60 protein-coding genes and 1 pseudogene (2 of these 61 cut by a window edge) are annotated in these 55,552 nt (G+C 69.3%); 14 read left to right on the top strand and 47 right to left on the bottom strand.

Annotation, left to right across the window (positions count from 1 at the left end):
• Positions 1–1,678 carry the 3' portion of an AfsR/SARP family transcriptional regulator gene (locus GNX95_RS01085; protein WP_163505038.1) on the top strand. It extends 1,088 nt beyond the left edge of the window, so 1,678 of the gene's 2,766 nt are visible here — the last part of the coding sequence; its start codon lies off the left edge, out of view; the stop codon is at positions 1,676–1,678.
• Between the two features lie 5 nt (positions 1,679–1,683).
• Positions 1,684–3,135 (top strand): aromatic amino acid ammonia-lyase, encoded by a 1,452-nt coding sequence (locus GNX95_RS01080; RefSeq protein WP_163505037.1) that lies wholly within the window; start codon positions 1,684–1,686, stop codon positions 3,133–3,135.
• A 9-nt stretch (positions 3,136–3,144) separates the two neighbouring features.
• On the opposite strand, the gene GNX95_RS01075 is transcribed toward GNX95_RS01080, so the two are convergent.
• The 3 genes from GNX95_RS01075 to GNX95_RS01065 all read right to left on the bottom strand — a co-directional run bounded on the left by GNX95_RS01075 (position 3,145) and on the right by GNX95_RS01065 (position 6,237).
• Positions 3,145–4,122 carry an NADPH:quinone oxidoreductase family protein gene (locus GNX95_RS01075; RefSeq protein WP_163505034.1) on the bottom strand — a complete coding sequence of 326 codons (978 nt, stop codon included), beginning with the start codon at positions 4,120–4,122 and terminating at the stop codon, positions 3,145–3,147.
• Positions 4,123–4,196: 74 nt separating this feature from the next.
• Positions 4,197–5,393 carry a methionine adenosyltransferase gene (gene metK, locus GNX95_RS01070; RefSeq protein ID WP_163505032.1) on the bottom strand — a complete coding sequence of 399 codons (1,197 nt, stop codon included), beginning with the start codon at positions 5,391–5,393 and terminating at the stop codon, positions 4,197–4,199.
• Between the two features lie 163 nt (positions 5,394–5,556).
• Positions 5,557–6,237, bottom strand: coding sequence for a GntR family transcriptional regulator (locus GNX95_RS01065; protein WP_163505030.1), 681 nt, complete (start codon positions 6,235–6,237; stop codon positions 5,557–5,559).
• Between the two features lie 112 nt (positions 6,238–6,349).
• Here GNX95_RS01065 and GNX95_RS01060 point away from each other — a divergent pair, with 112 nt between their 5' ends.
• Positions 6,350–7,609 carry an MFS transporter gene (locus tag GNX95_RS01060; protein ID WP_163505028.1) on the top strand — a complete coding sequence of 420 codons (1,260 nt, stop codon included), beginning with the start codon at positions 6,350–6,352 and terminating at the stop codon, positions 7,607–7,609.
• Positions 7,610–7,618: 9 nt separating this feature from the next.
• Positions 7,619–8,314 carry a LamB/YcsF family protein gene (locus GNX95_RS01055; protein WP_163505026.1) on the top strand — a complete coding sequence of 232 codons (696 nt, stop codon included), beginning with the start codon at positions 7,619–7,621 and terminating at the stop codon, positions 8,312–8,314.
• Here GNX95_RS01055 and coaBC read toward each other — a convergent pair.
• From coaBC to GNX95_RS00985, 14 genes are all read right to left on the bottom strand, one after another.
• Entirely contained in the window at positions 8,311–9,540 is a 1,230-nt protein-coding gene (gene coaBC, locus GNX95_RS01050; RefSeq protein ID WP_163505023.1) for a bifunctional phosphopantothenoylcysteine decarboxylase/phosphopantothenate--cysteine ligase CoaBC, read from the bottom strand. The genes GNX95_RS01055 and coaBC overlap by 4 nt on opposite strands.
• Before the next feature lie 26 nt (positions 9,541–9,566).
• A complete protein-coding gene (gene rpoZ / locus GNX95_RS01045; RefSeq protein ID WP_163505021.1) occupies positions 9,567–9,830 on the bottom strand; it encodes a DNA-directed RNA polymerase subunit omega in 264 nt (87 codons plus the stop codon).
• 16 nt (positions 9,831–9,846) lie between these two features.
• A complete protein-coding gene (gene gmk, locus GNX95_RS01040) occupies positions 9,847–10,440 on the bottom strand; it encodes a guanylate kinase (protein WP_163505019.1) in 594 nt (197 codons plus the stop codon).
• A gap of 9 nt (positions 10,441–10,449) precedes the next feature.
• Entirely contained in the window at positions 10,450–10,773 is a 324-nt protein-coding gene (gene mihF, locus GNX95_RS01035; protein ID WP_163505017.1) for an integration host factor, actinobacterial type, read from the bottom strand.
• A gap of 145 nt (positions 10,774–10,918) precedes the next feature.
• Positions 10,919–11,758: an orotidine-5'-phosphate decarboxylase gene (gene pyrF / locus GNX95_RS01030; protein ID WP_163505015.1), complete on the bottom strand. Its 840-nt coding sequence runs from the start codon at positions 11,756–11,758 to the stop codon at positions 10,919–10,921.
• A 71-nt stretch (positions 11,759–11,829) separates the two neighbouring features.
• Positions 11,830–12,429: a CYTH domain-containing protein gene (locus tag GNX95_RS01025; RefSeq protein ID WP_163505013.1), complete on the bottom strand. Its 600-nt coding sequence runs from the start codon at positions 12,427–12,429 to the stop codon at positions 11,830–11,832.
• Positions 12,426–13,775, bottom strand: a complete 1,350-nt coding sequence (locus GNX95_RS01020) for a dihydrolipoyl dehydrogenase family protein (RefSeq protein WP_163505011.1) — start codon at positions 13,773–13,775, stop codon at positions 12,426–12,428. The genes GNX95_RS01025 and GNX95_RS01020 overlap by 4 nt, the downstream gene beginning before the upstream one ends.
• A 312-nt stretch (positions 13,776–14,087) precedes the next feature.
• Complete coding sequence (locus GNX95_RS01015) at positions 14,088–14,558, bottom strand: hypothetical protein (RefSeq protein WP_163505009.1); 471 nt, start codon at positions 14,556–14,558, stop codon at positions 14,088–14,090.
• Positions 14,555–15,817, bottom strand: coding sequence for a DUF58 domain-containing protein (locus tag GNX95_RS01010; RefSeq protein WP_163505007.1), 1,263 nt, complete (start codon positions 15,815–15,817; stop codon positions 14,555–14,557). The genes GNX95_RS01015 and GNX95_RS01010 overlap by 4 nt, the downstream gene beginning before the upstream one ends.
• Positions 15,814–16,779 (bottom strand): AAA family ATPase, encoded by a 966-nt coding sequence (locus GNX95_RS01005; protein WP_163505005.1) that lies wholly within the window; start codon positions 16,777–16,779, stop codon positions 15,814–15,816. The genes GNX95_RS01010 and GNX95_RS01005 overlap by 4 nt, the downstream gene beginning before the upstream one ends.
• Complete coding sequence (locus GNX95_RS01000; RefSeq protein WP_163505003.1) at positions 16,780–17,259, bottom strand: hypothetical protein; 480 nt, start codon at positions 17,257–17,259, stop codon at positions 16,780–16,782.
• The gene (locus GNX95_RS00995; RefSeq protein WP_163505001.1) at positions 17,256–18,095 is read right to left on the bottom strand and encodes a DUF4129 domain-containing protein; all 840 of its coding nucleotides are present in this window, start codon (positions 18,093–18,095) and stop codon (positions 17,256–17,258) included. Before GNX95_RS00995 ends, GNX95_RS01000 begins: the two co-directional genes overlap by 4 nt.
• Before the next feature lie 99 nt (positions 18,096–18,194).
• Positions 18,195–19,115, bottom strand: coding sequence for an aldo/keto reductase (locus tag GNX95_RS00990; RefSeq protein WP_187369638.1), 921 nt, complete (start codon positions 19,113–19,115; stop codon positions 18,195–18,197).
• Positions 19,116–19,228: 113 nt separating this feature from the next.
• Complete coding sequence (locus GNX95_RS00985; protein WP_163504999.1) at positions 19,229–20,074, bottom strand: hypothetical protein; 846 nt, start codon at positions 20,072–20,074, stop codon at positions 19,229–19,231.
• A 202-nt stretch (positions 20,075–20,276) separates the two neighbouring features.
• Between GNX95_RS00985 and GNX95_RS00980 the strand changes: the two genes are divergently transcribed.
• Entirely contained in the window at positions 20,277–20,843 is a 567-nt protein-coding gene (locus tag GNX95_RS00980; protein WP_163504997.1) for a histidine phosphatase family protein, read from the top strand.
• Here the strand turns inward: GNX95_RS00980 and GNX95_RS00975 are convergent.
• From GNX95_RS00975 to pyrR, 8 genes are all read right to left on the bottom strand, one after another.
• Positions 20,821–21,768 (bottom strand): NAD(P)H-dependent flavin oxidoreductase, encoded by a 948-nt coding sequence (locus tag GNX95_RS00975; RefSeq protein ID WP_163504995.1) that lies wholly within the window; start codon positions 21,766–21,768, stop codon positions 20,821–20,823. The genes GNX95_RS00980 and GNX95_RS00975 overlap by 23 nt on opposite strands.
• A gap of 10 nt (positions 21,769–21,778) precedes the next feature.
• Positions 21,779–22,585, bottom strand: coding sequence for a hypothetical protein (locus GNX95_RS00970; protein ID WP_163504993.1), 807 nt, complete (start codon positions 22,583–22,585; stop codon positions 21,779–21,781).
• Between the two features lie 112 nt (positions 22,586–22,697).
• Positions 22,698–23,717 carry a quinone-dependent dihydroorotate dehydrogenase gene (locus GNX95_RS00965; protein ID WP_163504991.1) on the bottom strand — a complete coding sequence of 340 codons (1,020 nt, stop codon included), beginning with the start codon at positions 23,715–23,717 and terminating at the stop codon, positions 22,698–22,700.
• A complete protein-coding gene (carB, locus tag GNX95_RS00960; protein ID WP_163504988.1) occupies positions 23,714–27,043 on the bottom strand; it encodes a carbamoyl-phosphate synthase large subunit in 3,330 nt (1,109 codons plus the stop codon). The genes GNX95_RS00965 and carB overlap by 4 nt, the downstream gene beginning before the upstream one ends.
• Positions 27,036–28,145 carry a glutamine-hydrolyzing carbamoyl-phosphate synthase small subunit gene (gene carA, locus GNX95_RS00955; protein WP_163504986.1) on the bottom strand — a complete coding sequence of 370 codons (1,110 nt, stop codon included), beginning with the start codon at positions 28,143–28,145 and terminating at the stop codon, positions 27,036–27,038. Before carA ends, carB begins: the two co-directional genes overlap by 8 nt.
• Positions 28,142–29,404: a dihydroorotase gene (locus GNX95_RS00950; protein WP_163504984.1), complete on the bottom strand. Its 1,263-nt coding sequence runs from the start codon at positions 29,402–29,404 to the stop codon at positions 28,142–28,144. The genes carA and GNX95_RS00950 overlap by 4 nt, the downstream gene beginning before the upstream one ends.
• On the bottom strand, positions 29,401–30,315 hold the full coding sequence (locus GNX95_RS00945; RefSeq protein WP_222853321.1) for an aspartate carbamoyltransferase catalytic subunit: 915 nt from the start codon (positions 30,313–30,315) through the stop codon (positions 29,401–29,403). Before GNX95_RS00945 ends, GNX95_RS00950 begins: the two co-directional genes overlap by 4 nt.
• On the bottom strand, positions 30,312–30,884 hold the full coding sequence (gene pyrR, locus GNX95_RS00940) for a bifunctional pyr operon transcriptional regulator/uracil phosphoribosyltransferase PyrR (RefSeq protein WP_163504982.1): 573 nt from the start codon (positions 30,882–30,884) through the stop codon (positions 30,312–30,314). Before pyrR ends, GNX95_RS00945 begins: the two co-directional genes overlap by 4 nt.
• Positions 30,885–31,300: 416 nt before the next feature.
• Between pyrR and bldD the strand changes: the two genes are divergently transcribed.
• Positions 31,301–31,783 carry a transcriptional regulator BldD gene (gene bldD / locus GNX95_RS00935; RefSeq protein WP_163504980.1) on the top strand — a complete coding sequence of 161 codons (483 nt, stop codon included), beginning with the start codon at positions 31,301–31,303 and terminating at the stop codon, positions 31,781–31,783.
• A 53-nt stretch (positions 31,784–31,836) separates the two neighbouring features.
• On the opposite strand, the gene nusB is transcribed toward bldD, so the two are convergent.
• The 6 genes from nusB to GNX95_RS00905 form a co-directional block, all read right to left on the bottom strand.
• Positions 31,837–32,247, bottom strand: a complete 411-nt coding sequence (gene nusB / locus GNX95_RS00930; RefSeq protein ID WP_163507746.1) for a transcription antitermination factor NusB — start codon at positions 32,245–32,247, stop codon at positions 31,837–31,839.
• A gap of 48 nt (positions 32,248–32,295) precedes the next feature.
• Positions 32,296–32,859: an elongation factor P gene (gene efp / locus GNX95_RS00925; RefSeq protein WP_163504978.1), complete on the bottom strand. Its 564-nt coding sequence runs from the start codon at positions 32,857–32,859 to the stop codon at positions 32,296–32,298.
• Between the two features lie 83 nt (positions 32,860–32,942).
• Positions 32,943–34,139 (bottom strand): ABC transporter permease, encoded by a 1,197-nt coding sequence (locus tag GNX95_RS00920; RefSeq protein WP_222853320.1) that lies wholly within the window; start codon positions 34,137–34,139, stop codon positions 32,943–32,945.
• A complete protein-coding gene (locus tag GNX95_RS00915) occupies positions 34,136–34,807 on the bottom strand; it encodes an ABC transporter ATP-binding protein (RefSeq protein WP_163504976.1) in 672 nt (223 codons plus the stop codon). The genes GNX95_RS00920 and GNX95_RS00915 overlap by 4 nt, the downstream gene beginning before the upstream one ends.
• Positions 34,804–35,844 (bottom strand): peptidoglycan-binding protein, encoded by a 1,041-nt coding sequence (locus GNX95_RS00910; RefSeq protein ID WP_163504974.1) that lies wholly within the window; start codon positions 35,842–35,844, stop codon positions 34,804–34,806. Before GNX95_RS00910 ends, GNX95_RS00915 begins: the two co-directional genes overlap by 4 nt.
• Entirely contained in the window at positions 35,841–36,314 is a 474-nt protein-coding gene (locus GNX95_RS00905; RefSeq protein ID WP_163504972.1) for a hypothetical protein, read from the bottom strand. The genes GNX95_RS00910 and GNX95_RS00905 overlap by 4 nt, the downstream gene beginning before the upstream one ends.
• Before the next feature lie 100 nt (positions 36,315–36,414).
• On the opposite strand from GNX95_RS00905, the gene GNX95_RS00900 reads away from it, so the two are divergent.
• Positions 36,415–37,071, top strand: coding sequence for a response regulator transcription factor (locus GNX95_RS00900; protein ID WP_163507743.1), 657 nt, complete (start codon positions 36,415–36,417; stop codon positions 37,069–37,071).
• Positions 37,068–38,093: a sensor histidine kinase gene (locus GNX95_RS00895; RefSeq protein ID WP_187369656.1), complete on the top strand. Its 1,026-nt coding sequence runs from the start codon at positions 37,068–37,070 to the stop codon at positions 38,091–38,093. Before GNX95_RS00900 ends, GNX95_RS00895 begins: the two co-directional genes overlap by 4 nt.
• On the opposite strand, the gene GNX95_RS00890 is transcribed toward GNX95_RS00895, so the two are convergent.
• From GNX95_RS00890 to GNX95_RS00875, 4 genes are read right to left on the bottom strand one after another with little or no spacing between them, the layout of a single operon-like run.
• The gene (locus tag GNX95_RS00890; protein WP_163504968.1) at positions 38,074–38,592 is read right to left on the bottom strand and encodes a GNAT family N-acetyltransferase; all 519 of its coding nucleotides are present in this window, start codon (positions 38,590–38,592) and stop codon (positions 38,074–38,076) included. The two genes, GNX95_RS00895 and GNX95_RS00890, sit on opposite strands and share 20 nt — an antisense overlap.
• Positions 38,589–39,101 carry a GNAT family N-acetyltransferase gene (locus GNX95_RS00885; RefSeq protein WP_163504966.1) on the bottom strand — a complete coding sequence of 171 codons (513 nt, stop codon included), beginning with the start codon at positions 39,099–39,101 and terminating at the stop codon, positions 38,589–38,591. The genes GNX95_RS00890 and GNX95_RS00885 overlap by 4 nt, the downstream gene beginning before the upstream one ends.
• A complete protein-coding gene (gene aroQ, locus GNX95_RS00880; protein WP_163504964.1) occupies positions 39,098–39,523 on the bottom strand; it encodes a type II 3-dehydroquinate dehydratase in 426 nt (141 codons plus the stop codon). The genes GNX95_RS00885 and aroQ overlap by 4 nt, the downstream gene beginning before the upstream one ends.
• A gap of 4 nt (positions 39,524–39,527) precedes the next feature.
• Complete coding sequence (locus tag GNX95_RS00875) at positions 39,528–40,133, bottom strand: TetR/AcrR family transcriptional regulator (protein ID WP_163504962.1); 606 nt, start codon at positions 40,131–40,133, stop codon at positions 39,528–39,530.
• A 75-nt stretch (positions 40,134–40,208) separates the two neighbouring features.
• Between GNX95_RS00875 and GNX95_RS00870 the strand changes: the two genes are divergently transcribed.
• A complete protein-coding gene (locus GNX95_RS00870; RefSeq protein WP_163504960.1) occupies positions 40,209–41,036 on the top strand; it encodes an oxygenase MpaB family protein in 828 nt (275 codons plus the stop codon).
• On the opposite strand, the gene GNX95_RS00865 is transcribed toward GNX95_RS00870, so the two are convergent.
• From GNX95_RS00865 to GNX95_RS44125, 10 genes and pseudogenes are all read right to left on the bottom strand, one after another.
• A complete protein-coding gene (locus GNX95_RS00865; RefSeq protein ID WP_163504958.1) occupies positions 41,033–41,440 on the bottom strand; it encodes a hypothetical protein in 408 nt (135 codons plus the stop codon). The two genes, GNX95_RS00870 and GNX95_RS00865, sit on opposite strands and share 4 nt — an antisense overlap.
• Positions 41,441–41,478: 38 nt before the next feature.
• On the bottom strand, positions 41,479–43,887 hold the full coding sequence (locus GNX95_RS00860) for a CHAT domain-containing protein (protein ID WP_163504956.1): 2,409 nt from the start codon (positions 43,885–43,887) through the stop codon (positions 41,479–41,481).
• The gene (locus GNX95_RS00855) at positions 43,887–44,273 is read right to left on the bottom strand and encodes a hypothetical protein (protein ID WP_163504954.1); all 387 of its coding nucleotides are present in this window, start codon (positions 44,271–44,273) and stop codon (positions 43,887–43,889) included. The genes GNX95_RS00860 and GNX95_RS00855 overlap by 1 nt, the downstream gene beginning before the upstream one ends.
• Positions 44,274–44,313: 40 nt before the next feature.
• Positions 44,314–46,854 (bottom strand): polynucleotide kinase-phosphatase, encoded by a 2,541-nt coding sequence (locus GNX95_RS00850; protein WP_163504952.1) that lies wholly within the window; start codon positions 46,852–46,854, stop codon positions 44,314–44,316.
• Entirely contained in the window at positions 46,851–48,254 is a 1,404-nt protein-coding gene (locus tag GNX95_RS00845; protein ID WP_163504950.1) for a 3' terminal RNA ribose 2'-O-methyltransferase Hen1, read from the bottom strand. Before GNX95_RS00845 ends, GNX95_RS00850 begins: the two co-directional genes overlap by 4 nt.
• Before the next feature lie 38 nt (positions 48,255–48,292).
• The gene (locus GNX95_RS00840; protein WP_163504948.1) at positions 48,293–49,120 is read right to left on the bottom strand and encodes a DMT family transporter; all 828 of its coding nucleotides are present in this window, start codon (positions 49,118–49,120) and stop codon (positions 48,293–48,295) included.
• Entirely contained in the window at positions 49,113–49,643 is a 531-nt protein-coding gene (locus tag GNX95_RS00835) for a MarR family winged helix-turn-helix transcriptional regulator (RefSeq protein ID WP_163504947.1), read from the bottom strand. Before GNX95_RS00835 ends, GNX95_RS00840 begins: the two co-directional genes overlap by 8 nt.
• A gap of 40 nt (positions 49,644–49,683) precedes the next feature.
• Complete coding sequence (locus GNX95_RS00830; protein WP_163504945.1) at positions 49,684–50,457, bottom strand: sugar nucleotide-binding protein; 774 nt, start codon at positions 50,455–50,457, stop codon at positions 49,684–49,686.
• Positions 50,451–51,221: an MFS transporter gene (locus tag GNX95_RS00825; protein WP_246281474.1), complete on the bottom strand. Its 771-nt coding sequence runs from the start codon at positions 51,219–51,221 to the stop codon at positions 50,451–50,453. The genes GNX95_RS00830 and GNX95_RS00825 overlap by 7 nt, the downstream gene beginning before the upstream one ends.
• Positions 51,222–51,367: 146 nt before the next feature.
• A pseudogene (locus GNX95_RS44125) lies at positions 51,368–51,661 on the bottom strand (MFS transporter); the annotation flags it as partial.
• A gap of 70 nt (positions 51,662–51,731) precedes the next feature.
• Between GNX95_RS44125 and GNX95_RS00815 the strand changes: the two are divergent.
• The 5 genes from GNX95_RS00815 to GNX95_RS00795 are packed head-to-tail and all read left to right on the top strand — an operon-like array spanning position 51,732 to position 54,362.
• Positions 51,732–52,679: a GlxA family transcriptional regulator gene (locus tag GNX95_RS00815; RefSeq protein ID WP_163504939.1), complete on the top strand. Its 948-nt coding sequence runs from the start codon at positions 51,732–51,734 to the stop codon at positions 52,677–52,679.
• Between the two features lie 48 nt (positions 52,680–52,727).
• On the top strand, positions 52,728–52,901 hold the full coding sequence (locus tag GNX95_RS00810) for a hypothetical protein (RefSeq protein ID WP_163504937.1): 174 nt from the start codon (positions 52,728–52,730) through the stop codon (positions 52,899–52,901).
• Positions 52,898–53,305: a DUF222 domain-containing protein gene (locus GNX95_RS00805; RefSeq protein WP_163504935.1), complete on the top strand. Its 408-nt coding sequence runs from the start codon at positions 52,898–52,900 to the stop codon at positions 53,303–53,305. Before GNX95_RS00810 ends, GNX95_RS00805 begins: the two co-directional genes overlap by 4 nt.
• Positions 53,306–53,325: 20 nt before the next feature.
• Entirely contained in the window at positions 53,326–53,865 is a 540-nt protein-coding gene (locus GNX95_RS00800) for a hypothetical protein (protein ID WP_163504933.1), read from the top strand.
• The gene (locus tag GNX95_RS00795) at positions 53,862–54,362 is read left to right on the top strand and encodes an HNH endonuclease signature motif containing protein (protein WP_163504931.1); all 501 of its coding nucleotides are present in this window, start codon (positions 53,862–53,864) and stop codon (positions 54,360–54,362) included. The genes GNX95_RS00800 and GNX95_RS00795 overlap by 4 nt, the downstream gene beginning before the upstream one ends.
• Here the strand turns inward: GNX95_RS00795 and GNX95_RS00790 are convergent.
• Both GNX95_RS00790 and GNX95_RS00785 read right to left on the bottom strand, forming a co-directional pair.
• A complete protein-coding gene (locus GNX95_RS00790) occupies positions 54,359–54,799 on the bottom strand; it encodes a PaaI family thioesterase (protein WP_163504929.1) in 441 nt (146 codons plus the stop codon). The genes GNX95_RS00795 and GNX95_RS00790 overlap by 4 nt on opposite strands.
• A protein-coding gene (locus GNX95_RS00785) for an LLM class flavin-dependent oxidoreductase (RefSeq protein WP_163504927.1) crosses the window boundary here: on the bottom strand, positions 54,796–55,552 show its 3' portion. 143 nt of this gene lie beyond the right edge of the window; only the last 757 of its 900 coding nucleotides appear in the window; the start codon falls outside the window, past its right edge — the gene reads right to left on this strand; its stop codon occupies positions 54,796–54,798. The genes GNX95_RS00790 and GNX95_RS00785 overlap by 4 nt, the downstream gene beginning before the upstream one ends.

Genomic DNA, 55,552 nt, shown 5'->3' with positions numbered 1-55,552 from the left:
CGGCCGGCGGATGCTGATCGTGCTGGACAACGCGCGCGACAGCGACCAGGTGCGGCCGCTGTTGCCTGGCACCGACGCCGTCGTGCTGGTCACCAGCCGCCGCCAGCTGCGCGGCCTGACCGTACGCGAGGGTGCGCGGCGGATCACCGTCGGACAGCTGACCAGCGCCGACGCGACCAACCTGCTGGCCGGTGTGATCGGCGGCGAGCGGGTCGCGCGCGAGCCAGCCGCGGCCGCCGGCATCGTCGAGCTGTGCGACCGGCTGCCGCTGACCGTACGGCTGGCCGCCGAGCCGGCCGCGCGCCATCCCGGCCGGCTGCTCGGCGACCTGCTCACCGAGCTGCACCACCAGCGCCGCCGGCTGGACACCTTCTCGCTCGACGACACGCCGTCCGACCTGCGCGCGGTGTTCTCGTGGTCATACCAGGCACTTGCCGCGCCGGCCGCGACACTGTTCGGCCTGCTCGGCCTGCATCCCGGCAACGACGTGAGCACCGGCGCGGCCGCCGCGCTCGGTGGCGTCGACGACCGCCAGGCCGCCGCGTTGCTCGACGAGCTGGTGTCGACCAGCATGCTGGAGCGCCGCTCGACCGACCGGTACGAGCTGCACGACCTGCTCCGCGAGTACGCGGCGGAGGTCGCCGAGACCGAGCTGACCGCCACCGGCCGCGACGCCGCGATCGGAAGGCTGCTGGACTGGTATGTCCACTCCGCCGCCAATGCGCGCGAGAAGCTCACCGACTATCCACACGGCCTGCGGCTGCCGACGCCGTACGAGTACGCGACGCCGGCTCGATTCGGTGGCTATCCGCAGGCGATCGCCTGGTGGGACGGCCAGCGCTCGACGATCGCCGCGCTGGTCGAGCTGGCCGTCAGCCGCGGCGACCACCGGCGCGCCGCGGTCCTCGGCGAGCTCGGCTGGGCTCATCGCTACATCCGCGGTCACTGGGACGAGATGCTGCGGATCGGTGAGCTGACGGTGGCCTCGGCGCGGGCGGCCGGCGACCAGTTCCTGGAGGCCAAGGCGCTCAACGGCCTCGCCACGCCGTACAGCCGGCTGCACCGCACCGAGGACGCCATCGACGCCTGCCGCCGCGCACTCACGCTGTTCGAGCACCTGGGCGCGCCGGTCGAGCAGCTGATGGCGCTGATCAACATCGGCTCCAGCTACAACCTGTCCAGCCGCTACGGCGAGGCTCGCGACACCATGCGGCAGGCGTTGGCGCTCTGCGAGACGACAGGCGTACGACTGTCGAAGGCGATGGTGCTCAACAACCTGGCTGTCGCTTTGAACGGACTCGGTCACTACGCCGACGCACTCGACAACGCGCGCAAGGCGGCGGCGATCTTCCGCGACCTCAACGACCCGGCCCGGCTGGCGTACACGCTGGAGACCGAGGCTGACGCCAGCGCCGGGCTCGGCGACCGGACGACCGCCATCGCCAGCTACCGCGACGCTCTCGACCAGGCCGAACACGCCGGCGTGACGACGCTGGCGGTGGCCGTACGAGGCAGCCTCGGCCGCCAGCTGCTGGCCGCCGGCCACCGCGAGTGCGCTCGTGACGTGTGGACCGAGGCGTTGCGCACCTGCGAGGAACGCGACGACCTGCCGGCGGCGCAGCGACTGCGCGGCTGGCTGGCCGACCTGGCCACGCCGAGCACATCGCGCGCGAGCTGACCGCGATGACCGATCCTCCTGTCGTACGTGTCGACGGCCGCGCCCTGACCTGCGCTGACGTCGCGTCGGTGGCCAGCGGCGCGGCGCGCGCCGAGCTCGACGACTCCGCCGTCAGCCGCGCCGAGCAGTCCTGGCAGCTGGCCGGCGACCTCGCCTCGCGGCGGCACGTCTACGGGCGTACGACCGGCGTCGGCGCCAACCGCGACGAACCGGTGCCGCCGGAGGCGGCCGGCGAGCACGGCCTGCGGTTGCTGCGCAGCCACGCCGGCGGTGGCGGCGACCCGCTGCCGCCGGAGCACGTACGGGCGATGCTGGTGATCCGGCTCAACCAGCTCGCCACCGGCCGCTCCGGCGCGCATCCCCGGCTGCTCACCGCGCTGGCACACGCGCTGGCCGACGGCGCGTTGCCGCTGGTGCACCGGTTTGGCGGCATCGGCACCGGCGACCTGACCGCGCTCGCCGAGACGGGCCTGGCGCTGGCCGGCGAGCGGCCGTGGCAGGCCGGCGAGCTGCCGCCGATCCGGATCGACAGCAGCGACGCGCTGGCGTTCATGAGCAGCAACGCGGCCACTCTCGCCGAGGCGGCGCTGGTGTGCGTCGAGCTGAACCGGCTGCTGCGCGCGAGCCATGGTGTGGCGGCGCTGTCGTACGTGGCGCTGGACGGCTCTCCGGAGGCGTACGCGACGCCGGTGCACGAGGCGCGGCCGCATCCCGGCCAGGTGGAATGCGCCGCCGAGATCCGCCGGCTGCTCGGCATGCACGGCGTGGCCAAGCCCGGCAGCCGGCTGCAGGACCCGTATGGCCTGCGCGCGTTTCCGCAGGTGCAGGGGCCGGCGCTGGACACACGGCGCTATCTGGAGCAGGTGCTGGAGATCGAGATCAACGCCAGCGCGGAAAACCCGATGGTGTCGGTCGAGGTCGGCAACGTCTTCCACCACGCGCACTTCCACACCGCGTACGTGGCGCTCGCGCTCGACCAGGTGCGCGCCGCGCTGCACTCGGTCGCCGAGCTGTCCGCGGCGCGGCTCGGTGACCTGGTCGAGCCGTCGTTCACCGGCCTCCCGCCGTTCCTGGCCTCCGGTCCGGCCGGCAGCTCCGGCGTGATGATCCTGGAATATCTGGCGCACGACACACTGGCGCAGCTGCGGCAGGCGGCGCTGCCGGTGACGCTGGGGACGGCCGTCGTTTCGCGCGGCATGGAGGACCACGCGTCGTTCTCCACCCAGGCCGCGCGACAGACGACCGCCGCGGCCGCCGCATACCGGCAGGTGCTCGCCTGCGAGCTGGTGGCGGCCGTACGCGCGCTGCGGATGCGCCGTGCGGAGCTGCTCGACATCCCGGCGCGCGGCGTGTTGGAGCTGGCCAGCGAGCAGTTGTCCGACGACCTGGCGGACCGGTCGCTGACCGAGGACGTACGCCGGGCCGCCGCACTGCTGCCGCGGCTCGCCGACCTGTGAGCCGCGGGCCTATCCGCGTACCACGGCGAGGCGGCCGACGGTCTTGCCGTCGGCGAGCCGCTGCACGGCCTCCGGCACCCGGTCGACACGTACGCGCTCGGTGATCAGCGGCTTGATCGCGCCGGCGTCGGCCAGCTTGGTCAGCTCGGCGTGGCACTCGGCCACCAGCTGCGGCGCGCGGTGGTTGTAGAGGCCCCAGTGCAGGCCGACGATCGAGTAGTTCTTGATCAGCGCGTGGTTGATGCCGACCTGCGGGATCGTGCCGCTGGCGAAGCCGATCACCAGGATGCGGCCTTCGAACGCGATGACCTTGGTCGACTGCTGGTAGGCCTCGCCGCCGACCGGGTCGTACACGACATCGACGCCGCGTCCCTCGGTCGCCTCCTTGACCGTGGCGATGACGTCCTGCGTATGCCGGTCGATCACCAGGTCAGCGCCGAGCTGTTTGGCAAACTCGGCCTTCGCGGCACCACCGACAACGCCGATCACGCGCGCACCGGCGGCCTTGCCGAGTTGTACGGCGGCGCTGCCGACGCCACCGGCGGCCGCATGCACCAGCAGCGTCTCCCCCGGTCGCAACGCCGCGCGCCGGTGCAGTGCGAACCATCCGGTCTGGTAGCCGATGAACAGCGCCGAGGCCTCGTCGTCGGTCAGCGAGTCGGGCGCCGGAAAGACGACGCCGGCGTCGGTCAGCGCGAGATCGGCGAAGGCTCCCTGCGCGGCGCCGAGCACGCGGTCGCCGACGGCCACGTTGGTCACGCCGTCGCCGACCGCGACCACCTCGCCACACAGCTCCTGGCCGATGGTGAACGGCAGCGGCGGCTTGACCTGGTAGAGGCCGCGGCACATCAGCACGTCAGGGAAGTTGATCGCGGCGGCCGACGGCCGCACCAGCACCTGGCCGGGTCCCGGCGCCGGATCGTCGAGCTCCGCCAGGGTGAGTACGTCCGCCGGCTCGCCGAGCTCCTTGACCTGCCACGCGCGCATACGTCCTCCTCGTCGGGTTACCGACACCATAAGACCCCGCCACCGAGGTGACGGGGTCTCAGGGCTGTGAGGTTCTACGCGGTGACTGCGGCCTTCAGCGCGTCGGCGCGGTCGGTCTTCTCCCAGCTGAACTCCTCCAGCTCACGGCCGAAGTGGCCGTACGCGGCGGTCTTCTGGTAGATCGGCCGGAGCAGGTCCAGGTCGCGGATGATCGCGGCCGGCCGCAGGTCGAAGACGTTGGTGATGGCGTCGGAGATCTTCTCCGGCGCGACCGTCTCGGTGCCGAAGGTCTCCACGAACAGGCCGACCGGCTGCGCCTTGCCGATCGCGTATGCGACCTGCACCTCGCACCGGCTGGCCAGACCCGCGGCCACGACGTTCTTGGCGACCCAGCGCATCGCGTAGCAGGCGGAGCGGTCGACCTTGGACGGGTCCTTGCCGCTGAACGCGCCGCCGCCGTGCCGGGCGAAGCCACCGTAGGTGTCGACGATGATCTTGCGGCCGGTCAGGCCGGCGTCGCCCATCGGTCCGCCGATCTCGAAGCGGCCGGTCGGGTTGACCAGCAGCCGGTAGTTGCTGGTGTCGATGCCCAGCTCCTTGAGCTCCGGCGCGACCACGTGCTCGGCGATGTCGGGCTGCAGCAGCTCGTCCAGCGAGATGTCCGCGGCGTGCTGGCTGGAGACGACGACGGTGTCCAGCCGGACCGCCTTGGTGCCGTCGTACTCGATGGTGACCTGCGTCTTGCCGTCGGGCCGCAGGTAGGGGATCACGCCGTCCTTGCGGACCTGCGTGAGCCGCCGGGCCAGCCGGTGCGCGAGCGCGATCGGCAGCGGCATCAGCTCGGGCGTGTCGTCGTTGGCGTAGCCGAACATCAGGCCCTGGTCGCCGGCACCCTGCCGGTCCAGCGCGTCCTCGACGCTCTCGCCGGTGCGGGCCTCGTGCGCCTGGTCGACACCCTGCGCGATGTCCGGGGACTGCGAGCCGATCGAGACGCTCACGCCACAGGACGCGCCGTCGAACCCCTTGCGCGAGGAGTCGTAACCGATCTCCAGGATCGTCTCGCGGACGATCTTCGGGATGTCGGCGTACGCCTCGGTCGTGACCTCACCGGCCACGTGCACGAGACCGGTGGTCAGCAAGGTCTCCACGGCGACCCGGCTGCGCTTGTCCTGCGTCAGCAGCGCGTCGAGGATGCCATCGCTGATCTGGTCGGCGATCTTGTCGGGGTGGCCCTCGGTGACGGACTCCGAGGTGAACAGGCGTCGGGACACAACTCTCCCAGGGGTGGGTATCTTTGGGCTAGCCGCTGAGTCTACTGTTCCATCGTCGCAGGCAGGACACCCGGTGCGCCGTGACGGACGCCACCAGAGGTTTCCTGGTGTTTGTCGGCATCCGGACACCAACCGGCAACGCGACCAGACTACGGGCCGGCGCTCAAGCCGGTGGCGCGTAGGCGTCCATCAACTGCTTCTCCGCGTCGTCGAGATACGTGGCGAGCACCCTCTCCGCCTCCTCGGTCCGGCCGGCCGTCAACAACGCGAGCAGGTCGCGGTTGCGGTCGAGATACGGCTCGTGGAAGCGCCGCGGATCGACCATCACGTGGAAGACCATCCGCAGCTCGGCGAACACCCCCTGCATGACGCCGTCGACCCGGGGACTGCGGTTGAGCGCGGCGATCGCCTGGTGGTAGTGGATGTTGGCGGTGCCGAGGTCGCGCCACCGCTGGTCGGCCGCGGCGCGCTCGCCTTCCTCAACCGCGGCGGAAAGCGCCCGCAGGTCGGCCGCGGTGCCAGCGAACGCGCGTACGGCGGCGCACTCGATGATCTTGCGGATGCGATAGAGGTCCACGACGTCGTCGACGCTCAGCACGCGTACGAAGACACCGCGGTTGAGTTCGTGCTGCAGCAGGCCTTCGTGGGTGAGCAGCCGGAACGCCTCGCGCAAGGTGTTGCGCGAGACGCCGAGCGCGTCACCGATCTCCTTCTCGGAGAGCCGGTCGCCAGGCCGGAAGTAACCCTCGGAGATGCGCGTACGCAGGATGCCGGCCACCCGCTCGGCAGTGCTCGTACGACCCAGCAGCTCGCGGTCGGCGGCCAGCCCCAGCGCTTCGCTCACGGCGGCAGCTTATCGCTAACGGCGGCTACGATCCAACCATCCTCTTGTAGGATCGTTGAACGATCTGTAGAGTGAGCGGACCGCGAAGCCCCTCTCTCCCCCGAGGTGTGCCATGGACATCGCCACCGCTCAGCAAGAGGACACTCGCTCATTCGCATGGCTTCGAACGCTCGGCCCACGCGGCCGGCGCGCGTTCGTCGCCGCGTTCGGCGGCTATGGCCTGGACGCGTACGACTTCCAGGTCCTGCCGTTGAGCATCACCGCCATCGCAGCCGCGTTCCACATCTCCACCGGTGAGGCCGGCCTGCTCACCGCGGTCACACTCGTGGTCTCCGCGGTCGGCGGCGCGATCGCCGGCGTGCTGGCCGACCGGATCGGCCGCGTACGCACGCTGCAGCTGACCATCGCCGTCTACGCCGTCTTCACCGTGCTCTGTGGCTTCGCGCCAAACTTCGAGACGCTGCTGGTGTTCCGCGCGCTGCAGGGCCTCGGCTTCGGCGGTGAGTGGGCGGCCGGCGCGATCCTGGTCGCCGAATACGCGCAAGCGCGGTATCGCGGCCGCGCGGTCGCCTTCGTGCAGAGCGCCTGGGCCGTCGGCTGGGGTCTTGCCGTCGCCGCATACACGATCGTGTTCTCGCTGTTCAACGACCCGATCGCATGGCGCGTGCTGTTCTGGACCGGCGTCCTGCCGGCACTGCTCATCCTGTGGATCCGCCGCAACCTCAAGGAGGACGAACAGATCACCGAGCGCCGCCGGCAGTCGGCCGAACGCGGCTCGTTCGTCGCGATCTTCCGCCGGCCGCTGCTGCGTACGACGTTGTTCGCCTGCCTGCTGACGACCGGCGTGCAAGGCGGCTACTACACGCTGGCGACCTGGCTGCCGGCATACCTGAAGACCGACCGCGGCCTGTCGGTGGTCAACACCGGTGGCTATCTGGCCTTCCTGATCGCCGGCGCGTTCCTCGGCTACGTGAGCGCCGGCTACCTGACCGACCTGCTCGGCCGGAAGAAGACGATCGTGCTGTTCGCGGCGGTGTCCGCCGCCCTGGTCGTGGCGTACACGCAGATCCCGGTCGGCGCGAACACGCTGGTCATGGTGCTGGGCTTTCCGCTCGGCTTCGGGATGTCGGCGATCTTCAGCGGCTTCGGCTCGTTCCTGGCCGAGCTCTATCCGACCGCGCTGCGCGGCACCGGCCAGGGCCTGACGTACAACGCCGGCCGCGGCATCGGCGCGATCTTCCCCACCGCAGTCGGCTTTTTCGCCAGCAGTTGGGGTGTCGGTGGCGCGTTGATCTTCGGCGCTCTCGGCTATGCGATCGCGGTCGTCGCGTTGCTCGGCCTGCCGGAAACCCGCGGACGTGAGCTGGAATGACGGACCGCCATGGACGTGACCATCGACCTCAACTGTGACCTCCCCAGCGACGAACCAGACATGTCGCTGCTCGGAGTCGTGACCAGCGTCAGCGTGCCGTGCTGCTGGCAGTCAGGTGAGCCGGGCGTGCTGCGGCGGATCTGTGCCGCAGCGGCGGCGAGCGGTGTCGCGCTTGGCGCGCAGATCAGCTGCGGGCGTCGCGACGAGGTGCTCTATCGGCTCGGCGGCCTGGACGCGCTGGCGCGGGCCGCTGGCACCCGAATCCGGTACGTGCGACCGGGTGGGCCGCTGCGTGCCGCCTCGTGGACCGACGCGGCGGCGGCGTACGCGCTGGTCGAAGCGGTTCGGCTGTTCGATCCGGACGACCTGACCGTGCTGTGCGCGGCCGGATCGCAGCTGTGGCTGTGGTCGAGCCAGGCCGGCCTTCCGACCGCGACCGAGGCCTACGCGGATCGCGCGTACGCCTCCAACGGTCAGCTGCTGCCGGAGGACGAGCCAGGAGCGGTGCTGCGCGACGCGCGTACGATCGCGGCACGCGCGGTCGCGATCGCCACCGCCGGTCGCGTGCCGGACCACGAAGGCCGGCCGCTGCCGATGCCGGCGCGCTCGATCCACCTGCCGGCCGGAGACCTGCCGGCACGCGTACGCGACGAGCTGGCCGGTGCAGGCGTACGGATCGCCGACTTCACCGCCGACGGCGACTAGTCGCGCTTGATGCGCTCGAGCACCAGGTCCCAGAGCACGTTCGCCAAGCGTTCCTTGGAGCCGCGTGGCACGTCGGTCGACGAGCCGTCGGCGCCGAGCACGATCGCGGCGTTTTCGGTGCCTTCGAAGGCGCCGCCTTCGCCGACGTAGTTGACCGCCAGCAGATCGCAGCCTTTGCGCGCGAGCTTCGCTCGGCCCAACTCCAACACCGTACGGCTGGCGTCACCGGTCTCGGCGGCGAAACCGACCACCACCTGGCCAGGCTTGCCGCGCTCTGCGGACAGCTGCTTGAGGATGTCCGGGTTTTGCTCGAGCGCGATCGTCGGCGCCGAACCGTCGTCGGCCTTCTTGATCTTGTATGAGCTGCTGCTGGCCGGCCGGAAGTCGGCCGGCGCGGCGGCCATCACGATCGCGTCGGCGTCGCGGCTCTCGGCGATCATCGCGTCGCGCAGCTCCGCCGTGGTGCCGACGCGCAGGACCGTCATGCCGGTCGGATCCGGCAGCTGCGAGTTGGCGGCGACGAGCGTGACCGTGGCGCCGCGAGCGGCGGCCGTACGCGCCAGCGCGTAACCCTGCCGGCCGGACGACCGGTTGCCGAGGAACCGGACCGGATCGAGCGGTTCACGCGTGCCGCCGGCGGAGACGACGACGCGCAGGCCGGTGAGGTCGGCGGCGGCCGAGCCGCGCGCCAACGTGGCAAACGCGATCGCCGCGATGTCGTCCGGGTCGGGCAGCCGGCCGGGCCCGGTGTCGGCGCCGGTCAACCGTCCAACCGCCGGCTCGATGACCAGCGCGCCGCGGGAGCGCAGCGTGGCGACGTTGTCGACGGTCGCCGGATGCAACCACATCTCGGTGTGCATCGCCGGCGCGTACACGACCGGACAGGTGGCCGTCAGCAGCGTGGAGGTGAGCAGGTCGTCGGCCTGGCCATGCGCGGCTTTCGCGAGCAGGTCGGCGGTGGCCGGCGCGACGACGACCAGATCGGCGTGCCGGCCGAGACGTACGTGCGGGACCTCGTGCACGTCCGACCACACGTCGGTGTGCACCGGCTGGCCGGACAGCGCGGCCCAGGTCGGCTCGCCGACGAACTTGAGCGCGCTCGCCGTCGGCACGACGCGTACGTCCAGACCTGACTCGGTGAACCTGCGCAGCAGCTCGGCGGCCTTGTATGCGGCGATGCCGCCGCCGACGCCAAGAATGACGCGACGCGCCGGAGAATCGCTCACCGGCGCGTCGTGGCGTGCATGATCGGTCAGGACTCGACGGACTCGTGCGTCAGCAGGTTGGCGTTGATCTCGCGCAGCGAGATCGACAGCGGCTTCTCCTGCGGGCTGGTCTCGACCAGCGGTCCGACATACTCCAGCAGGCCCTCGCCGAGCTGCGAGTAGTACGCGTTGATCTGGCGCGCGCGCTTGGCGGCATAGATGACCAGCGCGTACTTGGAGCTGGTCTTCTCCAGGAGCTCGTCGATGGGTGGGTTGGTGATGCCTTCAGGGGCGGCGACGGTGCCGGACACTCGAGATCGACCTCAGTCAGCGGTGAGCAGTTGTAGGTGACTCGAGTAATCCTACCAACCGCTCGCACGCGTTTTGCACGGTGTCGTTAACTATCACGACATCGAACTCATCCACGGCGGCCAACTCGACTTCAGCGAGCTCCAACCGGCGCCGTACGGTCTCCTCGTCCTCGGTGCCCCGGCCGGACAGCCGCTCGAACAGGTGCTCGCGCGATGGTGGCGCGAGGAAGACCAGCAGGGCGTCCGGTTTGGCGGCGCGGACCTGCCGGGCCCCGGACAGGTCGATCTCCAGCAGCGCGTGCTGGCCGGCCGCGAGCCGCCGCTCCACCGGGGCCCGCGGCGTGCCGTAGAGGTTGCCGGCATAGTCAGCCCATTCGAGCAGCATGCCGTCCTCCACCATGGCCATGAACTGGTCACGGGTGACGAAGTAGTAGTGCACGCCGTCGCGTTCACCCGGCCGCGGATGCCGGGTCGTCGCCGACACCGACAGCCAGACGTCCGGGTGCTCGCGCCGGAGCGTCGCGACCACGGTGCTCTTGCCCACCCCGGACGGACCGGAGAGAACCGTGAGCCGGCCCGGCTTGTCGGTCGGCAGCTGATCCGTGGTCACGAGTGAAACTTACTGTCCCGGAGAACCGAACTCGTCCAGCAGTGCACGGCGCTGGTTGTCGCCGAGTCCGCGCAGCCGCCGGCTGTTGGCGATCTTGAAACGTTCCATGATCTGCACAGCCCTGATCTTGCCGATACCTGGCAGCGCCTCGAGCACCGCCGCGACCTTCATCTTGCCGACCACCTCGTCGGTGTCGGCTGCCTTGAGCACATCAGCGAGCGTGGTCTGGCCGTGCTTGAGCTTGTCCTTCAGCTCGGCCCGTGCCTTGCGTGCCACGGCGGCCTTCTCCAGTGCAGCCGCGCGCTGTTCTGGGCTCAGTGACGGGAGCGCCACTCTTTCACCTCGGTCAATGTCGTCGATGGGCAGTTTGGGGATGGTGCTGGTCTGGCGATTCGCTGAACCTAGCGACCGCCCGCGGCCCGCGGCAACGCGGGGTCCGCTTCTCGGTGGTCAAAACCGGTACGCACAGTTACAGCTATCACCGGCGTGTCAACACCTCGACACACCGCTGCAGGGTCATTTCGGTCGCTTCGCGTAGTGCGGCCGGCGTCGGTCCGGCGGCCAGGATTTCCCGGCTGACCGCTGGTAACACCGCCGGCAGCGCGTCCCCGAAGACGGCCTTCAACCCCTCTGGCGTACCACCCTGAGCGCCGACCCCCGGCGCCAGGAACGGACCGTTGAGCCGGCTCAGATCGTGTCCGGTCTCGCCGACTGTGGCGCCGACCACAGCGCCGTACGATCCCATCGGGGTCGCACCGGCGTTGCGCTCGGCCAGCTCGTCGAGCACCGTCTGAGCGACCGTCCGGCCGTCTGTCGTCCGTGCGTGCTGGACCGGCACCGCCTCCGGGTTGGAGGTCAGGGCCAGCACGAACGTCCCCCTGCCGTACTCGCGAGCGGTGTCGAGCACCGGCGCCAGCGCGCCGACGCCCAGATACGGGCTGACCGTGATGGCGTCGGCGGCCAGCGGCGAGCCGTCGCGCAGATACGCGTCCGCGTATCCGGCGGCGGTCGACCCGATGTCGCCACGCTTCACGTCCAGTAACACCAGCGCACCGGCCTCCCCCGCCAGCCGGATGAGCCGTTCCAGCACCGCGATGCCGGCGCTGCCGTGCCTCTCGAAGAACGCCGACTGTGGTTTGACCACCGCCGCCAGGTCACCGACGGCCTCGATGACCGTGTCGCCGAAGGTCGCCAGGCCGACCGGATCATCTGGAAGGCCCCATTTCTCCAGCAGTGCGGCATGCGGATCGATGCCGACGCAGAGGGGCCCCCGCTTGTCCATCGCCTGGCGCAGTCGAGCGCCGAAAGGTTCGCTCACACCCCCACCGTATTCGATTCCGTCCGTGACCGGCGCATTTGCCGCGCCAGGTCACGGCGGGTCACGGCGGGTCACGGCAGATAAGGCCCCAGGAGGTGGCCGAGCTTGGAACCGATCGTGGCCGGACGCGCACCGGCGGCGAAGAGCCGCTCTTCCACCGCGTCGAACACCGCGCGGTCGCCGCCGCGCAGCTCGACCTCCAGCTCACGCCACTTTTGCGTGCTCTCGTGGCCGGTGAGCAGGATGTCGGCGGTGACCCGGTCGTCGCACAGCTCGGCGGAGGCGGCGCCGTCCAGGCCGACGAGCGTCGACACGGACCGTCGCGTCGCGATCCGAGCGGCCGGCGCCAGCCGGCCGTCGCCGATCTGCGCGCGTACGACGTCGACCAGCTCCGCCGGAAAGTCGTCACTTAACGAGGCGTGCAATTCTCGCCGCGCATCCACGCCGGCCGGCAGCTTCAGGTGCCAGCCCGCGTCCGAGCCGCCGGTACGCCGCCGGAAAGTGATCTTGGCGGCCAGCAGGCGCAGGTCTGGGGTGTCGTAGTAGGTGGCGTCCAGCAGGCGCTCCTCGGGGCCGTCGACGCGTGCTACGGCGGTGACCTCGGTCAGCGCCGGCAGGACGAAGGCGTCGTCGACCTCGTACGTGCGCTCGATCTCCAGCAGACCGCTCACGCGAGCTTCCCCAGCGCGTCCTCGATCGCGCGGTGAAACGTCGGATACGCGTATGGCATGTGGATGAGCCGATCGACCGGGACGCGCGCGTGCACGGCGACCGCGAGCGCGGACAACACCTCGCCACCTGACGGACCGGCCGCGGTGGCGCCGACGAGGACGCCGTCGCTCTCGATCAGCTTGATCAGGCCGTCGTTGCCGGCCTTGTGGATCCAGCCGCGCGCGGAGCTCGGCAGCTGGCTGAGGCCGACGCGTACGGTCCGGCCGGCGTCGCGAGCCTGTTGCTCGGTCATGCCGACGGCGCCGATTTCCGGGTCGGTGAAGGTCACCCGCGGCACCGAGTGGTACTCGGCCGGCGGACCGTCCTGGCCGAGAATCGCGCGAACGGCGATCGCGGCCTGGTACATCGACATGTGGGTGAAAGCGCCTTTGCCGGTGATGTCGCCGACCGCGTACAAGCCGTCGACAACGCGCATGTTGCCGTCGGTGTCGAGGAAACGCGCGCTGTCGTCGATGCCGAGCGCGGCCACGCCGAGCTCCTTGAGCGCGGTGCGCCGGCCGGCGGCGACGAGCAGTTTCTCGGCCGTCACGTGCTCGCCGCCGAGGTCCAGTGTGAAGCCGTTGTGGTACGAGACGCGGCTGACCTTGACACCGGTGTGGACTGTCAGGCCTTCGTTGCTGAGGACCTTGGTGATCAGCTCGCTGGACTCCGGCTCCTCCAGCGCCAGCAACCGGTCGGCGACCTCCACGACCGTCACCTGGACGCCGAAACGGGCGTACGCCTGCGCCAGCTCGAGACCGATCGCGCCGCCACCGAGGACGGCGAGCGAGGCCGGCAGCCGGTCGGCTTTGAGGATGTCGCGGTTGGTCCAGTACGGCGTGTCCTTGAGGCCGTCGATCGGCGGCACGGCCGGGTCGGTGCCGGTGTTGATCACGATCGCCTTCGTCGCCACGAACTCGCGGCCGTCGACCGCGACCGTGTGCGGACCGGTGATCTTCGCGCGCCCGCGCACGAAGGTGCCGCCGGTCGCGGTGAACCGGTCGACGGCGACCTTGTCGTCCCAGTCGTCGGTGGCCTCGTCGCGTATCCGCTTCGCGACCGGCCCGAAATCCGGCGTGGTCGTGGCCGTGCCGGCCAGCTCGCCGACCCGCCCAGCCTCGCCGAGCGCGTTCGCCGCGCGGATGATCATCTTGCTCGGCACGCAGCCGAAATACGGGCACTCGCCGCCGACCAGCCGCGACTCGACGCCGACCGTACGCAGGCCGGCGGTGGCGCACTGAGCCGCCACGTACTCACCGCCGGGCCCCATGCCGATGACAACGACGTCCACTTCTTCAGAAGGCATGCCGCCATGCTGCCCGATCCGGCCTCGCGGCGCTCGCGGCGCCGCTCACCGGCCCCGGATCGTAAGAACTGGGATCGTTGGGGTTGCTAAGCAGTGGCGGACGGTCGCCGAAACCGTCAGTCGCCGCTGGAAGTGTTGATTTCGGGGGGTCCCCAGGGGGCGCCGGGGGGGTGCGAGGTCCCCTAATCAAGCGTCTCACGCCGGGGCGACAGTTTCGCGGTGGAGCGAGGTGGCGGGGAGGCGAGGCGCGGGGTGGCGGCAGGGGTGTGTGAGGGCGCGGGGTGTGTGAGGGGCGCGGAATTGCGCGTGGCGCTACCGGTCTGGGTCGCCGGAGATGGCGGCCGGGGTACGGAGGGCCAGCATGGCGGTCAGGTAGACGGCCGCGGCGCCGACCGGGACGAGTACGGCCAGCCAACCCCAGCCGGTGTCGACGAAAGCACCGATGCCGGCGCCGGCGACCGCGATGGCGGAGCCGGCGAGCAGGTCCAGCCGAGCCGCCAGGGTGCCACGGCCACGGCGTACGTTTCCGGCCAGCACGAACAAAACGCCGAGCAGGCCGCACACAGCCGCCGCCAGCAAACTGACCACTCGCGAGTCTCCGAAGGCGATCGCGATCGCGGCGCAGACAACGGGCATCAGGCAGCCGGCCGACGGCCACCGGATGACGGCGACCGACGCGAGCGCCGCCAGAGCGCCGAAGACCAGCGAGCCTGGAGTGCCGCCGGCCATGCTCACGACGCCGAACGCGACACCGAGGCCGAGCTGAGCCAGGACGAGTTTCATCCGCTCACCCCGGAAAACGCGCCACTGCGCCGCACCAGCCGCCGCCGGCTCACCGGTGCGAGTACGGCGTCCAGCCGCAGGCCCGGTTCCCATGGCACCAGCGGAATGCCGAGGTCAGCCAGCAGCATCCGGATCCCGCGCCGCTCGATCCGCCACATCCGCAGCGCCAGCTCGGCCTGCCGTCGGTCGACACGCATCGCCGGCTCGCCGCGCAGCACGTCGACCACGACGACCGTCCGGCCGCGTGCTCGCAGGTCACGGAGGACGCCGATGGTACGCGGATCCACCAGCGGCGTCAGCACGATCACCACCGCGCGCTCCGGCAACGCCGTACGCGGGATCCGCTCCAGGTTCGGCTCGAGGTCAAACTCCTGCGTACGCGCGTCCAGCACGTGCTCGACGATCCGGTAGAACTGCCGCGCGCCGAGCTCGGCCGGCAGCCAGCTGATCAGGCCGCCGAGCACCACCACACCGGCCCGGTCGCCGTCGCGCAGCGCCGCCTGCGCGAGGTCGCTGGCGGCGTGTACGGCCAGGTCCAGGCTCGACGACCCGACCGGACCGACATCGCCGTACGCGTCGATCATCGCGACGACGTCGTTGGCCTTCTCCGGCAGCCGCTCGTTGACCAGCATCTGGCCGTGCCGCGCGCTGGCCTTCCAGTTCACCTGCCGCAACCGGTCGCCGGTCGCGTACGTGCGGATGCCGGCGAACTCCGACCCCTCCCCCAGGCCGGTGCTCACGTGCAGGCCGACCCGGTCCGGCAGGTCGGCCGGCACCGGCATCCTTCGCAGCTCGGTCGGCCGCGGAAAGACCCGCACCGCACCGAAATCCAGCTCGACCGAGGCGAGCAGCAGGCCGGCGTCAGCCGTGAAGACGAGCTCACAACTGAGTTCGTAGCCACCCCAGCGGCGTACGCGGATCCGGTGCTCCGTCTCGTCCCCGCCGTCCTCGGCGGCCATGCCAAACGGCAGGATCGGCCGTACGTCCATCTGTACGCCTGCGGGCAGCTGCGCATCGACGCGCACGACGAGCACGTCATCCTCGAAACAGCGGTCCTCCGACAGCGCCGCCGTCACGCGCAGCCGCTCCGGCGGCCGGCCGAAGCGACCGGCCGCGAGCAGTGCGCCGAGCGCTGCGGCCGCGAAGATCATCGCACCGGCTTTGGCCAGCAGCAAGCCGGAAATCAGCCCCATCAGCGCCATGACACCGAGCAGCCGCAGCGCCGCCGAGGTGTGCCAGCGCAGCTGGACCTCGGTCATGTCAGCGACTGCGTACGCGGTGCGGCGACGCGGTCGACCAGCTCGGCCAGCACGTCGGCGGTGCTGATCCGCCGGACCCACATCTCCGGCCGCAGGCTCAGCCGGTGCGACAGCGCCGGCGTGACCAGCGCCTTCACGTCGTCCGGCGTCACGAAGTCACGGCCGGCCATCAGCGCACGCGCGCGAGAGAGCTGGACCAGGTCGAGCGCGCCACGCGGACTGGCGCCGACCAGCACCTGCGCGTGCTCGCGGCTCGCGTTGACCAGCCGCACGACGTAGTCGAGCACGTCGTCGTGCACCGACACCGTCTCGACCGCGCCGCGCATCGCCAGCAGCTCGTCGCGGGTCAGTACCGGCCGTACGACCGCCTCCGGACGGCCGCGCTCCAGCCGGCGGCGCAGCATCGCGGTCTCGTGCTCCGGCGGCAGATAGCCGATGCTCAGCCGCATGCAGAAGCGGTCGAGCTGCGCCTCCGGCAGCGGATAGGTGCCTTCGTATTCGATCGGGTTGTCGGTCGCCAGCACGACGTACGGATCCGGCAGCTGGTGCGTACGACCGTCGACCGTCACCTGGTGCTCGGCCATCGCCTCCAGCAGCGCGGCCTGCGTCTTGGGCGGCGTCCGGTTGATCTCGTCGGCGAGCAGCAGGTTGGTGAACACCGGACCCGGATGGAAGACGAACTCCTCGCGCTTCTGGTCATAGACCGTCGCGCCGGTCACGTCGGCCGGCAGCAGGTCAGGGGTGAACTGGATCCGGGTGAAGGTCAGTCCGAAGGCCGCCGCGAAGGACCGCGCGATGAGCGTCTTCCCCAGTCCCGGCAGGTCCTCGACCAGGATGTGACCGCCGGCCAGTACGCCGGTCAGGATCAGCTCCAGCGCCGACCGCTTGCCGACGACCGCGGTCTCGATCTCGTCGAGCACGCGATCGATCCGTTCCGCGGTCTGCTCCAGTGCGAGCGCCATCTATGCCTCCAGTCGGGTCAGGATTCGAGCGAGCGCGGCGCGCTCCGGACCGGGCACGGCACGGTCCTCGCAGACGCCGCGGTCCGGGTCGAGCAGCGTCCACAGCTGGTCGCCGAGCAGCTCGCGAGCGAGGTCTGGCCGGCGTACGTGGTCGGTCTGGAACCGCTCGGAGAGCAGCACGTCGACCAGCCGCAGCAGGCTCGGCCGTACGGTCGTGTCCCAGTCGCGCTGCGAGCCACCGTTCCAGCCGGCGGCACTGACCAGCCGGCCGGCGCGCACCTGCCGGCTCAGCGGCGGTGACCGCGCGGGCTTCGCCGGCGGCGGGTCGCCGCCGAGCCGCAGCGCGACGGTGCCGACCACCACCGTCGCCACCGCCAGGCCAGCCATCCATGCGCCGACCTGGCCAAACACGGCCCAACCGACAGTCAGGACGACGACTGCGCAGACGGCGACCGCGACCGCGACGATCACGCGCTTCACGGCGTACGCTCGCGCAGGTCGTCGAGCAGGTCCGACAGCGCCGCGGCGGCAGCCGCGCGGTCGTCCTCCTCCATCGGATGGTCGCTGAACCGCGCCACCGCGAACAGGTTGAGCAGGACACCCGCCGGCTCCGGCCGGATCAGGCCGCGGCGCCACGCGCGTTCCAGCACCTCGACCGGTGTGTCCGAGGCACGCGGCGACACCTCGCCGCGACCGGTCAGCGCGTCCTCCATCGCCGCGAAACAGCGGATGATCGCGGCTCTGGGGCTGGTGTCGCCGGCGAGTACGGCGTCGCGGCCGAGCCGCGCGGCATCGGCCAGCGGCGGGACGGCCGGACTGACCGGCGCGACCGCTGTCGTACGCCGCCGCAGCCGGCTGAGCATGAACAGCACGGCTATCACCGCCAACGCGACCACAGCGACGACCAGCAGCACCACGGCAGCAGAGTCCGGCGCGAGCGCGACCGGCTCCGATGACCCGCCACGTACGCCTGGTGGCACCTTGGCCGACGGCTGGTTGTGCGGCTCTTGTAGCGGCCGGGTCCACCGGGCCAGTACCGCGACGACGATGACCAGGCACACCATCGCCATCAGGACCGCGGCATGCCGGCGCGTCTGGCGTCCGCCGAGTCGCGGGTTGATCAGCCAGATCAAGCCGGCGACCACCACGCCGACGGCGACAAGTTCCACGGCGCCGGCCACCATCAACCCGAGGCTGAGCACCGACGGCAACGGCCCCTCGGTCGTCAGCGTCTGGTGCGACAGCGCGTTCACACCGGCGGCCACGACGGCCAGCACGATCGCGGCGACCGCAACGCGCAACCAACCGTTGTTCATCGAGCCCCCGTTCGCGGCGTACGCATTTTCTACCGCCAACGAATGGCCGCGACCGCTCGGTTTACCCCTTCGTTACGGGAAATAGATCATCCCGAGATGTCATTCGGCGACATTTTTCGCCAATGCCGCCGGATAACGCTCGCCGGCGACCGCGTCGGCCGGAGCGGCGGCCTCGATCTCGGCGAGATCCGCGTCCGACAGTTCCAACGTGGCGGCCGCGACATTCTGCTCGAGATAGCCGCGCCGCTTCGTACCGGGAATCGGCACGACATCCTCGCCTTTGCGCTGGACCCAGGCAAGCGCGAGCTGTCCGGCGGTGACGCCTTTGCGCTCCGCCAACGCTTTTAGCGCTGCAACGATCGCCAGGTTGCGATCGATGTTCCCGTCCGCGAAGCGGGGCAGGTTGCGCCGCATGTCGTCTTTGTCGAGCTGCTCGACCGAGGTGACCGCGCCGGTCAGGAATCCGCGGCCGAGCGGAGAAAACGGCACGATGCCGATCCCCAGCTCGCGGCACACCGGCACCACGTCGCCCTCGATGCCGCGGGTCCACAACGACCACTCGCTCTGCAGCGCGGTGATCGGATGCACCGCGTACGCCTTGCGGATCGACACCGGACCGGCCTCGGAAATGCCGAGATGACCGACCTTTCCCTCGGCCACCAGCTCGGCCAGCGCACCCCAGGTCTCCTCGATCGGCACCTTGGGGTCGACGCGGTGCTGGTAGTAGAGGTCGATGTGGTCGACGTTGAGCCGGCGCAACGACTCCTCGCAGCACTGCTTCACGTACGCCGGGTCGCCGCGCGTCCCCTGCCCGGCGTCGTCGCGGACGATGCCGAACTTGGTGGCCAGCACGACCTCGTCGCGGCGACCGGCGATCGCGCGGCCGACCAGCTCCTCGTTGTGGCCCTCGCCATACACGTTGGCGGTGTCCAGCAGCGTGACGCCGAGGTCGAGCGCACGGTGGATGGTGGCGATCGACTCGGTCTCGTCGCCGGCGCCGTAGGCCTGGCTCATCCCCATGCAGCCCAGCCCCTGAGCACTGACGGTGAGCTCACCCAGCCGGCGGGTCGGCAGCGTTACGGGCACGTTCGCGCTCCTTCTGTCCGAGAGACTGCTGCCGACTCTACGGCGGATCACCCGCAGGGGTTGGGGATGCTCGGCGGCATGTCCGGGTCGTAGATCGTCACCGGCGGGATCTTGCGCTGGCCGGCCGGCGGCGGCGCGATGTAGGCCTTGTCGATGCCGCAGTCGGTGTTGAAGGCGTACGCCTCGCTGCGGTTGAGCCACAGGCCCGCCGACGCCGAGGTGACCTCGCCGCGGTGATAGATCCACCAGCGTTGCGTGTCGTGGACGATCACCAGCCGGTCGCCCGGCGAGGCCGACGCGCCGGCGAACGGATAGACCCAGATGTAGTTGGTGGTGATCTCCAGGACCGCCAGGCCGTTGCCGGCCGTCGAGGTGCCGACCTCGGTGGTGCCGCGTACCCGTGGCTGCTCCGCCGCGAGCGTCGCCGTCGGCGCGACGCGTACGGCCGCGCCGCTGAACCGGCCGGCCAGGAAGCGGTCGCGGATCTCCGACCGCGCGTCCTTCGCGAACAGTGCGACGAACGCGTCGGTCTGCCGCCGCACCAGCATCCGCCGGTCGAGATGGCCAGCGACCAGCGCCTGCTTGACCATCGACAGCGCTTTGCTCACCTGGCTCGCCGACCAACCGTCGACCGCTTCCGGCTCCGGCATGGTGATGCCGGCCGCTCCGGCGGTGAAGCTGGCCGCCGGCGTGCCGTCGAACGGCCCGAGCGCTGCCGGCCGGCTCTGCCGTGGCGCCACACCGGTCGAACCGGCCGGCATCCGTGACAGCGTCCACGCGCCGATCACCAGGACGATCACCAGGATGCCACCGGCGATCCGCCACAGCATCGACGGCGAGAACACCTGCCGGACGGCGCTGCGCTCGGGTCGCGGCCGCAGATGTGGTGGCACGTCCGCAGGTGCTGGAGAACGTCCGTGGAGGTGGCGGGTGGTCACAGTGCCAGTGACATTACGGCCATCGTCCTCCGACACGCCACGTACGGACTGCGATGCACGAAAGGTTGCACGTCGGGTCATCGGAAGCGGCCTCCGCTCGCTTGCCGCCCGACTACCCGCGACCGCCCTTCAGCAAACCTCCGCGAAAATGGCGCCGATGACACTGACGCTGACGTACGAGACGCACTCGATCACCGAGGACAACGAAAACGGCATCGCCACCGGCTGGCTGCCTGGCCGGCTGTCCGCTCGCGGCCGGTTGCTCGCTGCTGAGCTCGGCGTACGGCGCCGGACCGACGATCTCGCCGCGGTTTTCACCTCGGACCTGGCACGTGCGGTCGAGACCGCGCGGCTGGCTTTTGCCGGCAGAGACATCGCGATCCATCAGGACGAACGGCTGCGCGAGTGCGACTACGGCGACCTCAATGGCTGCTCGGTGGCCGATCTCGCGGCCGTACGCCGGCAGCACATCGACACACCGTTCGCGGGCGGACAGAGCTATCAGGACGTCGTCGCGGCGACCGCGTCTTTCGTCGAGGAATGTAGCCAAAAATGGGATGGAAGGCACATTCTGGTCATCGCTCACTCGGCCAACCGCTGGGCGCTGCAGGTGTTGCTGGCCGGCGCGCGGCTGGCGGACCTGGTGGACGCGCCGTTTCAGTGGCAGGAAGGTTGGACGTACGAGATCTCCACTGGCTGGGTCAGTCCCGCCCGGCGCGGCTGAGTGCCTGCTCGGCCTCGGCGGCGAGACGGTCGACCAGGTCGGCGGCCGGTTCGATCGCGGTGATCAGGTCGGCCGCCTGGCCGGCCCACACCGGCTGGCTGGCGATCGCGCCGCTGTCAACCGCCGCTCGATAGGCACGTCTGGCCGCCTCCGGTTCGTCCTCGCGGTCGTGCCACTCCGCCAGGAAGCTGTCGCGGACCGTACGCGCGGTGTACTCCGCCGGCCATCCGGCCTCACGCGCGATGTCGACGATGCGGTTGCGATCGGTGTCCGCGCCGGACGCGTCGAGGATCGCCTTGGCGGTCTCCGGCGACACCAACGCCTCCGGACTCGCCTGGAACCGCGTACCGACCAACGCTCCGACGGCACCGAGCACGAGTGCCGCCGCGACGCCACGACCGTCGGCGATGCCACCGGCGGCCAGCACCGGCGTCGGCCCGGCCAGGTCGACCACAACGGGTACGAACGGCAGCGTCGCCTGGCCCTTGCCGTGACCGCCGGCCTCGCCACCTTGCGCGACGATCAGGTCTGCGCCGGCATCCAGCGCGCGCTTGGCCTCGTCGAGGTCGGTGACCTGCACGATCAACGGTACGCCGGCGTCGCGTACGCGCGATGCGAACGGCATCGGATCGCCGAACGACAGCATCAGCGCACTCGGCCGTTTTTCCAACGCCCACGCGATGACCTCGGCGTCGACGGCCCAGGTGAGGAAGCCGATCCCCCACGGCCGGTCCGTGGCCGCGGTCGCCAGCGCCACCTCGCGATCCAGCCACTCACGATCGCCTCGGCCGCCACCGATCAGTCCGAGGCCACCGCCGTTGGACACCGCCGCGGCCAGCGCGCCGCCGGCGGAGCCACCCATCGGAGCCAGCGCGATCGGATGCCGGATGCCAAAAGTCTCGGTGAATACGGTTCGAAGCGCCATCGCCCCAGTATCAGCCGCTCGGGCTGGGGCTCGGGCACTTGTCCGGCACCTCGACCGACTGCTTCGGGTCGTACGCCTGCCGGCTCCAGTCGACGCCGTCGTCGGCGCCATCATCGACGACCGACCGGTTCGGCGCGATCACGCCGGCTTTGATGTCGGCGCAACTGATGTTGTAGACGTACGAACGGATGCCCGCGACGGACAGGCCGGGATCTTCGGCGTCGTCGCCGTAGGCCCGCCACTCGATCTCGTCGTGGACGACGACGACGTGATCACCGGGGCTGTTGGACACCCCGGAGAACGCGTACGCCCAGACGTAGTTGCTTCTGACGACCAGATAGCCGGCGGACGCGCTGACCGTCAGCCGCCCGCTGACCCGTGGTGCGACGTCGGCCAGTTTCACGTCTTTCGCCACGAAAATCGCCGGTGTCGCCTCGTGCGACCGGAACATCCGCTGCTGGAACTCCCGGCTCGGCTCGGTCAACATCGCCAGGAACGTCACCGCGTTGTGATCGACCAGCGTCTCACGGTCGAGGTGCGAGGCGACCAGCGCGTTTTTGACCTGCAGCAACGCTTTCCGCACAGCCGCCGCCGACCACGAGCCCAGTGGCGTCACGGCCGGGAGCAGGATCCCGGCGGCACCTTCCGGATAAGCGGCGGCCGGCGTGCCTTCGTACAACCGATACGTGCGCGCCGGAGCGTACGACGCGCCGGTGTCCACGGCGTTCATCGCCTGGATCCGGTAAGTCGCGAAGCCGCCGAGCAGGACCAGCGCGACGATGACCCCGAGCACCGAGGTCAACGATCCCGACGCCACTGGACGAACGAACCAGTGAAGTATCCGCCGGAAAAACCCGTTTCTAGGCATGACCGTCCCCGCTAGGAATGTTCCGCGCAGATAATACGGTCAGCCCCGACGAGGCCGTTGATCAGCCGCCGAGAGCGGACTTGTTGATGGCGCGTACCAGGGTCGGGCCGCCGTAGACGAAGCCGGTGTAGAGCTGCACCACCGCCGCGCCGGCGTCGAACATCCGCAGCGCGTCGCCAGGTGTCATGATGCCGCCGACGCCGATCACCGGCAGTTTTCCGGCTGTTTCGGTGTGGACGAAGCGAACCACCTCGCGGGCGCGTACGGTCAGCGGCCGGCCGCTGAGGCCGCCGCCTTCCTCGCCGCGGGACACGTCGACGGCGGCGAGGCCGTTGCGGGTGATCGTCGTGTTGGTGGCGATGATCCCGGCGACACCGTGCTCCACGCAGACATCCAGCAGGTCGGCGATGGCGCCGTCGGTCAGGTCCGGCGCGACCTTCACGAACAGCGGCGCGCTGGATTCGGCCACCAGCGCGGAAACCAGCTCGGTCAGCTCGGTTTTGCCAGCCAGCCGGCGCAAACCCGGCGTGTTCGGCGAGCTGACGTTGATCGCCACATAGTCGGCGTATTTTTGCAGCTGCCGCAACGAAACCAGATAGTCCTCGGTGGCGTCAGCGAGCGGCGTGACCTTGGACTTGCCGATGCTGATGCCCAGCGGCACCGGCAGCCGGCCGCGTACGCCCAGACGGGAGGCCAAAACCGTGGCGCCGGCGTTGTTGAACCCCATCCGGTTGATGATCGCGCCGCTGGCCGGCAGCCGGAACAGCCGCGGTTTGTCGTTGCCCGGCTGCGGTTTCGCGGTGACCGTACCAACCTCGACCGAGCCGAAGCCGAGCGCCGGCCAGGCGTCCAGCGCGATGCCGTCCTTGTCCAGGCCCGCCGCGAGGCCCACCCGGTTGGCGAAGCGTACGCCGGCGACCAGCACCGGATCGCTGAGGAAATAGCGTTTCCGCAGCGGCGCGAGCGCTGCCGGCCGGCGAGAGATCCGCGACAGCGCTCGCAAAGTGCGGACGTGCACCGTCTCCGGGTCTCCACCGAGCCGGAACAGCGCGGTCCGCAGCGTACGTTCGTAAAGTGTCACTCAGCTGCCTGTCGGAGGTAGGCGTGCAGCCGCTGCAGCGGCCGCACGTCGATGTCGCCACGGATCAGCGCCTCGATCCCCATCACCGCCGCGGTGGCACCCTGCACCGTGGTGATGCACGGAATGTCGCGCGAGACCGCGGCACTGCGGATCTCGTAACCGTCCACGCGCGGACCGGAGTTTCCGTACGGTGTGTTGAGAACGAGGTCGATCTCGCCGTCGCGGATCAGGTCGAGACTGGTCGGCACGCCCGGCGCCGTCCGCTCGAAATGCTTCGCGACCAGCGTCGTCTCGATGCCGTGCCGGCGCAGCGTCTCGGCGGTGCCGGCGGTCGCCATGATCTCGAAACCGAGGTCGGCCAACCGCTTCACCGGGAACACCATCGCGCGCTTGTCCCGGTTGGCCAGCGATACGAAGACCTTTCCGGACAGCGGCAACGATCCGTACGCGGCTGACTGCGACTTGGCAAACGCCGTGCCGAAAGCCGTGTCGATCCCCATCACCTCACCGGTCGACTTCATCTCCGGGCCGAGCAGGCTGTCGACGCCTTTGCCTTCGGTCGTACGGAACCGCTTGAACGGCAGCACCGCCTCCTTGACCGCGATCGGCGCCTCGGCAAGCGACTCCGCGCCGTCGCCGGACGGCACCAGGATGCCTTCCTCGCGCAACTGCGCGATCGAGGCGCCGAGCATCACGCGCGCGGCTGCCTTGGCCAGCGGCACGGCGGTTGCCTTGGACACGAACGGAACTGTACGCGACGCACGCGGATTGGCTTCCAGCACATACAAAACGTCGTCTTTGAGCGCATACTGCACATTCAGCAGGCCGCGTACGCCCAGGCCGAAGGCGATCGCCTCGGTCGCCGCGCGTACGTCCTGGATGGTCGACCGGCCGAGCGTGATCGGCGGCAGCACACAGGCCGAGTCGCCGGAGTGGATGCCGGCCTCCTCGATGTGCTCCATCACGCCACCGAGATAGACCTCGGTGCCATCGCACAGCGCGTCGACGTCGATTTCAATGGAATCGTCCAGAAAACGGTCCACCAGCACCGGATGTTCGGGGTTGATCTGCGTGGCGCGCTGGATGTAACCCTCCAGCGTCTCGTCGTCGTAGACGATCTCCATGCCGCGGCCGCCGAGCACGTACGACGGCCGCACCAGCACCGGATAGCCGATGTCGTTGGCGATCGCCTTCGCCTCGGCGAAGCTGGTCGCCATCCCGTGTTTCGGCGCCGGCAGGCCGGCTTTGGCCAGCAGAGCGCCAAAAGCGCCGCGTTCCTCAGCTCGGTGGATGGCGGACGGCGGCGTGCCGACGATCGGCAGTCCGGCGGCCTCCAGCTTGCGCGCCAGGCCGAGCGGCGTCTGGCCGCCGAGCTGCACGATGACGCCGACCACTCCCGGTCCACCGGCCGCCCTGCCGGTGGAGTCCTCGACGTGGAAAACCTCAAGGACATCCTCGAAAGTGAGCGGCTCGAAATACAGCCGGTCGGAGGTGTCGTAGTCGGTCGACACGGTTTCCGGGTTGCAGTTGACCATCACGGTCTCGTATCCGGCGTCCCGCAGCGTCAGTGCCGCGTGTACGCACGAATAGTCGAACTCGATGCCCTGCCCGATCCGGTTCGGACCGGAGCCGAGGATCAGCACTTTCGGCCTGTCGCTGGGCTCGACCTCCGACTCGGCCGCCGGATCGGACTCATAGGCCGAATAGTGGTACGGCGTGGTCGCCGCGAACTCGGCCGCGCAGGTGTCGACGGTCTTGAAGACCGGCCGCACGCCGAGCCGGTGCCGCAGCGTGCGTACGCCGTCCTCGCCAGCCATTTCCGGCCGCAGCGCGGCCAGCTGGCGGTCCGACAGACCCGCGCGTTTGGCTTTGCGCAACAGATCCGGCGTCAGCGTCGGCGCGTCGCGCACCTCGGCGCCGACCTCACCGACGAAAGCGATCTGGTCGACGAACCACGGATCGTACGCGGACGCCTCACAGACCTGCTCCAGCGACGCGCCGGCGCGCAGCGCGCGTTCGACGGTGTAAAGCCGGCCGTCGTGCGGCGTACGCAGGGCCTCGAGCAGTTCGTCCACAGTGGACTCCTGCTCGGCCGCGGTCCAGAAACCGGCCGCGGGAGTCTCCATCGACCGCATCGCTTTGCCGAGTGCCTCGGGAAAACTCCGGCCGAGCGACATGGCCTCGCCGACGCTCTTCATCGTCGTCGTCAGCTCGGCGTCGGCGGCCGGGAACTTCTCGAAGGCGAACCGCGGGATCTTGACGACCACATAGTCCAGCGTCGGCTCGAAACTGGCCGGCGTGACACCGGTGATGTCGTTACGGATCTCGTCGAGCGTGTAGCCGATCGCCAGTTTCGCCGCGATCTTGGCGATCGGGAAGCCGGTGGCCTTCGACGCGAGCGCCGAGGACCGGGAAACCCGTGGATTCATCTCGATGACGACCAGCCGGCCGTCCGCCGGGTTCACCGCGAACTGGATGTTACAGCCGCCGGTGTCGACGCCGACCTCGCGCAGCACGGCGATGCCGACATCGCGTAGCCGCTGGAATTCCCGGTCGGTCAACGTCAAAGCCGGCGCGACGGTGACCGAGTCACCGGTGTGGACGCCCATCGCGTCGACGTTTTCGATGGAGCAGACGACCACGACGTTGTCGTTGCGATCACGCATCAGCTCGAGCTCGTACTCCTTCCACCCGAGCACGCTCTCCTCGATCAGCACCTCGTGCACCGGACTGGCGGCCAGGCCGGTGGTCGACATCCGGCGCAGCTGCTCCTCGTCGTGCGCCATCCCGGATCCGAGGCCACCCATGGTGAAACTCGGCCGCAGCACGACCGGATAGCCGAGCTCGTCCACAGTGGACATCACCTCGTCCAGCGAGTGGCAGACCCGCGAGCGCGGCACCTCGGCGCCGACCGACCGGACGATGTCCTTGAACCGCTGGCGATCCTCGCCGCGCTGGATGGCCTCGATGTCGGCGCCGATCAGCTCCACGCCGTATTTGTCGAGTACGCCGCGCTCATGCAGCGCGACAGCGACATTCAGCGCGGTCTGTCCGCCTAGCGTCGCGAGCAGCGCGTCCGGCCGCTCGGCCGCGATGACTTTCTCCACGAACTCCGGTGTCAGCGGCTCGATGTAGGTCGCGTCGGCGAACTCCGGGTCGGTCATGATGGTCGCCGGGTTGGAGTTGACCAGGCTGACTTTCAGTCCCTCGGCACGCAAAACCCGGCAGGCCTGGGTGCCGGAGTAGTCGAACTCGCAGGCCTGGCCGATGACGATCGGGCCGGAGCCGATCACGAGCACGTGCGCGAGATCCGTGCGCCTAGGCATTGCGTTCCTCCATCAGCGCGACGAAACGGTCGAAGAGATAGCTCGCGTCGTGCGGACCGGCGGCCGCCTCGGGGTGATATTGCACGCTGAACGCCGGCACGTCCCGGCACACCAGGCCCTCCACCACGTCGTCGTTCAGGCCGACATGGCTGACCTCGACGCGGCCGTACGGCGTGTCGCTGACCCGGTCCAGCGGGGCGTCCACGGCGAAACCGTGGTTGTGCGCGGTGACCTCCACCTTCCCGGTGGCGCGGTCCTGCACGGGCTGGTTGATGCCGCGATGGCCGAAGGTCAGCTTGTAGGTGCCAAACCCCAGCGCCCGGCCGAGCACCTGGTTTCCGAAGCAGATCCCGAAAAGCGGGATGCCGGCGTCCAGCACGCCCTTGGTCAGCTGGACAACCGCGTCGGTCGTCGCGGGATCGCCGGGACCGTTGGACAGAAAGACGCCGTCCGGTGCCAGGGTGACCAGCTCCTGCGTCGTCACGTACGCCGGCAGGACGTGCGTCGTGATCCCCCGCCGCGCGAAACTGCGCGGCGTGTTTCGTTTGATACCAAGGTCGATCGCCGCGACGGTGAACCGCGGCTCGCCGTCAGCGCGTACGACATAGGGCCGCCTGGTCGTCACATCGGCGACGTAGTCGGCGCCGACCATCGACGGACTTTGCCTGACCTTGGCCAGCAACTCGTCGGCGTCCGCGCCGTCCACATTGGAGATGCCGCACCGCATCGCGCCACGCTCACGCAGATGCCGCGTCAACGCACGCGTGTCCACCCCCGCGATGCCAACGATTCCCTGGCTGGCCAGTTGCTCGTCGAGACCGCGCTTGGACCGCCAGTTGGACGGCCGGCGCGCCGGGTCGCGTACGACGTAACCGTTGACCCAGATCCGCTCGGACTCGTCGTCCTCGTCGTTGACGCCGGTGTTGCCGATGTGCGGCGCGGTCATGCAGACGATCTGGCCGCGATAGGACGGATCGGTGAGCGTTTCCTGATAGCCGGTCATGCCGGTGGCGAAAACGGCCTCACCAAAGGTCTCCCCGACCGCGCCGTACGGCTCGCCGCGGAAGACCCGGCCGTCCTCCAGCACGAGTACGGCGCTCATTTCTGTGCCTTTCCGTCGAGCACGGTCGGCTCACCGCGCAGGAAGGTCGCGACGACCCGGCCGGACAGCTCGCGTCCGGCGTACGGCGTGTTGTGCGATCTGCTCATCAGCTCAGAAGGCCCCGGTGTCCAGGTCAGCGACGGGTCGAAAAGCGTCAGGTTGGCCGGCGCGCCGGGCCGCAATCCCTGCCCCTGCTGGGAAAGGCCGGCGATGCGCGCCGGAGTGACCGACATCCAGTCGGTGACGCGGCCCCAGATGTCGTCGGTGCCGGCCATCGCCTCGACCACAATGGACAGTGCGGTTTCCAGCCCCACCATGCCGGGACGCGCGTAGGCCCACTCGCATTCCTTGTCCTCCACGGTGTGTGGAGCGTGGTCGGTGGCGACGATGTCGATCGTGCCGTCGCGCAGTCCCTCTCGCAGCGCCAACACGTCGGCTTCCGTACGCAATGGCGGATTCACCTTGAAGACCGGGTCATAGCTGCCGACCAGCTCGTCGGTCAGCAGCAGGTGGTGCGGTGTGACCTCGGCGGTCACCCGCCATCCCTTGGATTTGGCCCAGCGGATCAGCTCGACGCTGCCGGCGGTCGACACGTGGCAGATGTGCAGCCGCGAATTCACGTGACCGGCCAGCAAAACATCGCGAGCGATGATCGCTTCCTCGGCGACGGCGGGCCAGCCGGCCAGACCGAGCCGAGCCGAGGTGTCGCCTTCGTTCATCTGCGCGCCGGCGGTCAGCCGCGGCTCCTCCGCGTGCTGCGCGATCACGCCGTCGAAAGCCTTCACATACTCCAAGGCCCGGCGCATCAGCACCGGATCGTGCACGCAGTGGCCGTCATCGGAAAACACACGTACGTCCGCCGCCGACGTGGCCATCGCGCCGAGCTCGGCCAACCGCTCGCCGGCCAGTCCGACGGTGACCGCGCCGATCGGTTGCACGTCGACCAAACCGGCGTCCTTGCCCAGGCGCCACACCTGCTCGACCACGCCGGCGGTGTCGGCCACCGGATCGGTGTTCGCCATCGCGCACACGGCCGTGTAGCCGCCGAGCGCCGCGGCACGGCTGCCGGTCTCGACCGTCTCCGCGTCCTCGCGGCCAGGCTCACGCAGATGCGTGTGCAGGTCGACCAAACCCGGCAACGCGATCAGGCCGGTGGCGTCGATGCGCTGCGCGTCGGCCGGCTCGGAGTCGACGAAAACGCCGTCGCGTACGAAAAGATCCCCGACCTGAGTGCCGGAGACGATCCAGGAGGAGGTCACGCTATCCCGCCCAACATAAGGTAAAGAACCGCCATTCGTACGCTCACGCCGTTGGCGACCTGCTCGACGATCGTGGACCGAGCGGAGTCGGCCACCTCCGGACTGATCTCCATGCCGCGGATCATCGGACCCGGATGCATCACGATCGCGTGCTCCGGCAGCAGCCCCATCCGCACCACGTCCAGGCCGTATCGTCGCGAATACTCGCGTACGGACGGGAAAAACGACGCGCTCATCCGCTCACGCTGGACCCGCAACATCATCACCACGTCCAGCTTCGGCAGCACCGCGTCCAGGTCGTAGGACACCTGGACCGGCCAGTTTTCCACGCCGACCGGCAAAAGCGTCGGTGGAGCCACCAGCGTGACCTCGGCGCCGAGCGTGTTCAGCAGCCACACGTTGGAACGCGCGACGCGCGAGTGCAACACGTCGCCGACCAGCGCGACCCGCAGGCCCTCCAACCGGCCGAGCCGCGACCGCATCGTGTAGGCGTCCAGCAGCGCCTGCGTCGGATGCTCGTGCGTGCCGTCGCCGGCGTTCACCACGGATCCGTCGATCCAGCCGGAAAGCCGGTGCGCGGCGCCGGAGGCCGAGTGCCGGATGACGACCGCGTCGGCCCCCATCGCCTGCAGCGTCAGCGCGGTGTCCTTGAGGCTTTCGCCCTTGGAGACGCTGGATCCCTTGGCGGCGAAGTTGATCACGTCGGCGGACAGCCGTTTGGCCGCCGCCTCGAAGGAAATCCGGGTGCGCGTCGAGTCCTCGTAGAACAGATTGACCACCGTACGGCCGCGCAATGTCGGCAGTTTTTTCACCTCCCGACCGGAAACCGCGGCCATCTCGCCGGCGGTGTCCAGCACCAGCGTCGCGGTCTCCCGGTCCAGGTCGGAGGCGGAGAGCAGATGGTCGATCAACGCGCACCTCCGGGCGTCAGGATGACCGCGTCCGCACCGTCCACTTCGGACAGTCGGACGTGCACGCTCTCGGCCATCGAGGTCGGGATGTTCTTGCCGACGTAGTCTGCGCGGATCGGCAGCTGCCGGTGGCCACGGTCGACAAGCACGGCCAGCTGCACCGACGACGGCCGGCCGAGGTCCTTGAGCGCGTCCAGCGCGGCGCGGACCGTACGGCCGGAGAACAGCACGTCGTCGACCAGGATCACCCGCTGGTCGTCGATGCCGCCGGCCGGCAGGTCGGTGTGCTCCAACGCGCGTACGCCTCTCAGGCGCAGATCGTCGCGATAGAGGGTGATGTCCAGGGTGCCGACCGGCATCGCCAAGTCGGCAAATGTCCGGATCCGGTCACCGAGCCGGCGAGCCAGTGGCGCGCCGCGGGTCGGGATGCCGAGCAGCACGGTGTCCGCGCCGCCTTCGGTCTTCTCCAGGATCTGGTGCGCGATGCGGTCCAGCGTCCTGGCCATCGCATCGGCGTCGAGAATCGTCTTGTCCGGTGGTGGCGCACCGGTACGCTCCACGGCAGTCATCGCGCCTCCTTCGCCGCCTCACTGGACGGCTGGTTAAAGGAATGTCGACCGACTGGCACGCTACCAGCGGGTTTACCGCACCGCGCGGTCGCCGCGCGGTGTCGTGCCGACCGTCACAGCCCGACAGTTGACCGACCGGCCAGGCCGTCACAGCCGGCTCTTGCGATCGTTCGCATTGACGCCGCGACACGCGCGAGAGACGATAGCTGCAGGTAACGATTGAATAACGTGGTGCGATCGGAAAATCGGCCGTAACGCTGAGGTGGTCACCGTGCGATAGATCATGCACGAGAACCGTTACGCACAGCCTCAGATGAGAATGTGACAACGAATCTCGATGAAGACCCCAATGTCGTCACTCTCCGTAGTATGATCACGGATGGTAACGGAAGACCAGGACGCAACTCGGAGCTTGGATGTCTGACTACGCACGTGCCCTCGGCGCTCGGCTGCGCGCCATCCGCCAGCAGCAGGGTCTGTCGCTGCAAGGCGTGGAAGAAAAGTCCTCCGGCCGCTGGAAGGCGGTCGTCGTCGGGTCGTACGAGCGCGGTGACCGCGCCGTCACGGTGGCCCGGCTGTCGGAGCTGGCGGACTTCTACCGCGTCCCCATGTCCGAGCTGCTGCCGGACCCGACGCCGAGCCGGCACGAGGAGAGCGGCCGGGTCGTCCTCGACCTGGAGCGGCTGCTGCACCTGCCGTCCGACGAGGCCGGCGCCCTGCTGCGCTATGCGCGCAGCATCCAGCAGCAGCGCGGCGACTACAACGGTCGCGTGCTGTCGATCCGCGCCGACGACATGCGCGCGCTGGCGATCATCTACGACACCTCGCCGTCCGGCCTCAACGAGCGGCTGAACGAGTGGGGCGTACTGATCGGCGGCGACGCCCGCCAGCCGCAGTAGACCGCAGGGCCGCCCTGCGTGCGCCGAGCGCGCACGCAGGGCGGCCTTGCCGCTTACGTCGGCAGCTCGCTTTTGACCAGCTGGATCTTGCCGAGGACGCCGTTCACGAACCGCGGCGAGTCGTCGGTGGAGAGCAGTTGCGCGAGCTCCACGGCCTCGTTGATGGCGACCGCGTCGTCGACGTCGTCGCACCACATCATCTCGAAGATCGCGACCCGCAGCAGGTTGCGGTCGACCGGCGGCATCCGCTCCAGCGTCCAGCCCTCGGCGTACGTGCCGAGCAGCTCGTCGATCCGCGCGCGGTGCGCTGAGGCGCCCTCGACCAGCGTGACCGTGTAGTCCTGCACCGGCGGGTCGGCCTGTTTGAGCCGGTCGGCCAGGATGCCGGCCGCGTCCAGGCCGCGCAGGTCGGCCTCGTACAACACGTCCAGGGCCCGTTTCCGGGCCTTGCGCCTGGCCGACATCTCGGCCGTCCCGGCACTCCAGCTGTCTTTGCCGTCTGGCAACGGAGGTCAGCTCGAGACGCGGCCGATGTAACGGCCGTCGCGGGTGTCGACCTTGATCTTCTCGCCGCTGGTGACGAACAGCGGCACCTGGATCTCGGCGCCGGTCTCCAGCGTCGCCGGCTTGGTGCCGCCGGTGGACCGGTCACCCTGCAGGCCGGGGTCGGTCTGGCTGATGGTGATCTCCACGCTGGCCGGCAGCTCGATGTAGAGCGGCGTGCCGTCGTGCAGCGCGACCGTCACCTCGGCGTTGTCCAGCAGGTAGTCCTTGGCCCCGCCGACCACGTCGCCGGGCACGGTGACCAGGTCGTACGTCTCGCCGTCCAGGAAGACGAAGTCCTGGCCCTCGGCGTAGGAGTAGGTCATGCCGCGCTTGTCGACGTTGGCGGTCTCCACCTTGGTGCCGGCGTTGAAGGTCTTGTCGACGACCTTGCCGGACAGCACGTTCTTCAGCTTGGTCCGGACGAAAGCGCCGCCTTTGCCGGGCTTGACATGCTGGAACTCCACGACCGACCAGAGCTGGCCGTCCAGGTTGAGCACCAAGCCGTTCTTCAGGTCGTTCGTGGTGGCCATGCGCGCTTACGTCTCCTGATCAAGTTGAGAAACAACCGTAAAGAGCCAGTATATCGGCGTCACGTCGACGGCCTGCAGCAACCTCAGCCCGAGGCCAGGGCCGCCGTCGGCGACAGGCGCGCGGCGCGTACGGCCGGATAGAGGCCGGCCAGCGCACCGATCGCCACCGTCAGCACCACGGCGGCCACGCTCACCCATGGCGGCACGCTCAACGACCAGCCACGCGGCAGCGCGTACACGGCCGTGGCGGCGATCCCGCCGACCACGCCGGCCAGGCCGCCGAGCAGCGACAACAGCACCGACTCGACCAGGAACTGCAGCGCGATGTGCGAGCGTCGAGCACCGAGAGCGCGCCGCAGCCCGATCTCGCCGCGCCGTTCCAGCGCCGAGATGACCATGGTGTTCGCCACCCCGACCCCGCCGACCAGCAACGCGACCGCGCCGAGGCCGACCAGCAGGCCGGTGAACGCCTGGTTGGCGGCGTTGCGCGCGGCCAGGGCGTCCGACGGCCGGCTGACCGTGACCTGCTCGGGGTGGCGCGGGTTGGCGGTGGCGGCGAGTACGGCACCGACCGCGTCGACCGTCTCGTCGGCGGACCGCTCGTAGACCGTGCTCGGATGGCCATCGAATTGGCCACAGCAGCCGAGCAACGCGGTGGCGACCGGCCAGCCGATCAGCGCGGCGTCGTCCAGCTCGGGCGCGAGCGCCACCGGGCCGAGGATGCCGATCACGGTGAACCAGTGCCGGCCCAGCCACACACTCACGCCAGGCGACGCGATGCCGAGCAGCCGCGCGGTGTCGCTGCCGAGTACGACCGCCGGATATCGCGCCGTCGCGGCGTTCAGCCAGGTGCCGCTGGCGGTCGTCGCGCGTACGGTCGACGGCAGGTCGAGGTCGGCGGCCAGCACGGCGATGCTGTTGCTCTCGACGACCGGGATGCGGTCGGTGCGATAGACGTTCGCGTCCGGCACCGCACCGGTCGCGGACGCGGCCGTCACCGGGCCGATCCGCCGGATCATCGACGGCGCGGTGTCCGGCAGCGTGGCCCGCTGACCCTTGGCCAGGTCCTGGCCGGCGGTGACCCGCAACAGGTTCGTGCCGAGCAGGTCCAGCTGCCTGTTCAACTGTGCCTGGCTGGAGGTGGAAATCCCCACCACCGCGGTCATCGACGCGATCCCGATGGCGATTCCGAGCGCGGACAACAAAATCCGCAGCGGCCGGGCGCGCAGGCCATAACCGCCGACGCGCGCCAGGTCGGCACCTCGCAGACGTGACTTCACCGGACCTCCCCGTCCCGCATGGTGATCACCCTTGGTACGGCGGCGGCCAGCTGACGGTCGTGGGTGATCAGCACGACGGTCGTACCGGTGGAATGCAGGTCCCGCAGCAGCTCCAGCACTCCCCGGCCGGACTCGCTGTCCAGGTTGCCGGTCGGCTCGTCGGCGAGCAGCAGCGCCGGCTGGCCGACCACCGCGCGAGCGACCGCGACGCGCTGCTGCTCGCCGCCGGACAGCTCGTACGGCCGGTGGCTCAGCCGCTCGGCCAGGCCGACGCGTTCGAGCGCCTCACGTGCGCGCCGTCGCCGCTGCCGTAAGGAAACACCGGTGTAGAGCAGTCCATCCGCCACGTTGTCCAGCGCCGTACTCCCCGCCGCGAGGAAAAAGTGTTGGAAGACAAAGCCAATCCGGTGCGCGCGGATCCCGGCCAGCCGGTGGTCCGGCAACCGCGACACGTCCTCGCCGTCGATCCGGACCTCGCCCGCGGTTGGCCGTTCCAGCGTCCCGATCAGGTGCAGCAGCGTCGATTTTCCCGAACCGGACGGCCCCACGATCGCCACCAGCTCGCCGGCCTCGATGGCCAGCGACACACCGCGCACAGCCGGCGTCTGGAATCCCGCGCCGCTGCGGAAAACCTTGCCTACGGCCGACAACTCGACCAGTCCGGTCATGACGGCGGCATCCCGACCCTGGTGCCGGCGGTCAGTCCCGGCCCGGAGACCTCGACCGCGCCAGACCCGAAAAGTCCGGTCCTCACCGGCACGATTCGCGTCTGGGTCCCGTCGACGACCTGCAGGCCATAGCCGCCTTCGGCAAGCGCGAGCAGGGCCGCCACCGGCACGGTCAGCACGTCCTTTCGCTGCGCCGACACCAGATGTACGGTCACCGGCGCGCCTTCGAGCGCGGTTATCCGGCCAGGATCGCGAAACGCGATCGCGACCGGGATCGTCGTCTGCCCGCTTTGCGTGGTCGCGGCCGTGCCAACCGAAGCGATCACCCCGGCGGTCGTCGTGTGGTCGGGCAGGTCGATGGTGACCGCCGCCCCGGCGCGCGCGTATTGCTGGTCGGAGATGTCCAGCGGCACGTTGACCGCGCGTACGGCCGAGGTGCATTGCAGGACCGGCTGCCCCGGACCGACCTGGTCGCCGGTTTTCCTGGTCTGCGCGGCGATCCGGACCGGACCGGACGCGACGGACACCGACGACGGCGTGATCGTCCCGGTCGCCGCCACGCCCCGGTCGGTCTGCCAGCGGCGTACGGCATCGGCCGTGTTGCTGGTAAACCGATCGTCGACGGTGAAACCGCCATAGCCGAGCGCCGCGAGATTGCTTTCCAGCTCGGCCACATCGGCACCGGTCGCGTCCGTCGACAGTGGACGATAGAACGGGACCGAGCCGTACATCAGGAAAACCGGCTGCGCGTCCACCGCGTAGAGCGCCTGCCCGCGCGAGACTTGGCTGGCCTGCGCGGCAATCGAGGTGATCGTGCCGGCGGTGCGAGCCACCAGGTCGGCCGGCGTGCCGTAGGAGATGGCGCCGTCCACGTCGACGGTCTCCTCGATGTCCGCGCGTGTCACGGTGGCGGTCGCCGCCGGCAGGCCGCTGGTGGCCGGCGGCTTGGCTGCTCCGGACAACAGGCCGGTCGCGGCGACCGCGGTCGCGCCGATGACGACCGCGGCACCGCCGGCGACCGCGACGATCCGCCTCATTTCCTGCCCCCGTTGGACCGGCAGGCCTGCTGCGCGACGTCGAACTTCGCTTTGTCCTTCTTGTCCAGCGTGAATCCGCCGTCCGGCCGCGGATCGGGGAAACTCGGCAGGCCGTGTGCCCGGATGCACGCGGCCCAACGGCGCAGCTGTGCCAGCTGCGCCGGCGTGACCGGCCCACCGGTGCCTTTCGGGTTGTACGCCGCACACGCCCGCATGGCGCTGTTCAGCTTGGTCTTGTCCTTGCCGGTGACGGTGAGCCCGCCGCTCGGACCCGGATCCGGTACGTCCACGCCGTGCGCTCGCAGGCAGCGGCTGAACTGCAGAGCGCGCTCGTGTGGATCCGCGGCTGGCGCGGCGGTCGTCGAAGCGGACGACGTGGCACCGCCGGCGGTCGCCACCTTCGGCGGTGACGTGGACGAACACGCGCTGACCGCGAAAAACACCAACAAAATCGCAACGAGAGTACGCATGGCGGCATTGAACCGACCGGCCGATAAGGCCAGCGTCAGCGTTTCTCCTTATCGCGGTTTTATGTTTTCTGACGACAATGGTGTCGCGGAGGTGGTCGGAGTGCGCGTACTGGTCGTGGAGGACGAGCGGCTGCTCGCCGACGCGATCGCCGAAGGGCTGCGGCAGGAAGCGATCGCTGTCGACGTGACCTACGACGGCGATCAGGCGCTGCAACGGATCGCGGTGAACGCGTACGACGTGGTGGTGCTCGACCGCGACCTGCCGGCGGTCTCCGGCGACGAGATCTGCCGGCGGATGGTCCAGGACGGACGCGACACGCGCGTACTCATGCTGACCGCGTCGACCACGGTGGACGACCGGGTCGACGGACTCGCGCTCGGTGCCGACGACTATCTCGGCAAACCGTTCGCCTTCGCCGAGCTGGTCGCGCGCGTACGCGCGTTGGCCCGCCGGTCGCGTCCGGCCGCGCCGCCGCGGCTGGTCAGATCGGGCCTGCGAGTCGATCCCGGCCGCCGCGAGGTGCTCCGCGACGGGCATCCGGTTTTCCTGTCGCTCAAGGAATTCGCCGTACTGGAAGAGCTGATGCGCGCGGACGGCGCGGTGGTGTCGGCCGAGACGCTGTTGGAGCGGGTATGGGACGAGAACATCGATCCGTTCACGAACGTCGTACGCGTGACGGTGATGACGTTGCGCCGCAAGCTCGGCCAGCCGCCGCTGATCGGCACGGTCCGCGGAGTTGGCTACGAGCTGCGTTGACCGTCCGCGCGCGACTGACGCTTTGGTATGGCGGCATGCTGATCCTCAGTGGCCTGGTGCTGATGGTCGTGACGTACGTGCTGTTTCTCGGCACTTTGCACGGAAACATCGCGAAAGTCGTCGTGGACCCGAAAAACGACCCCGGCCTGAGCAAAACCATCGACAAACTCCAGTCAGGTGCTTACTCGCAGCGGGACAGCGCGCTGCTCAAAGCGCAGATCGCCGCCAAACAACGCGCGGTCGAAAACGCGGCCGCGCAGTCGCTGGTCACCAATTCGGCGATCGCGCTGGGACTGGTCAGCGTGTTCGCGATGTGCGGCGGTTGGGTGCTGGCCGGCCGTGCGCTGCGTCCGCTGGACCGCGCGCTCAGCAACCAGCGCCGGTTCGTCGCGGACGCGTCGCATGAGTTACGGACGCCGCTGGCGGTCAACCGTACGCTGCTGGAAGTCGCCGCCGCCCGGCCCGACGCATCGGACGACGTGCGCGTGCTGGCCGGAAAACTGCTGGAAGCCACCGCACGGCACGAAAAACTGCTCGACGGGCTGCTGACGCTCGCGCGCAGCGACGAAGGCCGCACGGCTCGTACGCCGGTCGATCTGGCCGACGTCACCGCCGCGGCCGTGGAAGTTTCCCGCCGTCCGGCCGAAAAGGCCGGTGTCGAGCTGCGTACGACCCTGAAACCGGCGGTCTGTCTTGGCGATCCGGTGCTGCTGGAGCGCGTTGTCCTCAACCTGCTGCAAAACGCGGTCACCTACAACCACTCCGGCGGCCAGGTCGACATCCAGACCTCGCACCCCGCCACGTTGACCGTGACCAACAGCGGTCCGGTCGTCGGCGCGGAGCAGACGGACGAGATTTTCCAGCCGTTCCACCGGCTCGGACCGCGGACCGCCGGCACCGGACGGGTCGGCCTCGGGCTGGCCATCGTACGGTCGGTGGCGGTCGCTCACGGCGGCAGCGTCACCGCGACAGCACGACCGGAAGGCGGCCTGACCGTCGTGTTCACGCTGCCGAAGGCGTGAGGACCAGGCGGCGGTGCACGGCGCCATAATGTACGCCGCTGCCGGCCTCCTCGAAGCCAAACCGTTGCGCCAGACCAAAAGACGGCTTGTTGTCCTCGTGGACGAGGGCCCAGATCTCCGGCACGCCGACCGTGTCGAAGCCATGCCGGATGACCGCCTCGGTAGCCTCACGCGCCAACCCGAGGCCCCACCGCTCCGGCATCAGAAACCAGCCGATCTCGGCCGGCGCGCCAGGCAACTGGTCGCTCGGGCGCAGGTGGCTACGGCCGATCACCAGGCCGCTGTCCGGCTCGGTGACGACCCAGCTGCCGAGGCCGTCCGGGTAGTCGGCGGCCAGCACGCGGCGCACCGACTCGGCGTGCGAACGCAGATCCTGCGGCAGGCCCTGCAGATATCGGGTGGTCTCCGGCTGGCGCGCCAACCGGAGCAGGCCGACCGCGTCGGCGATCGCGTACTGCCGCAGCACCAGCCGCCGCGTACGCAGGGTCGGCACGTTCATGGTCGCTCCAATGCGAGAAACGTGTGCGGTCCGGCCGGCAGCTCACCGCCGCCACGCTCGGCAAAACCGAAGCGCGCGGCGAGCGCCAGCGACCGCTCGTTGTCCACGTGAACGGTGGCCCACACCTCCGGCACGTCCAGCTCGCCGAACGCGTAGTCGAGCTGTGCGCGTACGGCCTCGGCGGCCAGTCCCTGGCCCCAGCGGTCGCGGGCCAGAAACCATCCCATCTCCACCGGCGCGCCAGGCAGGTGGATGCTCGGCCACAGGCCACCCTGGCCGACGTACGCGCCGGTGGCGCGGTCGAGCCAGACCCAGTTGCCCATGCCCGGCGGCTTCGGCTCGGCGAGCCGTTTGGCCACCGCGTCGGTCAGCTCGGCCACGGTCGCCGGCCGCAGCGAGATGAACCGGACGAAATCCGGCTCGGCATAGAGCGGATAGAGGTGCTCGGCGTCCTCGATCCGCAGTGCCCGCAGGTGCAGCCGCTCGGTGTCGAGCGCCCGCACGGTCATCGCGCGGCTAGCCAGTGCAGCGCGAGGACATATCCGCGTACGCCCAGACCGGCGATCACGCCGGTCGCGACGCCGGAAACGAAGCTGTGGTGCCGAAACTCCTCGCGCTGGTGGATGTTGCTGATGTGCACCTCCACCAGTGGCGCGGTGAGCTGTGCGCAGGCGTCGCGGACGACCACGCTGGTGTGGCTCCAGCCGGCCGGGTTGAGCACCACCGGATGGCCGGCGTCGGCGGCCTCGTGCAGCCAGCCGATCAGCTCGGCCTCGCTGTCGGTCTGCCGCACGTCGACGGCCAGGCCGAGCTCCTTGCCGGTGGTTTCCAGCAGCTCGACCAGGTCGGCGTAGGTGGTGGCGCCGTACTTGTCCGGCTCGCGTTTGCCGAGCCGGCCGAGGTTGGCGCCGTTGAGGACGAGGACAGTCACCGGCTCAGGTTATCTGTCGTGCCGCGACGGCGAGGAAGACAGTCGTGCAGTGGTCGACGATCTCCTGCTGGTCGACGGCCAGATCGCCGGCCAGCCAGGCGGTCAGCGTCTGCGCCAGGCCGCCGACCATGAACTGCGCGACCACGGCGAGCCGGTTGTCGGCCTCCAGCTGGTAAAACTCGCGCGCCTCGGCGGTCAGCAGCGACGCGAACAGCTGCGCCGACCGCAGCCGCCGCTGCGCGAGCAGGCTCGACAATGAGGTGGCGAACAGCAGCCGGCCGCGGCGTGGATCGTCGGCGACGGTGCGTACGATCGCCGACAGACCGGCTCTGACCTTGGCTTCCGCCTCCGGCGGCGCCTCGGTGACGGCATGCAGCGCGGTCTGCGCGATATCGGTGATGACCTTGTCGAACACGGCCTCGGCGAGCGCGTCACGGTCGGCGAAGCTTTCGTAGAAGTAGCGCGTCGCCAGGCCGGCCCGCTGGCAGACGCCGCGTACGGTCAGCGCCGTCTCCTCCGCCGCGCCGAGCAGCTCGAGGCCGGCCTCCAGCAGCTGCGTCCGCCGCTCGTCGCGGCGCAGGTCACCCTGGACTCCTCCGTACACCCGCATCCGTCCATCTTGACAGACCTTCGACGCACGCGTTGGATATCTGAATACGCCTGTGTGCAGATTTGGGGAGGCCCGATGACGACCGCGGTGAGGCCGGACGTACGGCTGGACGACCTGGTCATCGGGCTCGCGGTGATCGGCGGCGGCGCCAACGTGATCATGCAGCTGTCGTGGCCGGGGGTCGGCTATGGCGTCTACGAGAGCAAGGTGGACAGCGGCAGCCTGTTCCGGCATCCGGTCAAGCGGACGCGTACGACGCTGAGCTATCTGGCCGTCGCGATGCTCGGCACGCCGGCCGAGCGCCGCGCCTATCGGCTCGCGGTCAACAAGTCGCACGCGCAGGTGCGCTCGAGCCCGTCGAGTCCGGTGAAATACAACGCTTTCGACCCGGAGCTGCAGCTGTGGGTCGCCGCCTGCCTGTGGAAGGGTTTCGAGGATTCGTACCGTTATTTTGGCTCGCGGCCGCTGACCGACGCCGAGTGGGACCATCTCTATCGCGAGGCGGCGGTGCTCGGCACGACGCTGCAGGTGCCAGAAGACCGGTGGCCGGCCGACCGCGCGGCTTTCGAGGCGTACTGGCGGGACGGCGTCGCGCGGATCTCGATCGACGACACCGTACGCGGCTATTTGCGGGATCTCGCCTCGCTGCGGTTTCTGCCGTGGATCGTCGGCGCTCCTTTGGCGCCGATGAACAGGTTTTTCACCACCGGCTTCCTGCCGCCGGAGTTTCGCGACCAGATGCGGCTGCCGTGGACCGACCGCGACCAGCGGCTTTTCGACCGTACGCTGGCCGCGATGGCCGCCGCCGTCCGCCTGATGCCGCGTCCGGTGCGGATTTTCCCGATGAACGCTTACATGTGGGACGTACGCCGGCGGATCAGGGCCGGCAAACCGCTGGTCTAACCGCGCGGCAACGGCGGGGGCGGCGCGACGAAACCGTCGTCACGGCCGGCGAGCACCGTCCCCTCAGCGAGGACGTGGTCTTCGGGCCGCAGCAGGAAAACCACCGCTACCATCCGCTTGCGGCCGTCGGCCAGCGCCGGCATGTCCAGGCACAGGTGGAATTCGCGCTCCTCGGCCGCCCAGCTGCCGGTGCGGTAGGCGCCGTCGATGGGACGGATCTCGGCGCGGCTCGGCCTGGTCTGCCGGAGGAACCGCACCGACGCGCCCGGCTCCGGCTCGATCCATAACGCGGTCTCCGGCTCGGCCGGCGCGTCTCCGGTCGCCGTGACCGAGACGATCGCGTGCACCTCGGTGGCGCCTGGCAGGACGAGGATCTGCATCCGGAAGTCCAACGGTGCGGGCACAGCGGCACTTTATCGGAAGTTGATCAAGGCGCGGCCGGTCACCCAAACCAGGACTTTTCCAGCCGGATCGCCGGCAGCACGAACGGGATGTAGCCCAGACCGAGCGGATTTCCACCGGCCAGCAGGGAAATCCTGGCCTTGGTCACCGCTGCGCCGATCGGGTCGCCATCCACCAGGAAGGCGCGCAGGCACTCGCGCGCGAACGCGTCGGCGAGCGGTTCGAAGACGGTGATCTCGGTGCCGATCACACCGCTGGCCCAGGCCTGCTCGACGAAGAAGCTGACGAAGTCGATGGCCCGCTCCGGCGCCAGGTCGGACGTACGGCAGCCGTTGAGAAACACCAGTGGCCGGCTGACCGGCCAGCGGACGATCCGCTGGTGCAGGTTGTCCGGCGTGATCACCTGCTCGTCGCCGCTGCCGACCTTCACATAGGGCACCGAGCCGTCGACGCCGCCGTGGCAATAGAAGTAGACGACCTGCGGGTCGCCGCTGGTCAGTGCCCGCAACGTGCTCGTACGGTCGTGGCCGAGCTGGTAGTCGCGCCATGGCAGCAGGCCGCGCAGCGCCTCGACATGCGTTGCGGTGGATGGAAAATCGCGGTAGACGCCACCGGCCAGCCGGACGCCGCCGTCGTACCACATGGTCAACGGCACGGTCGGCGCGGCGCCGATCGACAGCGGGATGCCCAGCGCGTGCCGGAAACCCCAGAATCCGCCTGGACACACGACTTCCGGGTCAGGCTCGCGCGCCTGGACGCAGTCGCCGGTCAGGCACGCGCTGCCGAAGATCTGACCTTTCTGTGCCACGTCCAGGAAATCCGAACAGAGCCGGAGCTCGCGCGCGTTGGTGTCCAACGGCAGGTCGTAAAGCATCGCGGCCGGCACGACATGTTGCGCCGCCTGCGTGAGCGCGATCTGCACGAATCCGGGACGTCGCAAGGCTTTCCCGACCTTGTCGGCCATCGCGTACGCGTCGGTGCCACTCCCCCGGCCGAGCGACCGCAACAGCAGGTGGTGCAGCCGATAGCCGTTGACCGCCAGCACCGCGAGGTCGGCGGTGATCTGCTCGACGGACGGCTGGTTTTCGTACCGGTAAGGCAGGTCCGGGCGCCACGGCTCCTCCGAGCCCCAGGCCACCCGGCTGAGCGCGCCGCGCGCCTGCGCGATCTGGTCGCCGAGCTGCCCTTCGCCGATGGTGGCCTCGGCGCGCAGCAGGCTGCTGCCGTCGGTCGCCAACACCTGCAACGCGTGCGTACCGACCGCGACGCTCGCCGCGTGCTCCGGATGTTGTTTGCTGGCAACGATGTCGTACGGATCGGCGATCCGGTAGTCCACTGTGGACGTGAGCGCGTGCGGCGCGAAGATCGACGACGAGGCGACCTCGGCCTCGATCAGCCTGGTCTGCAGCAGCACCTGCCGCCAGTAGATGTGGCACCACAACCGCGCCTTGCCCGGCCGGTCCGGCGCGGTCACCGGAAAGAACAGCCGGTCCGACGGCACCTCACTGTCCACAAAGGACGGTTGGTAGGTGACGTACGCGCTGCCGTCCGACCGCAGCGTCAGCCGTCCGATCGCGCGGCCAGGGTCGACCTGCAGTCCGTCCGGCACCTGGAAGAGCGACACCGTGAGCATGGCGCGAGCCGGCAGGTTTGCCGGCAGCGACACGGCTTCCCGCTCGATCGAGGCGGCCAGCGGCCGGCCGACGTCCAGCCAGAACAGGTACTTTCCGCGGGTGGCCAGCGCGTGGTCGGCATCCAGTGGCGTCGACGGCGTCTGCGGCAACGCGAAACCAGTGTTGACGACCGCGTCCCGGGACATCGGAGACGCCGGCTCGGAGGGCACGTACGGCTCAGCCGGCTCGTGCTCCTCGGCCTCGGCCCCCGGCGGATCCGGCCGCCACGTCGTCGGCGGAGCCCACGGACTCAGGTCCGGCTGAGCGGCGGCGCCACCCGAGGGACCGCCCTGCAGTGGCTGGCTGCCCCACCCTGGTTGACCGCCGGGCTGAATCGGGCCGGTGGACGGATACGGCGAAGGCGTCGGCACCGGCGGGAGCGCAAGCGGAGCCATCCAGACATCCGCGCTGGCCAACAGGTTTCCGGCCAGGTCGACCATCCACACCTGCGCCACCAGCGTCGGCGCATAGCCGCTGGCGACCGCGCCGACGGACAGGTGGACGAACAGGTCGCGCCGGCCGGGACGCCACTCGGACATCGCGAACGAGGCCTGGTCGGCCGCCGTCTCCGGACCGGCGAATCCGCCGCCGTACTCGCCGATTCGCTCGACCGTCGCGCCGGCCAACGCCCGCACGTGGACCACGGTTTCGGTCGCCGGAACGCCGTTGGGGTGCGGTGTCGCCTCGATCGACACCGAGGCGGCGAGCTGGCGGCGGTCGGCGGTCGGCTCGACCGGGGCCGGCGGCAGGGCGGCGAAGTACAGTAAGTCCGGCATCAGCGGCGGATACCCTTTTCGGTCGCGTCACCCATCGCACCACGGTCCGGTCCGTCCGGCAGCGACTCGGTCGCGCCCGGCCGGTTGCGACGGCCGTCGATGAAGTAGTCGACGCCGAAGTTCCCCGAAATCGCCACCAGCACGGCAAGCACCCCGAGATAGCCGAAAAAGCCGAGAAAAAGCCCGATACCGTACGCGCCGAACAGGTCGGTGCCGGCCGGGAACAGCGCCAGCACCGCCCCGCCGCCGACCGCACCGACCAGTCCGGCGATGTCGGAGAATCGTACCGGCGCGGAGCGGTGCCGGTTGATGTAATAGACAAACCAGCCGATAAGGAAGCCGAAAGCGCCGGCGCCGAGCATCTGGACAGTGGTCGCCTGCTGCATCCGACCATTATGCGGCCCCGACGCACGCGGCCGGCAAGTTCTACAGCCGCGGGTCCACCGGCTCGGATTCCAGCGCGAGCACCGCGAAGACGCACTCGTGGACGCGCCAGAGCGGCTCGCCGCGGGCCAGCCGCTCCAGCGCCTCGATCCCCAGCGCGTACTCGCGCGCCGCCATCGACCGCTTGTGCCCGAGGCCGCGGGATCGCAGCCGCGGCAGGTGGTCGACGTAGTCAGGGCCGTAGATGATCCGCAGGTATTCGCGGCCGCGCACCTTCAACCCCGGCTGCACCAGACCGCGCCCGCCGCGAACGAGGTTCGCGGCGGGCTTGACGACCATCCCTTCGCCGCCTTCGGCGGTCAGCGCCTCCCACCAGCCGACCGCCGCCTCGACGGCCGCCGGATCGGTGGTGTCCACATAGGACCGCCGGGTCGCCGTGACCAGCTCGGGATCGGCCTCCACCAGCCGGTCGGCCCAGGCCAGGTGCTCGGCGTGCGGCCGCTCGTGATAGGCGGCGCCTTCGGTCGCGAGCAGTTGGAACGGCGCGATCCGTACGCCGGTCAGATCCTCGGTCTGCCAGCAGTAACGCCGGTATGCCGCGGTGAACGCGGCGGCGTTGGCGGCACGCCGGTCCGCACGCGCGGACAGCTCGCCGACGTCCAGGCCGCGGGCCGCCGCACGCGCCAGGACATCAGCCGCCGCGGGAAAAACCGCGCCGGCGGCGGCGCCCACGGCGGCGTACTGTCCGCGCAGCAAACCCTCGGCCTTGACGCTCCACGGCAGCAGCTCGGTGTCCAGCAGCAGCCATGACGTGTTGAGCTCCTGGAAAAGTCCGGCGCGGTCGGCTGCTTCGGCCAGCCGGGTCAGAAACCGGATCGTACGCGCAGGATCGAAAAACGGCCGGCCGGTGCGGGTCCACAGCTCACCGAGACTTCCTTCCGGCATGCCGAAACGCTCGGCCGCGACGGCGGAATCGCGACAGACCAAGGCAACCGCTCGTGACCCCATGTGCTTTTCCTCGCACACGACGGCATCCACGCCATCGGCACGATAAGCCTCGAAGGCCTGCAGCGGATGTTCCAAAGAGTCCGGCAGCTGTGAGGTCGCCACCGGCGACATGGTCGGCGGCAGGTAGAGCAGCCATCGCGGGTCGACCGCGAAGCGGCTCATCACCTCCAGCGCCGCTGCCGCGTTTCCCTCGCGTACGGTCACCCGGCCGTGCAGCCGCGTCTCGATGCCGGTGTTGCCGAGCACGTCCTTCAGATCGAGCACGACCGGATCACGGCGCACCGAGTCGGCCGGCGCGGTCGCCGGGTCGCGCGGAAACGGCTTCGCCGGCTGGTAATAGACCTTCTGCGCCGGCACGGACACGACTTCTCGCTCCGGATAACGCAAAGCGGTCAGCCGGCCGCCGAAAACGCAGCCGGTGTCCAGGCACATCGTGTTGTTGACCCACTCCGGCGCCGGCACCGGAGTGTGGCCGTAGAGCACCATCGCCTTGCCGCGATAGTCGTTGGCCCACGGATAGCGCACCGGCAGCCCGAACTCGTCGGTCTCACCGGTGGTTTCACCGTACAGAGCGAAAGAACGTACGCGACCGGACGCGCGGCCGTGGTAGCGCTCGATGAGTCCGGCGTGCGAGACCACCAGCCGTCCGTCGTCGAGGACATAGTGCGAGATCAGGCCATCGGCGAACTTCTCCACCCGGGCACGGAAATCCGCCGGCTCGACGGTCAGCTGCTCCAGCGACTCGGCCAGCCCATGGGTTACCCGTACGTTCCTGCCGCGCAACGCGCGCAACAGCTTGGCTTCGTGGTTGCCGCTCACGCAGTACGCGTCGCCGGCGGCCACCATCCCCATCACCAGCCGCAGCACGCCGGGCGTGTCCGGCCCGCGGTCGACCAGGTCGCCGACGAACACCGCGCGCCGGCCGTTCGGATGCCGCGCGCCATCGGCGGTCACCGCATAGCCGAGCTTTTCCAGCAACGACACCAGTTCCGACCGACAGCCGTGGACGTCCCCGATCACGTCGAAAGGACCACGCTCCTCGCGCAGGTCGTTGTAGAGCTTCGTGCGTACGATGTCGACATCCGCGATCTCGTCCTCGCCGCGGAGCGTGTGCACGTGCCGGAAGCCTTCTCGCGACAGGTTGCGCAGGCTCCGGCGCAGTTGGTCGCGCTGCCGGTGCAGCACGTGCGAGCCAAACTGCCGGTCCGTACGAGTCGCGTTTCGGCGCGCACAGACCGATTCGGGCACGTCCAGGACGATAGCCACCGGCAGCACGTCGTGCTCGCGCGCCAACGCCACCAGCTGCTTACGCGCCTCCGGCTGCACGTTCGTCGCGTCGATCACCGTCAGCCGGCCGGCGGCGAGCCGCTTGCCGGCGATGACATGCAGCACCTCGAAGGCATCCGCGGTCGCGGTCTGGTCGTTTTCGTCGTCGGAGACCAAAGCGCGACAGAAGTCGCTGGAGATGACCTCGGTGGTGCGGAAATGTGCGCGCGCGAAGGTCGACTTTCCGGCGCCGGTGGTGCCGATCAGCACCACCAGGCTGAGCTCGGGCACCTCGAGCTTCTTGGTCATCCGGTCACCTCCTCCCGGCTGAAAACGGCCATCTGCGTCGGCGAGCCGACCTCGGGGTCGTCGGGACCGACCGGCAGCAGCCGAAAACGGTAACCCCATGTCTCGGCGGTTTTCGCCGACCAGGCGCGAAACTCCTCGCGGCTCCACTCGAAGCGATGGTCGCGATGCCGGAACTGTCCGGCCGGCAGGCTCTCCCACCGCACGTTGTACTCACCGTTGGGTGTCGTGACGATCACCGTCTTCGGCTTGGCCTCGGCGAAGACCGCTCGCTCCAGCGCCGACAGCCGCGGCGGGTCGACGTGCTCGATGACCTCCATCAGCACGGCCGCGTCCACTTCGGACAGTCGCTCGTCGCGATAGCTCAGGGACGACTGGAACAGCTTGAGCCGCTGCTTCTTCCGCTCCGGCATGGTGTCCAGCCGCAGCCGCCGCGCGGCGATCTCCAGCGCTCGCACCGAAACGTCGGTCGCCAGCACCTCGCCGAAGGACGGATCGGCCAGCAGCTCGGCGACCAACGCACCTTCACCGCATCCGAGGTCGGCGACCCGACTGGCGCCGGACGCGCGCAACGCCGCCAAAACCGCGCCGTGCCGCTGACGTACCAGCGGCACCGGCTTTTCCTCGGACTCCTCGACCGCGTTGTCGAGCTCTTCCGGCTCGGTGTCGTCGATCTCGGCCAGCCGGCTCATCGCCGACCGGAACAGCCGGCCCCGATGGTTGAGATATCGCCGACTGATCAACGCTTTGTCCGGATGCGTGGCCAACCAACCCGCGCCGGCGCGGATAAGTTTGTCGACCTCGTCCGGACTCACCCAATAATGCTTGGCATCGTCGAGCACCGGCATCATGACGTAGAGGTGGTTCAACGCCTCCGCCAGCCGCATCGTGCCGGTCAGCGTCAGGTCGACGTACCTGGACGGTCCCCACTCCGGAAACGTTTCGTCCAAAGGGATCTCGGCCGCGTCGACCCGCCAGCCAAGCGGCTCGAACAGCCGAGCGGCCATCGCGGCGCCGCCGAGACACGGCAGCACCGGCACGTGGATCGTCAATGGCAGCGCGCTGTTTGGGAGCTCCGGCTTCTTGTCGCAACGGCCGGCCATGGCCGTACGGAAAACCTGGTTCATGGCGACCGCCAGCAGGCTGGACGCCGCGTACGGCCGGTCGTTCACATACTGACCGAGGGTGAAGCCGTCATCCCGGCGACCACGTCCCCGTACCAACTCGACCGGGTCGACCTCCAGCAGCAGCGCCACCGTGCAGCGCCGCTCGGCCGCCTCCGGATAGAACACCTGCGCCTGTCCAGCGCTGACACCAAAAGTCTGCACCCGGTCGGGATGCTTGTGCAGCAGGAAGCCCAGGTCGGTCGCCGGTTCGCGGTCGGTCGTGATCGTCAACAACACAGTCGCCGATCATCCCTTATCCGGCGGCGAAACGCCCGTCAGTTTCCGGACGCGGCGATCAACCCGATCGCCGCGCCGGCGCAGAGCAGGCCGGCGACCTGCCGGCGGCTGATCCGCTCACGCAGGAAAACCAGCGCGAGGACGACCGGAATCGCCGGATAGAGTGCGGAGAGTACGGCAGCGGTCGCCACCAGTTCGCTGCGTGTCGCGACAAAATACAGCACGGTCGCGAGCGTGCCGACCACCCCGGCCGCGGCGGCACCGACCATCGGTTTCGCCGGCATCGTCAGCTTTGACCGTACCGCGGCCAGAAAGGCCAGCGGCAGCACGGAAACCAGCCGGCTGACCACGATCGGCGCGAAACCGTCGTGCGGACCGATCGCCCCAATGGCAACGAAATGCGTACCCAAGCCAACGCCGGCGAGCAGCGCCAGGCCCAACGAGCTCAGGTCGGACGCGCCGGTCTCCTTGCCGCGCGAGACCAGATAGATCGCCGGCAGCGCCGCGACCATGCCGACGAGCGCGAAGACCGCTGGCCGCTCGGCGAGAAACACGATCCCCACCAACACTGGCAAAACAGCCGCACCCAGATCGCTGGCCGGCGCGGCGATGCTCACCGCCCCGCGCCCCATCGCCAGATAGAGGCAGCCGATGCCGGCCGCCGTCCCGAGACCGGACAACGCACCCCAACCGAGAGCGCCCGGGCTCGACGAGCCGAGCCAGAGCAGTGGAACGCTGGCGATCGTGCCACTTATCTGACCGTACAACGCAACCGTCACGCCGTCGGATCGCTTCGCCAGCACACCGCAGACGAAATGTGTGACGCCGAAACACAATGCGGCCGACAGAGCGAACGCCTCACCCATCCGGACCACCTCCTCGCTCCCGCGCCGCGCGGCCGACCGGACACACGTTTTTCTTTGCCAGACAGGCATCGCGGTCACACAGCCGGCACACGACGTGCTCGGACCGGACGTCGTCGTACAAGCCGTCGAGCACGACCACCAGCGCTCGCTCAAGCTCCTTGCGTTGAGTCGCCGGCAAGCGGCTGACCGTACGCACCAACACGTCCTGCTTTGCCTGCCGGGCACGTTCGGCCGCCCGCGCACCGGAGGCCGTGAGCCGCACCGAAATCGCGCGTCCGCCCGGCCGTTGACGTTTGACCAGGCCAGCCGCCTCGAGCGCGTCGACCATGCGTACGGCTGCCGGCTGACTCAGCCCGATCCGCGTCCCCAGCTCGGTAATGCCGAGTCCAGGCTGGTAGTGCAGTGCCATCAGCGCGGCCGCACCGCTCGCGCTGGTACCTGCCGCCGCGGTGGCCGCCGCCGTCAGCTGGTCACCGATCGTGAGCGCGGCGGCACCGACCAGATTCGCCACTCTATCATGCATGAGTTATGCATATCACGGCTCGCGCATGTCGGCATTTCGGCTAGCCCAGGAACTCACGCGCGCCGCGTAGCCTGGTCCGCAGTTTCCGCTGCGTACAGGCACAGTCGAGGCGCACGTCGAATGGTCCGATGACGCGCCGACCCGACCGGAGTCTGGCCGGATCCAAGCCGTCACGCTCGGCGATCAGCCTGCCGAGCTCGTAACGGCTGATCGCGTCCGTGCCGGCGACGTGATGGATGCCGGCATGGTCGGAGTCGGCGAGTTCGAGCAACGCGGCGGCCAGGTCCGTCACGTGGACGGGGCAACGGATGTCGTTCACGAAAAACTCGCCACCGGCAGATACGCGCCGCTCGTGTTGTGATGCGCCGCCACCAATAATCAGCGACGTACGCGCGATGACGGCGCTTGGCGCGATGGCTTTTATGGCGGTCTCGGCCGCCGCTTTCGCAGCACCGTAGGGAGTTATCGGGTCTGGCATTGCTGTTTCGTCGTAATGGACTGCCTCTCCGGAGAAGACGGCGTCGCTCGACACGTGAACAAAACGCGTTCCGGCCGCGGCGAGTGCGAGATGCGCGGCGCCATCGGCTGTGCTCGACCAGTCGTACTGCTGGAACGCGGCGTTGATGACGACATTTGGTCGTACGACTCGCATGAGGTCCGCGACGGCGTCTCGGTCGCGCAGATCCAGCGGGTGCCAGGACGCGGCCAATTCGGCCGGTCTCGTCAGATAGGTCGCAGCGACTTCCTTGCCAGCGGCCAGCGATTGGCGTACCAACTCGCGTCCAAGCAGGCCGCTGCCACCGATGATCAACATGGTTGATGACCATACGCTCGTGCCTGGTCACTCATCGGTCGCGCGTGCCGGAAAAGCGTGTAGAGCGTGAGGTCGTAGGCGATTCTCAGTCCGGCGGCGGCGAGGAATGGCAGACCGATCCAGGGAAACTGCATCAGCGCGACGGCGGCCAGCGGCGCGACCGGCCGCGCGGCGTATCGCGCGGTGTTGGTGTAGGCGGCGGCCGCGGTGCGTTCGCCGGGGTCGACCATGGTGACGACGTAGGCCTGGCGTGCTGGTACGTCCATTTGCGACAGCGCGGAGCGCACTAGCAGCAGAATCACCGCGATCGGCAAGGCAGGCATGAAAGGAATCGCGGCAAGGAGCAGGTTGGCCGGCAGATGGGTGAAGACCATCGTGTTGAGCAGTCCAATGCGCTCGCCGAGCCGGCCTGCCACGACACTCGACGCCGCCTGGAGCAGCCCGGCGGCGAAAAACACGACGGCCATCAGCTGCGCGGTCGCGCCGTATTCGCGGGTGAACCAGAAAACCAGGAACGCCTGTGCGGTGAAACCGCCGGCGAACGCGTCGACGGCGAACAAGGCGGCAAGCCGTCGCACCGTACGGCGAGAATGCACCAGTCCCCCGCACGACCTGTGCGCGACCGTCGGTTCGACGGCATCGCTGAGCCGAGTGGCGATGAGCGCGGCGAGGATCGCCAACACGGACAGGACGAGCAGCCATCGCCGGTCGGCCGGAACACCCGGCCAGAGACCGCGAAGTGCGGCGGGACCGCCGGCGAGCAATGTGCCGAGTGATCCGGCGAGGTAGGCGACGGCGTGTACCGGCCGAAAACGCGTACGCGCGCAGGCGCATTGCCGATCATGGCTTGTTCCAAGGTGCTGATCGGTCCGGATTCGTTGGGATCGATGGAAAGTGTGCCGGTGAGCGCGGCGATAACGAGCAGCGGAAACCAGTCGGTGAGAGCGAACACCGCGGCGGCGACCGCCATGACCACGAGAAAGGTGACGTAGCAGCGCCGCCGGCCGAGGCGATCCGCGTACCGGCCGACCAGCAGCGACGAGCCGGCCATGCCGGCGAGCATGGTCGCGAACACGGCTCCGACCTGGGTGGCGGACAGTCCACTTGTCGCCAGCGTTGTTCCGAGGAACACGCTGCCGAATCCGTAGCCGCACGAGCGCAATCCCTGCACGGCGAGGATGCGTCGTAGGTCTGTCGCCCGCATCTGCTCATCGTCGTGGCGATCGAGGTTTCATGACATACGCGGGAATGCCGATCTCCGATAGATTTCGGTCATGCATCGGCTGGCAGTTCTTGTCTTCGACGGGGTCCACAGCCTCGACCTGTCGATGCCGCTGCAGGTGTTCAGTGCCGCGTACTCATCGGAAAAGCAGCGCCTTTACGACGTACGCGTGTGCGGCGACGGTCACGATCTGGCCGTCACCGGCGTCGGCGGCGTCGAGATGTATCGCTATACGGCCAGGTACGCGTTGGCCGACGCACTCGACGCCGACACCATCGTCGTCATCGGTCTGGCCAGCCACGACGAGCCTTCAGCCGAAGCGCTTGACCTGCTGAGGGAGGCGCATCGGCGTGGCATCCGGATCGCGTCCGTCAGCTCCGGAGGTGCGCGAGTGGTGGCGGCGTCCGGGCTGCTGGACGGCCGGCGGACCGCGACGCACTGGTCGCGGCGGCATGTCATCGCCGAGCGCTATGCGCGGGTGCAGGTCGACACGAAGGCGCTTTTCGTCGACTACGGCGACGTACTCACCTCCGCCGGCGCCGCCAGCGGCATCGACATGTGTCTTCATATGATCCGCAAGGATTTCGGTGCCGCGGTCGCCGCCGACGTCGCTCGCCACATGGTCGCGGCGCCACAGCGCGACGGAGGTCAGGCGCCGTACACGACACATCCGGCGCTCGGTTCGCTCGAGCCGACGATGCGGTGGGTCCGGCAACGGCTCGCCGAGCCGCTGACCATCGCGGACATCGCGGCGTACGCGGGAATGAGTCCGCGTACGCTGCGCCGAAAATTCCAGGAACAGACCGGCACGACGCCGCTGCGGTGGCTGCTGCGGCAGCGCGTACACCGTGCTCAGGAGCTGCTGGAGACCACCAGCCTGTCCGTCGAGGTCATCTGTCGACATTGTGGGTTTGGCAGCTCGGTGGCGATGCGCCAGCATTTCGGCAGGTACGTCGGGCAGTCGCCGATGGCCTATCGGCGTACCTTCCGCGCCGTTTGACCGGACCCGGTGTTCGAAGTGTTCTCGAACGTCTGTACGATATGGGTTATGTTGGTTGAGGAGTTGCCGCGGGTCGCCGGGGGTGCCTCTGGTGGTCTGCGGTTGCTGTTCGACTCGCGCGATGTGCCGGATCCTGTGTTGTTGTCGGATGCGGAGATTGTGGATGCGGCGGTGGGCTTGATCGGGTGGAGTCGGCTGCTGGTGCGCAGAAGTTGGCGATGATGGCGGAGTTGGCGCGGAGTTGGTGTGCTGATGAGTTCGCTGCCGCGTTGCGGTTGACACCGGGTCAGGCGCGGTGGCGGGTGGATCGGTCGTTGCAGGTCACCGGTACGTATCGGGATGTGTGGGTGGCGCAGGCGGCCGGGGTGATCAATGACTACACGTCGCAGATCTGCACCGAAGAGCTGGCCGCCGTTGATGACCCGCTGATCGCGGCGCGGGTGCGGGCGATCGTGCTGCCGAAGGCGGGTGGGTATAACTCGCGGGAGTTGCGGCGGGCGTTGCGGTACGAGATCGACAAAGCCGACCCGCAGGCGGCTAATCGTCGGCATCGGTCGGCGAAGAAGACCCGCAACGTCTCGATCCGTGCCTTGGATGACGCCATGGCCTGCTCTGCGCGGTGTTGACCGCCGATGAGGTGGTGCAGGTGATGGCGGTGATCGACGCGTACGCGCGGACCGCCGCACCCGACGACCCTCGTGGTATTCAGCAGCGCCGCGCGGATGCTCTGGTGGACATCGTGGTCCGCGGCGGCATCGGCCCGATGCCGGGGCTGTCCGAGGATCTGGCCGACCGGCTCAACAACACGATCGGCGACAAGCTCCGCGACACCCTCACCGACCCACCCAACCCGCCAACCGACCCGCCGGCCGAGTCGGCTGCTGAGTCGGCTGTTGAGCAGCGGCCGGAACCGCCGGCTGCGCCGCAGCCTGATGCGCAGCCTGATGCGCACACCGATTCCACAGTCGGCGAAACCGAGCACCGGGATGCGCACCCGGACGCGTGTGACGAGATGTGCGGCCAGCTCTGCGACGGTGAGCGCCGGTTCGCCGCCGAGGAGGACACCCGCCGCGTCGAGGGTCCGCCGCCAGCGGGTACCGGCCGGTTGCCGTCGGGTTTCTGCGGCAGCCGTTGCCGCGTATCGACATCCGCGTCCTGGTCCCGCTCGGGACCCTGCTCGGGTTGACCGGTGACCCTGGCTATCTGCCAGGATTCGGGTCGATCCCTCCAGAGCTGTGCCGCCAGTTGGCCGCGCAGGCGGCGTTCTGGAAAACCGCCGTGCACGACCCGCAGACCGGACAGCTTGTCGCTCTCGGGGAGCGGCGCTACCGGCCGAGTCCGCAGGTCCGCGAGTTCGTGGAGTTGCGCGACCAGACCTGCCGCAGCCCCGGCTGCGGCCGCATCGCCGAACGGTGCCAGTACGACCACGGCATCCCGTTTGACGCCGGTGGTGAGACGTGCGTGGAGAGCAACGAGATGCTCTGCGCCCACCACCACCAGCGCAAAACCCACTCCAACTGGCACTTCCGCATCGACCCGGACACCGCCGAAACCATCTGGACCACCCCCACCGGCCACACCTACGCCACCCGGCCGCCACCACTCGGCGGCGTCACACCACCCACCGAAAACCGGCCACCACCACACAGGCAGCCCGGCTACCCAGAAGAGCCGCCGTACTAGTCCTTCGCGGCCGGTGTGTCCTGCGGTCGGCCGGGCAACACCGCCTGCGTCTGGGTCACCTGGCCGACCAGCCGACCCTTGTCGTCGGTGAGGTTCGTCTGCGCGACGATCGTGCTCCGTCCGACGTGCAAAGGCTTCCCGGTCGCGGTCACGACACCGTCGCGTACGGCGCGGAAGAAGTTGGTCTTCGACTCGATCGTCGCGGTGCCGGCACCAGCCGGCAGGTTCACCGCCGCACACAAGGCGCCGATCGTGTCGGCGAAGGCCATCAACGCGCCGCCGTGGATGACGCCGCCCGTCGTACACCTCTGCTCGGCCCACGCCATCGTGGCGACCACACGCTCGGGAGTCGCCTCGGTCAGCTCGATCCCCAGTTCCTCCGCGAACGGGATCAGCCTGATCAGGCCCGCGAGGTCATCGGTCGACAGCACAGTCATGGAATCCTCCTCGACATCGAGCGTAGATCCGGCAGCAGCCGCTCACCGATCAGATCCAGCTGTTCATCCGCGTCAACCGATCCGATGCGCAGGATCAGGTGCCGCGCGCCGGCCTCGACATAGTGGCCGAGCCAGTCGAGACACGACGCCGCCGAGCCCCCGTGATATGCCTGCAGCTGGTTCATGACCGACAACGGCTGGCGATAGTACGCACGCGCATACGCGTCGAGAACGTCGTTCGCTCGGTCGGCGATCACCAGCGTCGCGTAAAGACCAGGTGTCACCATGCGCCCGTTTTCCTCCGTCTGCGACGAAATCTCCTTCCAGGCACGCGCATATGCTCCGGCGTCCGGCATGTAAGGCAGCCAGCCGTCGAAATGGCTGGCGACGCGCGCAATGACACGTGGGCTGTCGCCACCGGCGAGCCACAATGGCGGCCCGCCTGGTTGTACGGCCGGCAACGCGTCGCCGCCGCGCCACCACTGGCGGCACTGATCGACCAGGTCGTCCAGCCGGCTCGTACGACCGGCGAACGGGACGCCGAGCGCCTCGAACTCGCCTCTGCTTTCCGGCATCGGCGCGCCGGCACCGAGTCCGAGGATGAGCCGGCCGCCGGAGAGCTGGTCGACCGTCGCGGCCTGCGAAGCCAGGGCCAAGTGATGGCGGAGTGGACCGATCAGCGCGGCGGTGCCGAGGCATACGCGGCTGGTCGCCCCCGCGACCGCGGAGAGCAACGACAGCGGCTCGACGCGC

This window comes from Fodinicola acaciae (genome assembly GCF_010993745.1).
GTDB lineage: Bacteria > Actinomycetota > Actinomycetes > Mycobacteriales > HKI-0501 > Fodinicola > Fodinicola acaciae.
Note: the sequence above shows the minus strand (reverse complement) of the source record. Positions and strands in the feature narration are given on the sequence as shown.

Bases quoted from the DNA above. Each gene is read 5' to 3' on its own strand.
- GNX95_RS00870 (WP_163504960.1), top strand. From the start codon at position 40,209: ATGACGACCGCGGTGAGGCCGGACGTACGGCTGGACGACCTGGTCATC.
- GNX95_RS00890 (WP_163504968.1), bottom strand. From the start codon at position 38,592: ATGAACGTGCCGACCCTGCGTACGCGGCGGCTGGTGCTGCGGCAGTAC.
- GNX95_RS00995 (WP_163505001.1), bottom strand. From the start codon at position 18,095: ATGAACAACGGTTGGTTGCGCGTTGCGGTCGCCGCGATCGTGCTGGCC.
- GNX95_RS00810 (WP_163504937.1), top strand. From the start codon at position 52,728: ATGTTGGTTGAGGAGTTGCCGCGGGTCGCCGGGGGTGCCTCTGGTGGT.
- GNX95_RS01010 (WP_163505007.1), bottom strand. From the start codon at position 15,817: ATGACCGAGGTCCAGCTGCGCTGGCACACCTCGGCGGCGCTGCGGCTG.
- GNX95_RS00980 (WP_163504997.1), top strand. From the start codon at position 20,277: ATGACACTGACGCTGACGTACGAGACGCACTCGATCACCGAGGACAAC.
- carB (WP_163504988.1), bottom strand. From the start codon at position 27,043: ATGCCTAGGCGCACGGATCTCGCGCACGTGCTCGTGATCGGCTCCGGC.
- GNX95_RS00815 (WP_163504939.1), top strand. From the start codon at position 51,732: ATGCATCGGCTGGCAGTTCTTGTCTTCGACGGGGTCCACAGCCTCGAC.
- GNX95_RS01080 (WP_163505037.1), top strand. From the start codon at position 1,684: ATGACCGATCCTCCTGTCGTACGTGTCGACGGCCGCGCCCTGACCTGC.
- GNX95_RS00830 (WP_163504945.1), bottom strand. From the start codon at position 50,457: ATGTTGATCATCGGTGGCAGCGGCCTGCTTGGACGCGAGTTGGTACGC.
- carA (WP_163504986.1), bottom strand. From the start codon at position 28,145: ATGAGCGCCGTACTCGTGCTGGAGGACGGCCGGGTCTTCCGCGGCGAG.
- GNX95_RS01015 (WP_163505009.1), bottom strand. From the start codon at position 14,558: ATGAAACTCGTCCTGGCTCAGCTCGGCCTCGGTGTCGCGTTCGGCGTC.
- GNX95_RS00875 (WP_163504962.1), bottom strand. From the start codon at position 40,133: ATGCGGGTGTACGGAGGAGTCCAGGGTGACCTGCGCCGCGACGAGCGG.
- GNX95_RS01060 (WP_163505028.1), top strand. From the start codon at position 6,350: ATGGACATCGCCACCGCTCAGCAAGAGGACACTCGCTCATTCGCATGG.
- GNX95_RS01005 (WP_163505005.1), bottom strand. From the start codon at position 16,779: ATGGCGCTCGCACTGGAGCAGACCGCGGAACGGATCGATCGCGTGCTC.
- GNX95_RS00805 (WP_163504935.1), top strand. From the start codon at position 52,898: ATGATGGCGGAGTTGGCGCGGAGTTGGTGTGCTGATGAGTTCGCTGCC.
- GNX95_RS00975 (WP_163504995.1), bottom strand. From the start codon at position 21,768: ATGGCGCTTCGAACCGTATTCACCGAGACTTTTGGCATCCGGCATCCG.
- GNX95_RS00990 (WP_187369638.1), bottom strand. From the start codon at position 19,115: ATGGGGATGAGCCAGGCCTACGGCGCCGGCGACGAGACCGAGTCGATC.
- GNX95_RS00835 (WP_163504947.1), bottom strand. From the start codon at position 49,643: ATGCATGATAGAGTGGCGAATCTGGTCGGTGCCGCCGCGCTCACGATC.
- GNX95_RS00840 (WP_163504948.1), bottom strand. From the start codon at position 49,120: ATGGGTGAGGCGTTCGCTCTGTCGGCCGCATTGTGTTTCGGCGTCACA.
- GNX95_RS00790 (WP_163504929.1), bottom strand. From the start codon at position 54,799: ATGACTGTGCTGTCGACCGATGACCTCGCGGGCCTGATCAGGCTGATC.
- GNX95_RS01075 (WP_163505034.1), bottom strand. From the start codon at position 4,122: ATGCGCGCGTGGCAGGTCAAGGAGCTCGGCGAGCCGGCGGACGTACTC.
- nusB (WP_163507746.1), bottom strand. From the start codon at position 32,247: ATGTCGGCCAGGCGCAAGGCCCGGAAACGGGCCCTGGACGTGTTGTAC.
- GNX95_RS00885 (WP_163504966.1), bottom strand. From the start codon at position 39,101: ATGACCGTGCGGGCGCTCGACACCGAGCGGCTGCACCTGCGGGCACTG.
- pyrR (WP_163504982.1), bottom strand. From the start codon at position 30,884: ATGACTGCCGTGGAGCGTACCGGTGCGCCACCACCGGACAAGACGATT.
- GNX95_RS00860 (WP_163504956.1), bottom strand. From the start codon at position 43,887: ATGCCGGACTTACTGTACTTCGCCGCCCTGCCGCCGGCCCCGGTCGAG.
- GNX95_RS00850 (WP_163504952.1), bottom strand. From the start codon at position 46,854: ATGACCAAGAAGCTCGAGGTGCCCGAGCTCAGCCTGGTGGTGCTGATC.
- GNX95_RS00910 (WP_163504974.1), bottom strand. From the start codon at position 35,844: ATGAGGCGGATCGTCGCGGTCGCCGGCGGTGCCGCGGTCGTCATCGGC.
- GNX95_RS01020 (WP_163505011.1), bottom strand. From the start codon at position 13,775: ATGCCTTCTGAAGAAGTGGACGTCGTTGTCATCGGCATGGGGCCCGGC.
- GNX95_RS01055 (WP_163505026.1), top strand. From the start codon at position 7,619: ATGGACGTGACCATCGACCTCAACTGTGACCTCCCCAGCGACGAACCA.
- GNX95_RS00915 (WP_163504976.1), bottom strand. From the start codon at position 34,807: ATGACCGGACTGGTCGAGTTGTCGGCCGTAGGCAAGGTTTTCCGCAGC.
- GNX95_RS00855 (WP_163504954.1), bottom strand. From the start codon at position 44,273: ATGCAGCAGGCGACCACTGTCCAGATGCTCGGCGCCGGCGCTTTCGGC.
- GNX95_RS00905 (WP_163504972.1), bottom strand. From the start codon at position 36,314: ATGCGTACTCTCGTTGCGATTTTGTTGGTGTTTTTCGCGGTCAGCGCG.
- efp (WP_163504978.1), bottom strand. From the start codon at position 32,859: ATGGCCACCACGAACGACCTGAAGAACGGCTTGGTGCTCAACCTGGAC.
- bldD (WP_163504980.1), top strand. From the start codon at position 31,301: ATGTCTGACTACGCACGTGCCCTCGGCGCTCGGCTGCGCGCCATCCGC.